The organism is Klebsiella sp. 2019SCSN059 (genome assembly GCF_021739525.1).
GTDB lineage: Bacteria > Pseudomonadota > Gammaproteobacteria > Enterobacterales > Enterobacteriaceae > Klebsiella > Klebsiella quasipneumoniae.
On record NZ_JAKKOM010000003.1, the window covers coordinates 283,419 to 340,055 of the forward strand.

General features: G+C 60.9%; 54 protein-coding genes and 1 pseudogene (2 of these 55 running past the window's edge). 30 read left to right on the plus strand and 25 right to left on the minus strand.

Annotated elements, in window-relative coordinates:
- On the minus strand, nt 1–930 hold the 5' portion of the coding sequence (locus L2I46_RS05955) for a hemin-degrading factor (protein ID WP_023290808.1). 102 nt of this gene lie to the left of the window's left edge; only the first 930 of its 1,032 coding nucleotides appear in the window; its start codon is at nt 928–930; its stop codon lies off the left edge, out of view.
- 71 nt (nt 931–1,001) lie between these two features.
- Nucleotides 1,002–3,365 carry a TonB-dependent receptor domain-containing protein gene (locus L2I46_RS05960; protein WP_117136212.1) on the minus strand — a complete coding sequence of 788 codons (2,364 nt, stop codon included), beginning with the start codon at nt 3,363–3,365 and terminating at the stop codon, nt 1,002–1,004.
- Between the two features lie 215 nt (nt 3,366–3,580).
- Here L2I46_RS05960 and L2I46_RS05965 point away from each other — a divergent pair, with 215 nt between their 5' ends.
- Complete coding sequence (locus tag L2I46_RS05965) at nt 3,581–3,874, plus strand: SelT/SelW/SelH family protein (RefSeq protein ID WP_004205627.1); 294 nt, start codon at nt 3,581–3,583, stop codon at nt 3,872–3,874.
- Between the two features lie 77 nt (nt 3,875–3,951).
- Complete coding sequence (locus L2I46_RS05970) at nt 3,952–4,293, plus strand: nitrous oxide-stimulated promoter family protein (RefSeq protein ID WP_023290806.1); 342 nt, start codon at nt 3,952–3,954, stop codon at nt 4,291–4,293.
- Between the two features lie 60 nt (nt 4,294–4,353).
- On the opposite strand, the gene L2I46_RS05975 is transcribed toward L2I46_RS05970, so the two are convergent.
- The 10 genes from L2I46_RS05975 to hypA all read right to left on the minus strand — a co-directional run bounded on the left by L2I46_RS05975 (nt 4,354) and on the right by hypA (nt 14,013).
- The gene (locus tag L2I46_RS05975) at nt 4,354–5,208 is read right to left on the minus strand and encodes a metal ABC transporter permease (RefSeq protein WP_032453886.1); all 855 of its coding nucleotides are present in this window, start codon (nt 5,206–5,208) and stop codon (nt 4,354–4,356) included.
- Entirely contained in the window at nt 5,202–6,050 is an 849-nt protein-coding gene (sitC, locus tag L2I46_RS05980; protein ID WP_023290804.1) for an iron/manganese ABC transporter permease subunit SitC, read from the minus strand. The genes L2I46_RS05975 and sitC overlap by 7 nt, the downstream gene beginning before the upstream one ends.
- Nucleotides 6,047–6,868 (minus strand): manganese/iron ABC transporter ATP-binding protein, encoded by an 822-nt coding sequence (locus L2I46_RS05985; RefSeq protein ID WP_044524512.1) that lies wholly within the window; start codon nt 6,866–6,868, stop codon nt 6,047–6,049. The genes sitC and L2I46_RS05985 overlap by 4 nt, the downstream gene beginning before the upstream one ends.
- Nucleotides 6,865–7,782: a metal ABC transporter substrate-binding protein gene (locus L2I46_RS05990; RefSeq protein ID WP_117136210.1), complete on the minus strand. Its 918-nt coding sequence runs from the start codon at nt 7,780–7,782 to the stop codon at nt 6,865–6,867. The genes L2I46_RS05985 and L2I46_RS05990 overlap by 4 nt, the downstream gene beginning before the upstream one ends.
- A gap of 311 nt (nt 7,783–8,093) precedes the next feature.
- Nucleotides 8,094–10,166, minus strand: a complete 2,073-nt coding sequence (gene flhA, locus L2I46_RS05995; protein WP_023290801.1) for a formate hydrogenlyase transcriptional activator FlhA — start codon at nt 10,164–10,166, stop codon at nt 8,094–8,096.
- A 235-nt stretch (nt 10,167–10,401) separates the two neighbouring features.
- Nucleotides 10,402–11,412 (minus strand): hydrogenase expression/formation protein HypE, encoded by a 1,011-nt coding sequence (hypE, locus tag L2I46_RS06000; RefSeq protein WP_048335100.1) that lies wholly within the window; start codon nt 11,410–11,412, stop codon nt 10,402–10,404.
- The gene (gene hypD / locus L2I46_RS06005; protein ID WP_023290799.1) at nt 11,409–12,530 is read right to left on the minus strand and encodes a hydrogenase formation protein HypD; all 1,122 of its coding nucleotides are present in this window, start codon (nt 12,528–12,530) and stop codon (nt 11,409–11,411) included. The genes hypE and hypD overlap by 4 nt, the downstream gene beginning before the upstream one ends.
- Entirely contained in the window at nt 12,530–12,802 is a 273-nt protein-coding gene (locus tag L2I46_RS06010) for a HypC/HybG/HupF family hydrogenase formation chaperone (protein ID WP_002914934.1), read from the minus strand. The genes hypD and L2I46_RS06010 overlap by 1 nt, the downstream gene beginning before the upstream one ends.
- Complete coding sequence (hypB, locus tag L2I46_RS06015) at nt 12,793–13,665, minus strand: hydrogenase nickel incorporation protein HypB (protein ID WP_023290798.1); 873 nt, start codon at nt 13,663–13,665, stop codon at nt 12,793–12,795. Before hypB ends, L2I46_RS06010 begins: the two co-directional genes overlap by 10 nt.
- 3 nt (nt 13,666–13,668) lie before the next feature.
- Nucleotides 13,669–14,013: a hydrogenase maturation nickel metallochaperone HypA gene (hypA, locus tag L2I46_RS06020; protein ID WP_004205644.1), complete on the minus strand. Its 345-nt coding sequence runs from the start codon at nt 14,011–14,013 to the stop codon at nt 13,669–13,671.
- Between the two features lie 210 nt (nt 14,014–14,223).
- Here hypA and hycA point away from each other — a divergent pair, with 210 nt between their 5' ends.
- The 9 genes from hycA (at nt 14,224) to hycI (ending at nt 22,028) form a co-directional block, all read left to right on the plus strand.
- On the plus strand, nt 14,224–14,673 hold the full coding sequence (gene hycA, locus L2I46_RS06025) for a formate hydrogenlyase regulator HycA (protein WP_004205645.1): 450 nt from the start codon (nt 14,224–14,226) through the stop codon (nt 14,671–14,673).
- A gap of 82 nt (nt 14,674–14,755) precedes the next feature.
- On the plus strand, nt 14,756–15,364 hold the full coding sequence (locus L2I46_RS06030) for a 4Fe-4S dicluster domain-containing protein (protein ID WP_023290796.1): 609 nt from the start codon (nt 14,756–14,758) through the stop codon (nt 15,362–15,364).
- Nucleotides 15,361–17,187, plus strand: coding sequence for a formate hydrogenlyase subunit 3 (gene hycC, locus L2I46_RS06035; RefSeq protein ID WP_060591932.1), 1,827 nt, complete (start codon nt 15,361–15,363; stop codon nt 17,185–17,187). Before L2I46_RS06030 ends, hycC begins: the two co-directional genes overlap by 4 nt.
- Before the next feature lie 2 nt (nt 17,188–17,189).
- Nucleotides 17,190–18,113 (plus strand): respiratory chain complex I subunit 1 family protein, encoded by a 924-nt coding sequence (locus L2I46_RS06040; protein WP_023290794.1) that lies wholly within the window; start codon nt 17,190–17,192, stop codon nt 18,111–18,113.
- A 16-nt stretch (nt 18,114–18,129) separates the two neighbouring features.
- A complete protein-coding gene (gene hycE, locus L2I46_RS06045) occupies nt 18,130–19,839 on the plus strand; it encodes a formate hydrogenlyase subunit HycE (RefSeq protein ID WP_004205649.1) in 1,710 nt (569 codons plus the stop codon).
- Nucleotides 19,840–19,848: 9 nt separating this feature from the next.
- Nucleotides 19,849–20,391: a formate hydrogenlyase complex iron-sulfur subunit gene (locus L2I46_RS06050; RefSeq protein ID WP_101881233.1), complete on the plus strand. Its 543-nt coding sequence runs from the start codon at nt 19,849–19,851 to the stop codon at nt 20,389–20,391.
- On the plus strand, nt 20,391–21,158 hold the full coding sequence (locus tag L2I46_RS06055; RefSeq protein WP_002914891.1) for an NADH-quinone oxidoreductase subunit B family protein: 768 nt from the start codon (nt 20,391–20,393) through the stop codon (nt 21,156–21,158). The genes L2I46_RS06050 and L2I46_RS06055 overlap by 1 nt, the downstream gene beginning before the upstream one ends.
- On the plus strand, nt 21,155–21,565 hold the full coding sequence (locus L2I46_RS06060; RefSeq protein WP_023290792.1) for a formate hydrogenlyase maturation HycH family protein: 411 nt from the start codon (nt 21,155–21,157) through the stop codon (nt 21,563–21,565). The genes L2I46_RS06055 and L2I46_RS06060 overlap by 4 nt, the downstream gene beginning before the upstream one ends.
- Nucleotides 21,558–22,028 (plus strand): hydrogenase maturation peptidase HycI, encoded by a 471-nt coding sequence (hycI, locus tag L2I46_RS06065; RefSeq protein ID WP_023290791.1) that lies wholly within the window; start codon nt 21,558–21,560, stop codon nt 22,026–22,028. The genes L2I46_RS06060 and hycI overlap by 8 nt, the downstream gene beginning before the upstream one ends.
- Before the next feature lie 11 nt (nt 22,029–22,039).
- Here the strand turns inward: hycI and L2I46_RS06070 are convergent, their stop codons facing one another.
- The 3 genes from L2I46_RS06070 to ascF all read right to left on the minus strand — a co-directional run bounded on the left by L2I46_RS06070 (nt 22,040) and on the right by ascF (nt 25,407).
- Nucleotides 22,040–22,333, minus strand: coding sequence for a SymE family type I addiction module toxin (locus L2I46_RS06070; protein ID WP_023290790.1), 294 nt, complete (start codon nt 22,331–22,333; stop codon nt 22,040–22,042).
- Between the two features lie 180 nt (nt 22,334–22,513).
- Complete coding sequence (locus L2I46_RS06075; protein WP_048298106.1) at nt 22,514–23,938, minus strand: 6-phospho-beta-glucosidase; 1,425 nt, start codon at nt 23,936–23,938, stop codon at nt 22,514–22,516.
- 26 nt (nt 23,939–23,964) lie between these two features.
- Nucleotides 23,965–25,407 (minus strand): PTS cellobiose/arbutin/salicin transporter subunit IIBC, encoded by a 1,443-nt coding sequence (gene ascF / locus L2I46_RS06080; RefSeq protein ID WP_236947618.1) that lies wholly within the window; start codon nt 25,405–25,407, stop codon nt 23,965–23,967.
- 65 nt (nt 25,408–25,472) lie between these two features.
- Here ascF and L2I46_RS06085 point away from each other — a divergent pair, with 65 nt between their 5' ends.
- The 8 genes and pseudogenes from L2I46_RS06085 (at nt 25,473) to L2I46_RS06125 (ending at nt 34,661) form a co-directional block, all read left to right on the plus strand.
- Nucleotides 25,473–25,619, plus strand: a complete 147-nt coding sequence (locus tag L2I46_RS06085) for a hypothetical protein (protein ID WP_158238858.1) — start codon at nt 25,473–25,475, stop codon at nt 25,617–25,619.
- A gap of 53 nt (nt 25,620–25,672) precedes the next feature.
- The gene (locus tag L2I46_RS06090; RefSeq protein ID WP_023290787.1) at nt 25,673–26,686 is read left to right on the plus strand and encodes a LacI family DNA-binding transcriptional regulator; all 1,014 of its coding nucleotides are present in this window, start codon (nt 25,673–25,675) and stop codon (nt 26,684–26,686) included.
- A 135-nt stretch (nt 26,687–26,821) separates the two neighbouring features.
- Nucleotides 26,822–27,349, plus strand: a complete 528-nt coding sequence (gene hydN, locus L2I46_RS06095; protein WP_004205658.1) for an electron transport protein HydN — start codon at nt 26,822–26,824, stop codon at nt 27,347–27,349.
- 8 nt (nt 27,350–27,357) lie between these two features.
- On the plus strand, nt 27,358–29,592 hold the full coding sequence (gene hypF / locus L2I46_RS06100; protein ID WP_117136205.1) for a carbamoyltransferase HypF: 2,235 nt from the start codon (nt 27,358–27,360) through the stop codon (nt 29,590–29,592).
- On the plus strand, nt 29,589–30,602 hold the full coding sequence (locus L2I46_RS06105; RefSeq protein WP_048298103.1) for a HoxN/HupN/NixA family nickel/cobalt transporter: 1,014 nt from the start codon (nt 29,589–29,591) through the stop codon (nt 30,600–30,602). The genes hypF and L2I46_RS06105 overlap by 4 nt, the downstream gene beginning before the upstream one ends.
- A gap of 352 nt (nt 30,603–30,954) precedes the next feature.
- Complete coding sequence (locus L2I46_RS06110; RefSeq protein WP_032453872.1) at nt 30,955–32,010, plus strand: amidohydrolase family protein; 1,056 nt, start codon at nt 30,955–30,957, stop codon at nt 32,008–32,010.
- Nucleotides 32,000–33,268 (plus strand): annotated as a pseudogene (locus L2I46_RS06120) (MFS transporter). Before L2I46_RS06110 ends, L2I46_RS06120 begins: the two are co-directional and overlap by 11 nt.
- A 58-nt stretch (nt 33,269–33,326) precedes the next feature.
- The gene (locus L2I46_RS06125; protein WP_023290782.1) at nt 33,327–34,661 is read left to right on the plus strand and encodes an MFS transporter; all 1,335 of its coding nucleotides are present in this window, start codon (nt 33,327–33,329) and stop codon (nt 34,659–34,661) included.
- A 39-nt stretch (nt 34,662–34,700) separates the two neighbouring features.
- On the opposite strand, the gene L2I46_RS06130 is transcribed toward L2I46_RS06125, so the two are convergent.
- On the minus strand, nt 34,701–35,417 hold the full coding sequence (locus L2I46_RS06130; protein WP_023290781.1) for an IclR family transcriptional regulator: 717 nt from the start codon (nt 35,415–35,417) through the stop codon (nt 34,701–34,703).
- Between the two features lie 166 nt (nt 35,418–35,583).
- On the opposite strand from L2I46_RS06130, the gene L2I46_RS06135 reads away from it, so the two are divergent.
- Complete coding sequence (locus L2I46_RS06135) at nt 35,584–36,279, plus strand: diguanylate cyclase (RefSeq protein WP_032453868.1); 696 nt, start codon at nt 35,584–35,586, stop codon at nt 36,277–36,279.
- A complete protein-coding gene (locus L2I46_RS06140; protein WP_117136203.1) occupies nt 36,276–37,223 on the plus strand; it encodes a hydroxyacid dehydrogenase in 948 nt (315 codons plus the stop codon). Before L2I46_RS06135 ends, L2I46_RS06140 begins: the two co-directional genes overlap by 4 nt.
- A 1,404-nt stretch (nt 37,224–38,627) precedes the next feature.
- On the opposite strand, the gene norW is transcribed toward L2I46_RS06140, so the two are convergent.
- Together norW and norV are read right to left on the minus strand one after the other, a co-directional pair.
- Nucleotides 38,628–39,764 (minus strand): NADH:flavorubredoxin reductase NorW, encoded by a 1,137-nt coding sequence (gene norW / locus L2I46_RS06145; protein ID WP_236947621.1) that lies wholly within the window; start codon nt 39,762–39,764, stop codon nt 38,628–38,630.
- On the minus strand, nt 39,761–41,209 hold the full coding sequence (gene norV, locus L2I46_RS06150; RefSeq protein ID WP_023290776.1) for an anaerobic nitric oxide reductase flavorubredoxin: 1,449 nt from the start codon (nt 41,207–41,209) through the stop codon (nt 39,761–39,763). Before norV ends, norW begins: the two co-directional genes overlap by 4 nt.
- A gap of 187 nt (nt 41,210–41,396) precedes the next feature.
- Here norV and norR point away from each other — a divergent pair, with 187 nt between their 5' ends.
- Entirely contained in the window at nt 41,397–42,947 is a 1,551-nt protein-coding gene (gene norR, locus L2I46_RS06155) for a nitric oxide reductase transcriptional regulator NorR (protein WP_048335079.1), read from the plus strand.
- Here norR and gutQ read toward each other — a convergent pair.
- The 7 genes from gutQ to srlA form a co-directional block, all read right to left on the minus strand.
- Nucleotides 42,910–43,875, minus strand: a complete 966-nt coding sequence (gene gutQ / locus L2I46_RS06160) for an arabinose-5-phosphate isomerase GutQ (RefSeq protein WP_032453823.1) — start codon at nt 43,873–43,875, stop codon at nt 42,910–42,912. The genes norR and gutQ overlap by 38 nt on opposite strands.
- Nucleotides 43,868–44,641 (minus strand): glucitol operon DNA-binding transcriptional repressor SrlR, encoded by a 774-nt coding sequence (gene srlR, locus L2I46_RS06165; RefSeq protein WP_004205671.1) that lies wholly within the window; start codon nt 44,639–44,641, stop codon nt 43,868–43,870. The genes gutQ and srlR overlap by 8 nt, the downstream gene beginning before the upstream one ends.
- Before the next feature lie 66 nt (nt 44,642–44,707).
- A complete protein-coding gene (gene gutM, locus L2I46_RS06170) occupies nt 44,708–45,067 on the minus strand; it encodes a transcriptional regulator GutM (protein WP_023290773.1) in 360 nt (119 codons plus the stop codon).
- Nucleotides 45,068–45,224: 157 nt separating this feature from the next.
- Nucleotides 45,225–46,004 carry a sorbitol-6-phosphate dehydrogenase gene (gene srlD / locus L2I46_RS06175; protein WP_002914815.1) on the minus strand — a complete coding sequence of 260 codons (780 nt, stop codon included), beginning with the start codon at nt 46,002–46,004 and terminating at the stop codon, nt 45,225–45,227.
- Between the two features lie 12 nt (nt 46,005–46,016).
- Nucleotides 46,017–46,379, minus strand: coding sequence for a PTS glucitol/sorbitol transporter subunit IIA (srlB, locus tag L2I46_RS06180; protein ID WP_117129169.1), 363 nt, complete (start codon nt 46,377–46,379; stop codon nt 46,017–46,019).
- Between the two features lie 13 nt (nt 46,380–46,392).
- Nucleotides 46,393–47,373 (minus strand): PTS glucitol/sorbitol transporter subunit IIB, encoded by a 981-nt coding sequence (gene srlE, locus L2I46_RS06185; RefSeq protein ID WP_032453820.1) that lies wholly within the window; start codon nt 47,371–47,373, stop codon nt 46,393–46,395.
- Entirely contained in the window at nt 47,370–47,933 is a 564-nt protein-coding gene (gene srlA / locus L2I46_RS06190; protein ID WP_004205677.1) for a PTS glucitol/sorbitol transporter subunit IIC, read from the minus strand. Before srlA ends, srlE begins: the two co-directional genes overlap by 4 nt.
- A gap of 277 nt (nt 47,934–48,210) precedes the next feature.
- Between srlA and mltB the strand changes: the two genes are divergently transcribed.
- The 8 genes from mltB to alaS form a co-directional block, all read left to right on the plus strand.
- Complete coding sequence (gene mltB / locus L2I46_RS06195) at nt 48,211–49,290, plus strand: lytic murein transglycosylase B (RefSeq protein WP_023290770.1); 1,080 nt, start codon at nt 48,211–48,213, stop codon at nt 49,288–49,290.
- A gap of 324 nt (nt 49,291–49,614) precedes the next feature.
- Entirely contained in the window at nt 49,615–50,325 is a 711-nt protein-coding gene (locus L2I46_RS06200) for a metal ABC transporter ATP-binding protein (RefSeq protein WP_072413489.1), read from the plus strand.
- The gene (locus tag L2I46_RS06205; RefSeq protein WP_023290767.1) at nt 50,322–51,185 is read left to right on the plus strand and encodes a metal ABC transporter permease; all 864 of its coding nucleotides are present in this window, start codon (nt 50,322–50,324) and stop codon (nt 51,183–51,185) included. Before L2I46_RS06200 ends, L2I46_RS06205 begins: the two co-directional genes overlap by 4 nt.
- 7 nt (nt 51,186–51,192) lie before the next feature.
- Nucleotides 51,193–52,071 carry a metal ABC transporter substrate-binding protein gene (locus tag L2I46_RS06210; RefSeq protein WP_032453816.1) on the plus strand — a complete coding sequence of 293 codons (879 nt, stop codon included), beginning with the start codon at nt 51,193–51,195 and terminating at the stop codon, nt 52,069–52,071.
- A 138-nt stretch (nt 52,072–52,209) separates the two neighbouring features.
- The gene (gene pncC / locus L2I46_RS06215; protein ID WP_032453814.1) at nt 52,210–52,707 is read left to right on the plus strand and encodes a nicotinamide-nucleotide amidase; all 498 of its coding nucleotides are present in this window, start codon (nt 52,210–52,212) and stop codon (nt 52,705–52,707) included.
- A 90-nt stretch (nt 52,708–52,797) separates the two neighbouring features.
- Nucleotides 52,798–53,856 (plus strand): recombinase RecA, encoded by a 1,059-nt coding sequence (gene recA / locus L2I46_RS06220; protein ID WP_004205686.1) that lies wholly within the window; start codon nt 52,798–52,800, stop codon nt 53,854–53,856.
- A gap of 70 nt (nt 53,857–53,926) precedes the next feature.
- On the plus strand, nt 53,927–54,427 hold the full coding sequence (recX, locus tag L2I46_RS06225) for a recombination regulator RecX (protein WP_023290764.1): 501 nt from the start codon (nt 53,927–53,929) through the stop codon (nt 54,425–54,427).
- A gap of 250 nt (nt 54,428–54,677) precedes the next feature.
- Nucleotides 54,678–56,637 carry the 5' portion of an alanine--tRNA ligase gene (gene alaS / locus L2I46_RS06230; protein WP_236947622.1) on the plus strand. 668 nt of this gene lie beyond the right edge of the window, so the window shows 1,960 of its 2,628 coding nt (coding positions 1–1,960); its start codon is at nt 54,678–54,680; its stop codon lies beyond the right edge, outside the window.

Genomic DNA, 56,637 nt, shown 5'->3' on the forward strand with positions numbered 1-56,637 from the left:
GGTGCCGTCTTTGGCGAACAGCTCGACGCTGGTGACGTGTCCGTCTGAGGTCGGCTTGCGGGTCACCCACACTTCATCGAGGCTCTCTTCACGCAGATGCAGGGTAAAGGTGGGATTGAAGATATTCAGCCAGCCGCGCATCGGCGCCAGCTTTTCCAGGGCGCCGGTGAAGATCTGCACGCAGCCGCGATTGCCGACGAAAATCATGATTTCATTGCCCTCCTGGCGCACCGTCTCCAGTAACGCTGGCAGCGCATGGCGATCAACGCGGCAGGCGAGGTCGTCGCTCACCAGGCGGAAGGCCTGCTGGCGGGAAAGCTGATATTTACGCAGCAGACCGAAGAACTGGTGTACGTCGGTCATCGCGCGCCAGTCGTTCTCCAGGGCGGCGCCGTCGGCGCTCTCGGCATATTTCACCGGCTCCAGCGGGCGCAGGGCCAGCGGCGCCGGGGCCGCCACCCGATGTTCTGCGATCAGGGTGTCCCAGGCCGCCATGTCGGTCTGCGTGGTCGCATAGACTTTCAGCAGGGCGTCGCCGTGGTGGTCGAAAAACTGAATGCTCTGGCGACCGTTATCGTTCAGATGGAAGGCGCTGGCCCACTGGCTGAGGAACAGACGCAGGTCGAGCGCGCGCGGGTTGAGCACCAGCCCGGCGTGGCCGCTGAGGTGCTGGTGCGTGAACTGGCCGACCTGCTCATGGACGGCATACTCGTTGCGACAGATGCATTTGGTTTCACCGACGCGCTCCAGGGCGGCAATCAGCGCCCGGGCGTCATCGATCAGGCGCACGGCATCGTGACCGAGGCGGGCGGCGGTCAGCTCGGCTTCGCTGATCCCCATTTCCGCAGCGATATCGCGGGCATATTTCGCGGTGCTGGACGCTTTGGTGGCCTGGTAGCGCTGCCACAGATCGGGGTGGGCATTGGGCATAATCATATCCTTCTCAATGTTCAATATCCCCGGCCGGCGGGCCGGGGGCAGGTGAGTTGTTATTCGGGCAATCAGAAGTCGACGTTGACCCCAAGCTGCCAGGTGCGGCCCGGCATGACCGCCAGCGCTTTATCATTGGCGTCCTGGCTGGTGCCGGTCTCGATATTGCGGCTGCTCAGGTAATCCCAGTATTTACGATCGGTGAGGTTGTAGACCCCGCCATTGAGGCGCACGTTTTTCGCTACCTGCCAGTACGCGGTCCAGTCCAGCATGCCGTAGCCCGGCACGCGCATATAGTCGCTGCTGGCATCGGCGATGGCGGAACCGCTGTTGCTGTAGCTTTCGCGGTTGGTGGCGGTCGCCTGTTTCCCCTTGACGAAGGTCGCCGTCAGGGCGGTGCCGTAGCGTTTCGCCGGATCGTCCCACGCCACGCCGACGATAGCTTTCATCGGCGCTACGCTGTCGAGGTCGACGTATTTATCGCCGCTGTAGCTGGATTTCGATTTCCCTTCGCTATAGCCGAGGGCGAGGGTGGCGCTCAGGCCGTCCACCTGCTCATACCAGGTGCCAAAGTTAAATTTAGTGCTGATTTCACCGCCGTAGATATAGGCTTTATCGCGGTTTTCCGCCTGATAAATGGTGTAGATATTCGACGGCACGTTAGTGAACTGGCCCGGATTATTCGCCCGGGTATAGCGGGTATAGGCGATAAAGTTCTTATAGCTGTTGTAGAACAGCGCTGTGCGCAGGGTGATGCCTTCGGTAACTTCCCCCTTCAGCCCCCACTCGAGATTATCGCTGGTTTCCGTCTTCAGATCGGTATTGCCGATCAGGGCATACTGCTGGCTGCCGGCGTAGCTGGAGCCAAGGTTCCAGGATCCATACAGCTGACTGGCGTTGGGGAACTGCGCGCCGCGCTGGTACTGCAGGTAGGTCATCAGGCGCGGGGTGAGGTCGTACTGGAAAGTCAACGACGGCAGAACCTGGGTATCGCTGTTTTTACCGTACAGATTCGCTACTGACGATTCGGTCAGCGCGCTGCTGTTGGCGGCAAGGTCGGACAGATTTTCCGGCTTCGTCGATTGATGCACCACGCGCACGCCGGGAATGATGGCGAAGTTGTGGCTATCAAGGTCGAAGTTGATCTTATCCTGGACAAAGCCGCCGAGAGTGTAGCTGCGGCTGTCTGCCTCCGGCTGCATGATCTCGCTGTAAACGCTGGGGATCGGCGACTGGCTGAACGGCCGCTGGGTTTTGCTGGTGCTGGCGTTGAAACCGGCGCTCAGATCGTGGCGGCCCAGGGTTTTCGCCAGCGCGGTCTGCAGGCCCCAGGTGTCAGTGTCGTAGTTGGAGTTCACCGTCTGCATTCTGCGGGTGACGCTGTCCGGCATATACGTCCAGTCATGGGCTTCGGTATGCTGGTAGTAGATTTTCGTGGAGACGCTGTCGAGGTAGTCATTCATCGGCGTCCAGTCATCCTTCAGGCTCAGGCCCCAGCGTCGGGTCTGGCTGGTCTGGTTGGCGGTGCCGATGGTGCTGTTGCCGCTGGAATCCCAGGTATCGTAGTGGGTGTGGTTGGTTTTGTGGTAATAGTCGAAGGTGCTGGTTAGCTTGTGCTCGTCGTTGGGCTGCCAGATCCCGGAGGCCAGAAAGGCATCGGAGTGCCAGTTCGCCGGGTAGGCGTCGACGGTGTCGCTGTTATTTTCGGTTTCCTGGCCGTCGCGGCGGCTGTAGACCAAAATGCCGCGCAGGAACTCATCGCCGCCGGCGACGGTCACCCCGTTGTGCCAGCTGCGATCCGCGGAGTCGTAGCCGCTGCGATAGCCGAAGGCGCTGGTTTTGCCCGGGCGCAGGTAATCATCCGCCGATTTCGGGCGGAAGGAGACATTCCCTCCGATGGCGCTGTTGGCCGTTTCCGTCGAGGTGGCGCCGGACTGGATATCCACGCTGCCGTACATATACGGGTCGATATAATCGCGGCCGATGCCGAAGGTATTGAGCCCCGAGCGGCCGACGTAGCCGCGGCCGGTGGCGTTGGGCTGGGCGATACCGTCCACGTCGATACCGACGCGGTTGCTCTCCATGCCGCGAATGTTGTAGCCGGTGTAGCCCCCGCGGTCGAAGCCGCTTTTGCCGTTGCCGGAGCCGCCGCTGGCCCCGGTGGCGCTGATGAGCGGTTCATAGCGCATGATCGAGCCGAAATCGTTAGCGCCTTTGTCCTCCAGCTCCCGGGCGCTGATGCTGTGCTCGTTACCGGCTTTTTGCGCCGGCGCGGGAGCGGTGACGGTCATTTGTTCCGAGGTGTCATCCACCGCCTCGCCGCCGATGGCGGAAGTGCCTGCTGCGACGGCAGAAGTTTGATAAATTGCTGCAAGCAAAGAGGTCACCAGCAGGCGTTTTTTACACCCTGCTGCTGACGGAGTCGATTTGTACATAGTCGCCACGCCTTGATCGTTATTAGTATCGGCTCACGCGTTACTTCCAGAGTTGCAGGTTGCTCCGTCTTTTCCGTTGCGGATAGGGTCTCACTCCATTTGTTGATTGCGAATGGTAATGATAGGTATTATCGTTTGCAACAAAATATTCATGTATTCCTCATTTAAACTGCACTTTGTTTACACTGTGCCCTTTCAGCCTGAGCGAGATGACGATGAATTCAAAAGCGGCTATCACCATCACCTATTGTTCCCAGTGCAACTGGATGCTGCGCGCCAGCTGGATGGCGCAGGAGCTGTTACACACCTTCAGCACCGATATCGCCTCGGTGACGCTGGTGCCGGGCACCGGCGGGATCTTCACTATCGATATCGACGGCCAGCAGATCTGGGAGCGGAAGCAGGATGGCGGCTTTCCGGATGCGGCAGAGCTGAAACGCCGGGTGCGCGATGTCTGCTTCCCGGAAAAAGCATTGGGGCATGTTGATAAACCCGCTAACCCGACCTAATCATTAGGAAAGCGGCTGCGTGGCCCGTTTAAAAGGTGTATTATTGATGCATCTTTTTGTGGGGAGGGAAGTTGACGGTGGGCAAACGCATCGAACGTGAAAAGCAGACGATCGGTCGGATGATTGGGCTTTATCAGCGCCGCTGTCCGGATGCCCGCGACGACGGCGAGCACTATCAGGCGCTGAACGCCTACGCCGACAAGCGGCTTGATAAGTGCGTGTTTGGCGACAATAAACCGGCCTGCAAGCAGTGTCCGGTACACTGCTATCAGCCGGCGAAGCGCGAAGAGATGAAGCAGATTATGCGCTGGGCCGGGCCACGAATGCTCTGGCGCCACCCGATCCTGACCCTTCGCCATCTGCTGGATGACAGGCGGCCGGTGCCGCCGCTGCCGGAAAAATATCGACCGAAAAAATAGCGGCCTTTCCCCGGCCTGGGCTGCGCGCAGCCGGGGGACAAGCGCAGCCCCGGTAAGGCGTTAGCCGCCACCGGGGATGGGTGATGAAGCCTTCTGTTTCTGACTATCCCGGATCGTGCTTGTCACAAAGGCGACCACAAACAGCGCGCTGAACAGCACCACGATAGTCGGCGCCGGCGCGCTATCGAGATAAAACGCCAGCCACACTCCTCCCGCCGAGCAGCAGACCGCTACCGCCACCGCCAGCAGCAGGGCGTGGATAAAGCGCCGTACCAGCAGGAGCGCGATCGCCCCTGGGGCAATCAGCAGCGAAATCGACAGAATAATCCCTACCGACTGCAGCGTCGCGACGATGGTCAGGGCGATCATGCACAGCATGCCGTAATGCAGCAGTCCGCCGCGCAGGCCGCTGGCTTTGGCCTGCGTCGGATCGAAGGCGTGCAGCAAAAAATCCCGCCATTTCAGCCCGATAATCAGCGCAATCATCAGCGCGATAGCCGCCGTTTGTCCAATATCGCTGAGGGAGATCCCGAGCATGTCGCCGAACAGAATATGGTCGAGATGGACGTCGGACTGGATCGCTACGTACAGCACCAGCCCGGCGCCAAACATGCCGGAGAAGACGATTCCCATGATGGTATCGCGTTTGAGGCGGCTGTTGTCGTCGAGAAAACCGGTCGTCACGGCGCAGAGCAGCCCGGCGATAAACGCGCCGATGGCGAAGGGGATGCCGATAATGTAGGCCAGCACCACGCCGGGAAAGACCGCGTGGCTCATGGCGTCGCCCATCAGCGCCCAGCCTTTGAGCACCAGAAAGACCGACAGCAGCGCGCAGGGCACGGCAACGACCATCGATACTGTTATCGCGTTGACCATAAAAGGAAACTGGAACGGGGCCAGGATCAGATTCAGCATGCTGCCTCCCCGGCGCGGCGGCGGTTGGCCAGCAGGCCATGCTTCGGCGCGAAGATAAAGGTGATGAGGAACAGCAGCGTTTGCGCCACCACGATAATGCCGCCGGTGGCGCCGTCGAGGTAGTAACTGAGCCAGGCGCCGAAGAAGCTGGTCAGGCTGCCGATGGCGACGGCGATGGCCAGCAGGCGCGGGAAGCGGTCGGTTAACAGCCAGGCGGTGGCGCCGGGGGTGACCACCAGGCAGATAACCAGAAAGGCGCCGACGGTCTGCAGCGCCGCTACGGTGCAGGCCGCCAGCAGGGTAAAGAACAGCAGCTTCAGGCCGCGGGTGTTCAGACCAATCGAGCGGGCGTGGTGCTCATCGAAGAAGGTCACCATCAGATCTTTCCACTTCAACAGCAGGATCGCCATCGAGATAAAGCCGATCGCCGCCAGCTGGATAATATCCTCCGGGGCGATAGCCAGAATATTGCCGAGGATAATGGTCTGGATATTCACCGACGTCGGGTTCAGCGACACCATAAACAGCCCGATCCCGAAGAAGGAGGAGAAGATCAGGCCGATAATTGCATCCTCTTTCAGCCGCGACCGCTGCTGCAAAAACAGCATACTGCCCGCCGCCAGGCCGCCGGAGAGAAACGCGCCGAGGGCAAACGGCAGGCCGAGCATATAGGCCCCGGCGACGCCGGGCACAATCGAGTGGGAAAGGGCGTCGCCAATCAGCGACCAGCCCTTCAGCATCAGGTAGCAGGAGAGAAAGGCGCAGACGCCGCCCACCAGCGCCGCCACCCACATCGCATTGAGCATATAGTGATAGCCAAACGGCTCCAGCAGCCAGCTCATCGTGGGCCTCCCGCCGCGCGCCGGCTGATAAACGGCCGCTCGTCATCGGTGATAATCTGCGCTTCCGCACCGGTGAGCGCGACGTGGCGCAGTACGCCGCTGAAAGCCCGCTCCAGATTCTCGGCGGTGAAGGTGGTTTCTGTCGGGCCGCTGGCCAGCACGGTGCCTTTTACCATCACCGTGTAATCGCAAAATTCACTTACGGACCCGAGATTATGGGTGGAGACCAGCATGGTACAGCCCTCATCGCGGAGCTCGCGCAGCAGGCTGATGATCCGCGCTTCGGTCTGCACATCGACGCCGGTAAAAGGCTCATCCAGCAGGATCACCTGGCCCTGCTGAGCGATGGCGCGGGCAAGGAAGACGCGCTTTTTCTGCCCGCCGGAGAGCTCGCCAATTTGCCGATGGCGGTACTCGCTCATGCCCACGCGGGCCAGCGCGGCATCGACAATCTCGCGATCGCGCGGCTTTGCCCGCCGCAGCCAGCCCATATGGCCGTAGCGGCCCATCATCACCACATCCTCCACCAGCACCGGGAAGGACCAGTCCACCTCTTCCGACTGCGGGACATAGGCGACCAGGTTCTGGCGCAGCGCGCGGTTGACCGGCTGACCGAGGATGGCGATCTCGCCGTGACCGACGCGCACAAAGCCCATCAGCGCTTTAAACAGTGTGGATTTACCCGAGCCGTTAACCCCCACCAGCGCGGCAATAGAGCCGCGCGGTACGCTGAACGAGGCGTCGCGCAGGGCGGTGTGGCCGTTGCGCCAGGTGACGGTGAGCTGGTCGACATACAGACCCGCTTGCGCAGTATTCATGGCTGTTTCCTCATCCCGTCCTGGATACCGTTGACGATGGTTTCGGTGGTGACGCGCAGCAGGTCGAGCCAGGTCGGCACCGGGCCGTCGGCGGCGCTCAGCGAATCGACATACAGCACGCCGCCGTAGTGGGCGCCGGCTTCGCGCGCCACCTGACGCGCCGGTTTATCGGAGATGGTGCTTTCGCTGAAGATGGTCGGGATCTGTTCTTTCTTCATGGTGTCGATAACCTTGCGCACCTGTTGCGGAGTGCCCTGCTGGTCGGCGTTAATCGGCCACAGATACAGTTCGCGCAGGCCATAGTCGCGGGCCAGATAGGAGAAGGCTCCCTCGCTGGTGACCAGCCAGCGCTTATCCGTCGGCAGCTGCGCCAGTCTGGCCTGCAGCGGCGCCATCGTCTGGCGGATCTTCTCTTTATAGGCCTCGGCGTTGCGGCGATAGGTGTCGGCGTGAGGCGGATCGTATTTCACCAGCGCATCGCGAATATTATCGACATAGATCAGGGCGTTATCTGCCGACATCCAGGCATGGGGATTGGGCTTCCCGCTATAGGGGCCTGCGCTGATGCCCATCGGCTGGATCCCCTCGCTGACCACCACCTCCGGGACGCCCTGCAGGTGCTGATAAAAGCGGGCAAACCACCGTTCGAGATTGAGACCGTTGCTGAGGATCAGCTGCGCCCCCTGCGCGCGTTTGATATCGCCGGGGGTAGGCTGGTAGTCGTGGATCTCCGCGCCCGGTTTGGTGATGGAGCTGACGACGGCGGCATCGCCGGCCACGTTCTGCGCCATATCGGCGATAACCGTGAAGGTGGTGATAACCCTGAATTTCTCCTGCGCCGAGGCCGGCGCCGCGGCCAGCAGGGCCAGCGCGCTGGCCAGCAGCAATGATTTCAGCGGTGTCAGGTGCAGCATAGGATCCCTCGCAATGATGTGGTTAATTTCCCAGCGTTTATAGCCATTGCTATGTTATATAGCACAAGCTATTTACAAATGAAAATAATTCTTATTTGCATGCGTGGGAAATGATTAGAGCGAGAACGATTTTGTCACGGGGATTTAAATTAACCCGGGCTGCATTGTGCTGACCCGGGTGACATGCGGTATTCGGTTTACCGGCTCGCAAGCCGGGCGTCTTCGGGGGGAAGTGCTGCGTGTGTGCTGGGTGGCGGCGACGCCTTGCCCGGCCAGCAACACCTGCGATGATAAATAAATAGCAGGCGAGGCTACACCAGCTCGTCTTTATTAATGCCCAGCCGCTTCATGCGCGACAGGAGCGTGGTGCGCTTCAGCCCCAGCCGCTGGGCGGCGCCCTTCGGCCCGGCCACCACGCCGTTGCTCTCCTTTAGCACCCGGACGATCAGCTGATATTCATCTTCGCCTTCCTCAGGCAGGACCTCTGGCGACCGCGGAGGCTCGACGATATCCCGCTCCGGCAGGGAGAGCTGCAGCACGTTGCCGCGGGTCAGCAGCACCGCCCGTTCGATGACGTTTTCCAGCTCGCGCACGTTGCCCGGCCACTCCATGCGCGTCAGGGTACGCAGGGTCTCCGCCGGAATGCTGTCGATATTGCGTCCCATGCGGCGGGCGATTTTGAAGGTAAAGGCCTTCACCAGCAGCGGGATATCGTCGGGACGCTCGCGCAGCGGCGGCAGGTGGATCGGGAACACGTTGAGCCGGTAGTAGAGGTCGCTGCGAAATTCCCTGTCGATAACCATCTGCTTGAGATCGCGGTTGGTGGCGGCGATCAGTCGGACGTCGGTCTGGATCAGCTTGTTGCTCCCCAGGCGCTCGAACTCCTGCTCCTGGAGAACGCGCAGCAGCTTGGGCTGCAGCTCCAGCGGCATATCGCCCACTTCATCAAGGAACAGGGAGCTTTTGTCCGCCAGTTCGAAGCGGCCGATACGCTGGGCGCTGGCCCCGGTGAACGCTCCGCGTTCGTGGCCGAACAGATCGCTCTCCAGCAGACCGGCGGGCATCGCGGCGCAGTTCATCTTCACCATCCGCCGACTGTTTCGTCCGCTGAGGTTATGAATGGCGCGGGCGATAAGCTCTTTGCCGGTGCCGGTTTCGCCGAGGATCAGCACGGTGCTGTCGCTGTGGGCCACCATCTCGACCTGCTTGAGCACATTGTTCATCGCCTCGCTACGGCCGATGATCTCCCCGAATTCGCTCTCGACATTGTTGAGCTGCTCGGTGAGGGCGAGGTTCTCATCCACCAGTCGCTCTTTCAGGCGCTGAATTTCACGGTAGGCGAGGGCGTTATCGATAGCGATCGACACCCGCTCGGCGATCTGCCGCAGCAGCTTGAGATTGGTGGTGGTAAACACCTGTTCGTCGCATTGCGCCAGCTTCAGCACCCCGAGGAGGGTGTTGCCGGACATCAGCGGCAGCAGGCACAGGGTCTGGATCTTGTTGCCCCACATTTCGAAGAGCATTTTCTCGTACGGCGCGAGGGTGTCATGCTCGTGCAGATTAAGCAGCAGCATCTCTTTGCTTTTGAACACGCGCTCGGTGAGGGTGCCCGCTTCATCTACCTCGCTCTGGTCGTGAACCGGATGGCTGGCATCGAGATAGTGTGTGGAATAGATGTTGAGCTTCCCTTTGCGGTTGCTGCGCAGCACCACGCTGATGGCGTCGATCCGGAAGTAGCGATGGATCTCTTTCGCCACCTCGCTGACCAGCTCGTCGATATCCAGACGTGAGAGGACCGCGTTGGTGATCGCCACCAGGATGCGGAAGTTGTCGCGCTCGTGGCACAGCAGATCGTAATCGACGTTATTGCTGACCCGGTTCTGAATCTGCTCGCTGACGACGGCGACGATCTGCGCGAAGGTATGCAGCCGCTGGAACTCTTTCTCGCTCCATGGCCGGTTGTCACGGCGCAGAAATTCGCAACCGCCGAAGATCCGCCCGTCGGCCGCCAGCGGCAGCAGCGAGTAGTACCCGAACGGGCGATAGATCCCGCTGCGGATAAGCTGCGGCCAGGTGTCGGCAAAGGTCTCATGATCGCAATGCAGAGCATCCGGCCGGGAGAGTAAGCGGCGCACCGGTCCGTGGGCGAGCACGGTTTCATCTTCGTAGCTCACCGGTTGGCCTGCCTCATCGCAGGCGTATCTGGCCGCGCGGTGGTTGCCTGCGTTCCACAGGATAATGGCCGCTTCGTCGGCCAGTGCGGACTGTTGCACCAGGCGGGTCAGGGTTTCGCTCAGCGCAGCCAGATCGGGCTGCTGTAATAAAAGCCGGGTGATATCAAACAGACCCTGCTGGCCGAGATCGCTCATCGGTGTATACGACATGGCTTACATCCAAAACGCGCCGGCAACGCGGCGCATAAGAAAATGAAGGTACAAATAATAGTATGTTAATAAAGCGGTTATTGCCGCTTTAACCCATCCGTGGGCGCCCGCTGGTTTGGGCGGGACAATCATGCTGGCTTTTCCCGGCTCGCGCTGCGCTTAGCCGGGCTACATGTGCGCGCCGTGTTGTAGCCTGGATAAGGCGCCAGCCGCTATCCGGGACCCGACGCCGTGGTTAACAAATTCTCGGCAGCGGCTCGGCGTGGGGAAGATCGAGCGTCCGCTTCACGCCGTACAGCCCGACGGAACGCACGCCCGGGCGGGCGACCACCTCGCCGATTATCGCCGCCTCGCGTCCCAGGGCGTGAGACCGTATATGCGCCAGCACGTTTTCCGCTTCTTCGCGGGCGACGGCGATCACCAGCTTGCCTTCATTGGCGAAGTTCAGGGCGTCCAGCCCGAGCAGCTCGCAGACTCCGCGCACGGTGTCGTTGACCGGCAGCTTCGCCTCGTGCAGTTCAATGCCGCAGCCGCTGGCGGCGGCGAACTCATGGGCGACGGCGTTGACGCCGCCGCGGGTGGCGTCGCGCAGGGCTTTGACGCCGCGCAGCGGCCGCAGGGTTTGGATCAGCGGCGTCAGCACCGCGCAGTCGCTGGACAGCGCGCCGTCGAGCCCCATCTGCTCGCGCAGATTAAGGATGGTGGCGCCATGATCCCCCAGCGTGCCGCTGACCAGCAGCACATCGCCGGCGCTGATCTGCTGCGTCCCCCAGCGAACGTCTGCCGGGATGGCGCCGATGCCGGCGGTGTTAATAAACAGCTTATCCGCCGCGCCGCGCGGCACCACTTTGGTGTCGCCGGTAACGATGGCGATCCCTGCCGCCCGGGCGGTATCGGCCATGCTGGCGACCACCGCTTCCAGGGTAGCCATCTCCAGCCCCTCTTCGAGAATAAACCCGCAGGAAAGATAGCGGGGGATGGCGCCGCTGACCGCCACATCGTTGGCGGTACCGCAGACGGCCAGCTTGCCGATATTGCCGCCGGGAAAGAACAGCGGGTCAATCACATAGCTGTCGGTGGAGAAGGCGAGACGATCCCCCTGGGCGGCAAGCGCCGCCAGATCGAGACGCGCCTGATCTTCCTGCTCCGCCAGCCAGGGGTTGGCGAAAGCCTGCATAAACAGGTCGCCGATCAGCTGCTGCATTGCCTGACCGCCGCTACCGTGGGCTAACTGGACGCTTTTCATGCTTCATATTCCTGACTGCGATATTGATACCAGGCGGCGCAGGCCCCTTCCGAGGAGACCATCAGCGCGCCAAAGGCGCTTTGCGGATTGCAGGTGCTGGCGAAGAGCGGGCACTGGTGCGGTTTACAGCGGCCGGTCAACACCTCGCCGCAGCGGGCGCGCGGGTCGTCGCACACGCGCTGCGGCGCCGGGCGGAAATGGGCCTCGGCATCGAAGCGCTGATAGGCCGGCGTGAGGTGCACGCCGGAGTCGCTGATGACCCCCAGACCGCGCCATTCGCTGTCGCCATCAAGGCGAAACACGTCGGCCATCGCCGCCTGCGCCAGCGGGTTGCCGGCATCCGGCACTACGCGGCGGTACTGATTTTCCACCTCGCTACGCTGCGCTATTGTCTGCTCAACCAGCATCACCGCGCCTTGCAGTAGATCAAGAGGTTCGAAACCGGCGACCACTAACGGGCGATGATAGTCGCTGGCGATAAAGCCGTAGGCTTCGGTGCCGATCACCATACTGACGTGGCCGGGGGCGAGAAAGGCGTCGATACCGTTGTCCGGCTGATCCAGCAGACTGCGCAGGGTCGGCAGCAGGGTGATGTGCTGGCAGAAAAAGAAAAAGTTATCGACGTTGCGCTCCCGCGCCTGACGCAGGGTGAGGGCGGTGGCGGGCATGGTGGTTTCGAAACCGAGACCGAAAAAGACCACCTCACGCTGCGGGTTTTGCTGCGCCAGCCGCAGGGCGTCCATCGGCGAATAAACGATGCGGACATCGGCGCCGCGGGCTTTCGCCTGCAGCAGTGAGCCGTTTTTGCCCGGAACGCGCATGGCGTCGCCGAAGGTACAGAAGATAACCCCCGGACGACTGGCAATCTCAATGCAGGCGTCGATGCGCCCCATCGGCAGGACGCACACCGGGCAGCCGGGTCCATGAATAAATTCGATATTCTCCGGCAACAGCTGGTCGAGACCGAACTTAAAAATGGCATGGGTATGACCGCCGCAGACCTCCATGATGCGCAGCGGTCGCGCGGCGGTGTGCGGCAGCAGATGGGCACGCTGCTGAAGATGGGCCACCAACTGCATGACCTGCTCAGGGGCGCGGTATTCGTCAACGTAACGCATTATCGCTCCTCGCCGTACAGCAGGGCGCCGACGTCCGGCTCTACGTCAAACATATTTTGCAGCGCTTCGAGAGTGTCGCGGGCTTCGGCTTCATTAATCACGCTCATGGCGAAGCCGACGTGCACCAGCACCCACTGGCCGAGACGCGGCTGGCCCTGCTCGTCAACGGCGCCCACCAGCGTCAGGTCGACGTCGCGCTGAATGCCGCAGACTTCCACCTTCGCCAGCACGCCGTCGATGGCGCAAATTTGTCCCGGAATGCCTATGCACATCGCTGCGTCTCCAGCCAGGTGAGCCACTGATCCATGCCTTCGCCGCTGGTGGCGGAGAGGAGGATAATGTCAATATGCGGATTGACCTCGCGGGCGCAGGCCAGGCACTTCTCGACGTCGAAATTGAGATACGGCAGCAGGTCGACCTTGTTGAGCAGCATCAGGCTGGCGGCGGCGAACATATGCGGATACTTCAGCGGCTTGTCTTCGCCTTCCGTGACCGACAGCACCGCCACCTTATGGCGTTCGCCGAGATCAAAGCTCGCCGGGCAGACCAGGTTGCCGACGTTTTCAATAAACAGAATGCCGTGGTCAGCCAGCGGCAGGCGCGGGGCGGCGTCGGCGATCATCTGGGCGTCGAGATGGCAGCCTTTCCCGGTGTTGACCTGAATCGCCGGGGTGCCGGTGGCGCGAATGCGGGCGGCGTCATTGACCGTTTGCTGGTCGCCTTCAATCACCGCGCAGTCGGCACGCCCTTTCAGCCGGGTGAGGGTTTCGGTGAGCAGGGTGGTTTTGCCGGAGCCGGGGCTGGAAACCAGATTCAGCACCAGCTGCTGCTTCGCCGCAAAGCGCGCGCGGTTGCGCGCCGCCAGACGGTTGTTTTTATCCAGCACGTCGATTTCCACTTCCAGCATGCGCCGCTGGCTCTGGCCCGGGGCGTGAGTCCCCGCTTCGCCATGGCCGTAATGCAGATCGCCCTCTGTCGTGCGGGTGGGGGCGAAGTGGTCGGTTTTTACGCCGGTGATGGTCATCGTCTGGCGTGGGGCGGGCGCGAAGGGGGCGCTGCGGAACGCGGAATGCGGGTTTCGTTCGTCTCCTTCAATATAGAGGTTGCCTTCTCCACAGCCGCATGTTGTACACATAATTTACTCCAATTCTAAACGCTGAATCTGTAAGCCGTCATCCGCCACGATCTGTAGCTGGTCGTTATTGCAGTGCGGGCAGCGGCGGACGTGCTGCGAGACAAGATGGACGTACTGCTGACAGCGTTCGCACCAGCATTCAGCCTGTTGTTCGGCGATATGCAGTTCGCACCCCTCCGCCAGCGTGCCGCGGCAGACCAGCTCAAAGCAGAAGGTCAGGGCGCTGGCTTCCACGCAGGAAAATGCTCCCACCTTAAGCCACACGCCGGTCACCCGCCGCGCGCCGGCCTGCTGCGCCTGTTGTTCAATAATTTCCAGCGCCCGCTGGCTGAGGGTGATTTCGTGCATAGTCGCCTCCGTATCGCGATGCGCCTTTTATGCAATAACGGTGCCAGAAAGGACTCGTGGCGGCAGGAAATGTCGATGACGACGCGCCGGGGCTGTCATCGACATGTCGTGTCGGCAGGGAATAAATATAAAAACATAATTAAATCAAATAAATAAAATGTGGCACGGAAAATGCTTAGACGGTGCATCTCATGCTACGGAGAAACCGATATGACTATTTGGGAAATAAGTGAAAAGGCGGATTACATCGCCGACCGTCACCGGCAGCAGCAGGAGCAGTGGCATATCTACTGTAACTCGCTGGTTCAGGGGATCACCCTGTCGAAAGCCCGCCTGCATCACGCGATGAGCTGCGCGCCGGACAAAGAGCTGTGCTTCGTGCTGTTCGGCCATTTTCAGGTGTTCGTCGCCCTGGCGGAAGGCTTCAACAGCCACACCATCGAATACTACGTCGAAAACAAAGGCGGCGGTGATAAGTATCTGATTGCTCAGGCCACGCTCGCCGCGGATGGCACGGTGGACGGGCGGATCAGCAACCGCTCCCGCGACCAGGTGCTGGAGCATTATCTGGCGATTATCGCCACCGTCTATGACCGTCTGTACGACGCCATGGAGCAAGACCAACCGGTGGACTTAAGCCATCTGGCCCTGACCCACTGATCGCAAGGTGTCGACACGTGTCGAAAATGACACCTGCGCAACCTGATTTCGTCAAAAGTGACTTTCACCCGAGGATGACCCGGTGAACCGTTTTGTAATTGCTGACTCCACTGTCTGTATCGGCTGCCGCACCTGCGAAGCCGCCTGCTCTGAGACGCATCGCCAGCACGGCCTGCAGGCTATGCCGCGGCTGCAGGTGATGCGTAATGAAAAAGAATCGGCACCGCAGATGTGCCACCACTGCGAAGACGCCCCCTGCGCCGCTGTCTGCCCGGTAAACGCCATCCAGCGCGTCGATGGCGCCGTCCAGCTCAACGAGAGCCTGTGCGTAAGCTGCAAACTGTGCGGCATCGCCTGCCCGTTTGGCGCGATCGAATTTTCCGGCAGCCGTCCGCTGGATATTCCGGCCAATGCCAATACCCGGCTGGCGCCCCCCGCGCCGCCGGCGCCGGCCCGCGTCAGCTCGCTGCTCGACTGGGTGCCGGGCGTGCGCGCCATTGCCGTGAAATGCGACCTCTGCCATTTCGATGACCAGGGCCCGGCCTGCGTGCGGACCTGTCCGACCAAAGCGCTGATGCTGGTGGATAGCCGTGATATCGCCCAGGCCAGCAAGCGTAAACGCCAGCTGACCTTTAATACCGACCTTGGCGACTTGTCGTTGTTCCAGGCGCAACAGGGGGAGAGGGAATGAGTGTAATTGGATTAGTCAATCAGGCGGTGACGTGGTACGCCGCCAGCGCCGTGCTGGCCTTTGTGTTTGCCATGCGTAAACCGCTCAGCGGCGCCATTGCCGGGATCGGCGGCGCGGTGGCCAGCGCCATGCTGGTGGTTGCCGGCGGCGCCGCGCTGCTGATGCCGGATCGGATCCACGGCGGCATGCTGCAGTTTCTCCATCTGACAATGCGGGTGGGCGGCGTCAATGCCCTGTGGCTGCTGGCCATCGGCCTGTCGGCGCTGCCGGTGTCGCTGTTTAACATTAGCTGGCATCGCCACCCGCAGGTGAAGGCCAACGGCCTGCTGGTCAACCTGCTGCTGGCCGCCGCCACCTGCGCGGTGGTGGTGACCAACATCGGTTCGCTGGTGGTGATGGCGGAGATCATGGCGCTCTGCGCGGCGTTTCTCACCGGCTGCGCCGCCTCCGGTAAGCTGTGGTTTGCGCTGGGTCGTCTCGGCACGCTGTTGATGGCATGGACCTGCTGGCTGGTGTGGTCGACCTACGGCACCCTCGAGCTGGCGCAGATCAATCTCCAGGCGGTGGATATGATGCAGAACCCGCTGCTGTGGCTGCCGGGGCTGGCGGGATTCGCCCTGCTGGCGGGGGCGATCCCGCTGCACGGCTGGGCGCCGCAGGCTCACGCCGGGGCCAGTGCGCCGGCCGCCGCGCTGTTTTCCTCTGTGGTCATGAAGGTCGGTCTGTACGGCATGTTAACCGTTTCGCTGGCCGGCGGCGTGCCGCCGCTGTGGTGGGGCGTGATGCTGCTGGTGCTGGGGATGATCACCGCCTTCATCGGCGGGCTGTATGCGTTGATGGAGCATAACATTCAGCGCCTGCTGGCCTATCACACCCTGGAGAATATCGGCATCATCCTGCTGGGGCTGGGCGCCTTCGTCACCGGCGTAGCCACCCGCAACAGCACGCTGATGGTGCTGGGCTTCATCGGCGGCATGTATCACCTGATTAACCACAGCCTGTTCAAAACTACGCTGTTCCTCGGCGCCGGGGCGGTGTGGTTCCGCACCGGCCATCGCGATATCGAGAAGCTGGGCGGCATCGGTAAAAAAATGCCGCTGATCTCCCTCGCCATGCTGGTGGGGCTGATGGCGATGGCGGCCTTGCCGCCGCTGAACGGCTTCGCCGGCGAGTGGGTCATCTACCAGTCCTTCTTCAAAATGAGCACCAGCGACCTGTTTATTGGCCGTCTGCTGGGGCCGCTGCTGGCGGTGGGCCTGGCGATCACCGGCGCGCTGGCGGTGATGTGTATGGCCAAAGTCTATGGTGTCACCTTCCTCGGCGCGCCGCGGAGCAAAGAGGCGGAAAACGCCACCTGCGCCCCCTGGCTGATGACCCTGAGCGTGGTCATGGCGGCGGTCTTCTGCCTCGTTGGCGGCATTGCCGCGCCGTGGCTGCTGCCGCTGGTGAGCGGCGCCTTCCCGCTGCAGGCCCAGGTGTCGAGCGTGGTGTCGCAGCCGATGATCGCGCTGCTGCTTATCGCCTGCCCGCTGCTGCCGTTCCTGCTGATGATCTTCTTTAAAGGCGATCGCCTGGCGGCGCGCTCGCGCGGCGCGGCCTGGGTCTGCGGCTACGATCACGAACAGTCGATGGTGGTCACCGCCCACGGTTTCGCCATGCCGGTGAAAGAGGCCTTTGCGCCGCTGCTGAAGCTGCGTCACTGGCTGAACCCGGTGCGTCTGGTGCCGGGCTGGCAATCGGCCTCGGCGCCGGCGCTGCTGCGCGGAATGGCGCTGGTTGAGCTGGCGGTGCTGGTGGTGATTGTCATTTCCCGAGGAGCCTGAGAATGAGTCTGTTAATTGCATTGCTACAGGCGCTGGCGCTGTTTGCCGTCGCGCCGCTGTTATCCGGGATCGTCCGCGTCGCCCGCGCGCGGCTGCATAACCGCCGCGGACCGGGCGTGCTGCAGGAGTATCGGGATATCCTGAAATTGCTGGGCCGCCAGAGCGTCGGTCCCGACGCCTCGGGCTGGGTGTTCCGCCTGACGCCGTACGTCATGGTGGGCGTGATGCTGACCATCGCCACCGCCTTGCCGGTGGTGACGGTGGACTCTCCGCTGCCGGTGCTTGGGGATCTCATCACCCTGATCTACCTGTTCGCCATCGCCCGTTTCTTCTTCGCGATTTCCGGTCTGGACACCGGCAGCCCGTTTACCGCGCTGGGCAGCAGCCGCGAAGCGATGCTCGGCGTGCTGGTGGAGCCGATCCTGCTGCTGGGCCTGTGGGTCGCCGCGCAGGTGGCGGGCTCCACCCATATCAGCAGTATCACCGACACCCTTTATCACTGGCCGGCAGCGCGCAGCATTCCACTGATTCTGGCGCTGTGCGCCTGCGCCTTCGCCACCTTTATCGAGATGGGCAAATTGCCGTTCGATCTGGCGGAAGCGGAGCAGGAGCTGCAGGAGGGGCCGCTTTCCGAGTACAGCGGCAGCGGCTTTGGCATTCTGAAGTGGGGCATCAGCCTCAAACAGCTGGTGGTGCTGCAGATGTTTGTCGGGGTCTTTTTCCCGTGGGGCCAGATGACCAGCTTCAGCGTCGGCGGCCTGCTGCTGGCGCTGGTGGTGGCCGTCGTCAAGCTGGTGGTTGGGGTGTTGATCATCGCGCTGTTTGAAAACAGCATGGCGCGTCTGCGCTTCTGTGCCACCTCCCGCGTCACCTGGGCCGGGTTTGGTTTCGCCTTTTTAGCTTTCGTCTCCTTGCTGGTGGCGTGATTAAGAGAGTTTGAGCATGTCTGAAGAAAAAATCGGTCAACACTATCTTGCGGCGCTGCACCAGGCCTTTCCGGGCGTGGTGCTGGACGAAGCCTGGCAGACCAAAGATCAGTTAACCATCACCGTGAAGGTCAATTACCTGCCGGAAGTCGTGGAGTTTCTCTACTACCAGCAGGGCGGCTGGCTGTCGGTGCTGTTCGGTAACGATGAACGTAAGCTGAACGGCCACTACGCGGTCTATTACGTGCTGTCGATGGAGCAGGGCACCAAATGCTGGATCACCGTGCGTGTGGAAGTGGATGCCAACAAACCGGAATACCCATCGGTGACGCCGCGCGTGCCGGCGGCGGTGTGGGGGGAGCGCGAAGTGCGCGATATGTACGGCCTCGTGCCGGTTGGCCTGCCGGACGAACGCCGTCTGGTGCTGCCGGACGACTGGCCGGACGAACTCTATCCGCTGCGTAAAGACAGCATGGACTATCGCCAGCGTCCGGCGCCGACCACCGACGCCGAAACCTACGAGTTCATCAACGAGCTGGGCAGCAAGAAAAACAACGTGGTGCCGATCGGCCCGCTGCACGTCACTTCCGATGAGCCCGGCCACTTCCGCCTGTTCGTTGACGGCGAGAACATTATCGATGCCGATTACCGTCTGTTCTATGTCCATCGCGGGATGGAGAAGCTGGCGGAAACCCGCATGGGTTATAACGAAGTCACCTTCCTGTCGGACCGGGTGTGCGGCATCTGCGGCTTCGCCCACAGCACCGCTTATACCACCTCGGTGGAGAATGCGATGGGCATCGTGGTGCCGGAGCGGGCGCAGATGATCCGCGCCATTCTGCTGGAGGTGGAGCGCCTGCACTCGCACCTCCTGAACCTCGGTCTGGCCTGCCACTTCACCGGCTTCGACTCCGGCTTTATGCAGTTCTTCCGCGTGCGCGAAACCTCGATGAAGATGGCCGAGATCCTCACCGGCGCGCGGAAAACCTACGGTCTGAACCTGATCGGCGGGATCCGCCGCGACCTGCTGAAAGAGGACATGATCCAGACCCGCCAGCTGGCGCAGCAGATGCGTCGTGACGTGCAGGAGCTGGTAGATATGCTGCTCAGCACCCCGAACATGGAGCAGCGTACTGTCGGCATTGGCCGTCTGGACCCGGAAATCGCCCGCGACTTCAGCAACGTTGGCCCGATGGTGCGCGCCAGCGGCCACGCCCGCGACACCCGCGCCGACCATCCGTTCGTCGGCTACGGCCTGCTGCCGATGGAAGTCCACAGCGAGCAGGGCTGCGACGTGATCTCTCGCCTCAAGGTGCGGATCAACGAGGTTTATACCGCGCTGAACATGATTGATTACGGTCTCGATAACCTGCCGGGCGGTCCGCTGATGGTGGAGGGCTTCACCTATATTCCGCACCGCTTCGCGCTGGGCTTCTCAGAAGCGCCGCGCGGGGATGATATCCACTGGAGCATGACCGGCGACAACCAGAAGCTGTACCGCTGGCGCTGCCGGGCGGCGACCTACGCCAACTGGCCGACTCTGCGCTATATGCTGCGCGGCAATACCGTTTCCGATGCGCCGCTGATCATCGGCAGCCTTGACCCGTGCTACTCCTGTACCGACCGCATGACCGTGGTCGATGTCCGCAAGAAGAAGAGCAAAGTGGTGCCGTACAAAGAGCTGGAGCGCTATAGCATCGAGCGTAAAAACTCGCCGCTGAAATAAGGAATCGCCATGTTTACCTTTATCAAAAAAGTCATCAAGACCGGCACCGCGACGCACGCCTATCCGCTGGAGCCGATGCCGGTAGATAAAAACTTCCGCGGCAAGCCGGAGCATAACCCGCAGCAGTGTATCGGCTGCGCGGCCTGCGTGAACGCCTGCCCGTCGAACGCCCTGACGGTAGAGACCGATCTGACCACAAACCAGCTGGCGTGGCAGTTCAACCTCGGGCGCTGCATCTTCTGCGGCCGCTGTGAAGAGGTCTGCCCGACGGCGGCGATTAAGCTGTCGCCGGAGTATGAGCTGGCGGTGTGGAAGAAAGAGGATTTCCTCCAGCAGTCGCGCTTCGCTATCTGCCACTGCCGGGAGTGCCAGCGGCCGTTCGCGGTGCAGAAGGAGATCGACTACGCCATCGCGCTGCTCAAGCATAACGGCGACACCCGCGCCGAGCTGCACCGCGAAAGCTTCGAAACCTGCCCGGAATGCAAGCGCCAGAAATGCCTGGTGCCGTCCGATCGTATTGAACTGACCCGCCACATGAGGGAGGCCAGCTGATGAGCACTTTACTTGGCCCACGCGATGAAAACGGCATTCCGGTGCCGATGACGGTGGATGAATCCATCGCCAGCATGAAGGCCTCGCTGCTGAAGAAAATCAAACGTTCCGCCTACGTTTATCGCGTCGACTGCGGCGGCTGTAACGGCTGTGAAATCGAAATTTTCGCTACCCTTTCACCGCTGTTCGACGCGGAACGCTTCGGGATTAAGGTGGTGCCTTCGCCGCGCCATGCCGATATCCTGCTGTTTACCGGGGCGGTGACCCGCGCCATGCGCTCCCCGGCGCTGCGCGCCTGGCAGTCGGCGCCGGATCCAAAGATTTGCATCTCCTACGGCGCCTGCGGCAACAGCGGCGGCATCTTCCACGACCTGTACTGCGTCTGGGGCGGTACCGATAAAATCGTACCGGTCGATGTCTATATCCCGGGCTGCCCGCCGACGCCCGCCGCCACCCTGTACGGCTTCGCCATGGCCCTCGGCCTGCTGGAGCAGAAAATTCACGCCCGCCTGCCGGGCGAGCTTGACGAACAGCCGACCGAGCTGCTGCACGCCGATATGGTGCAGCCCCTGCGGGTGCGCATCGATCGCGAAGCGCGCCGTCTGGCGGGCTATCGCTATGGTCGGCAGATTGCCGACGACTATATGCGTCTGCTCGGCCAGGGCGACAGCCAGGTGCTGCGCTGGCTGGAGGCGGAGAAAGATCCGCGTCTGACCGAGATCGTCACCCATCTCAACCAGGTGGTCGAGGGGGCGCGTATCCGATGAGCGAGACGGTGGTGTTCAGTCAGCTGAGCCGTAAATTTATTGATGAGAACGACGCCACGCCGGATCAGGCGCAGCAGGTGGTCTATTACAGCCTGGCGATTGGCCACCACCTCGGCGTTATCGACTGTCTTGAGGCGGCGCTGAGCTGCCCGTGGGACGCGTATCTGGCATGGATCGCCACCCTCGAGGCCGGCAGCGTCGCGCGGCGCAAAATGGAGGGGGTGCCGAAGTATGGCGAAATCGTCATCGACAGCAGCCATGTGGCAATGCTGGCCAACGCCTTTGATAAAGCGCAGTCCGCGCAGACCCCGCAGCAGCAGGCGTGGAGCAAAACAATGCTCAGCATGCTGCATGATATTCACCAGGAAAGCGCCATCTACCTGATGGTGAGGAGATTACGTGACTGACGTTTTACTCTGTGTCGGCAACAGTATGATGGGCGACGACGGCGCCGGCCCGCTGCTGGCGGAGATGTGCGCGGCGAACCCGGCCGGCCAGTGGGTGGTCATCGACGGCGGCAGCGCGCCGGAAAACGACATCGTGGCGATCCGCGAATTACGCCCCGAACGCCTGCTGATCGTCGATGCCACCGATATGGGCCTAAACCCCGGCGACATTCGCGTCATCGACCCCGACGACATCGCCGAGATGTTTATGATGACCACCCATAACATGCCGCTCAACTATCTGGTCGATCAGCTGAAAGAGGACGTCGGCGAAGTGATCTTCCTCGGCATTCAGCCGGATATTGTCGGTTTTTATTATCCGATGACCCAGCCGGTGAAAGCCGCCGTTGCCCGGGTGTACCAGCAGCTGGCAGGCTGGCAGGGCCACGGCGGCTTTGCCCGGCTGGAAGCCGCAGACGATTAACCCAGCGGTGCTCAGGGCTCCCCGACGGCGCGCGACTGACCGGCCGGGAGCCCCGTTACCGGCGGCGCCAGCTCAAGATTCTCTATTACTAATTTACCGGGCGACACCGAGACTCTGACCTGCGTGCCGACCGGGAATCCCGCCTGCTCCAGCCAGTCGCCGTTCAGGCTCAGCGCCGCATGGCGGGTGTAGCGCCGCGTCTCCCGCGTTTTGCGGTTCTCATGGCGTTTTCTGACATATCCCACGGTTAACTGGCGAATGGCCCTGGCGATCCCTCCGGCTGCGGTGGTGTGCTGTGCGTTCATGATGTGCTCCTTGCTGAAGATACCCCTGAAAATATACTGGATAAAATACCAGTTGTTGTGAACGGGAGGCAAACCAGAAACTGGAATCAGGCTCGAGAAAAAAACATGTAATAGATGCAACAGAAAGCAGCGCCCGTCCCCCGGTTAGCGCGGAGAGACGGGCGAGCGCGGGAGACGCGCTTAGTCGAGGTCGGCGCCGTTGCTGGCTATCACCTTCTGGTACCAGAAGAACGACTTTTTACGCTTGCGCGCCAGCGTGCCGTTGCCGGCGTCGTCGCGATCGACATAGACAAAGCCGTAGCGCTTGCTCATCTCGCCGGTTGACGCCGAAACCAGATCGATGCAGCCCCAGCTGGTGTAGCCCAGCACCGGAATACCGTCGCCGATGGCATCGCGCATCGCCTTGATGTGCTCGCGCAGGTAGCTGATGCGATAGTCGTCATTGATCTCCCCCCTGGCGTCAATCTCGTCCCGGGCGCCGAGCCCGTTTTCCACCAGGAACAGCGGTTTCTGATAGCGGTCGTACATCATGTTCATGGTGATGCGCAGGCCCAGCGGGTCGATGCCCCAGCCCCATTCGCTGGCCGGAATGTGCGGGTTCTTCAGCGACTTGACGATGTTGGCGGCATTGGTGTTGCTGGCGTTCATCTCCGCCGAGGCGCAGCGCGAGGCGTAGTAGCTAAAGGAGACGAAATCGACGGTGTTTTTGAGGATCTCATCATCGCCCGGCAGCTTCGCAATGGTGACCCCCTTTTCCCGGAATACCCGCGCGGCCCATACCGGGTAAGCGCCGCGCGCCTGGACGTCAATAAAGAACAGGTTTTCGCGGTCCTTCTCCAGCGCCATCCATACATCTTCCGGCTTGCAGGAGTAAGGGTAGAAATTACCGCCCGCCAGCATGCAGCCGACCTGATTCTGCGGGTTTATCTCGTGGGCGATTTTTGTCGCCAGCGCGCTGGCCACCAGCTCGTGATGCGCCGCCTGGTACTTCACCTGCTCCTGATTTTCTCCCTCTTCAAACACCAGCCCGGCGCCGGAGTAGGGGCTGTGCAGCATAATGTTGATTTCATTGAAGGTGAGCCAGTATTTCACCAGACCGTCAAAAGCTTCAAAGCAGGTGCGGGCGTAGTGGCTGAAGAAATCGACCATTTTGCGGTTGCGCCAGGAGCCGTACTCCATCACCAGATGCATCGGCACGTCAAAATGGCACAACGTCACCAGCGGCTCGATACCGTGCTTTTTGCACTCCTCGAACAGCGAACGATAGAAGGCTATGCCCTGCGGATTCGGCTGCTGCTCGTCGCCGCGCGGGAACAGGCGGCTCCAGGCGATGGAGGTGCGAAAGACGCTGAACCCCATCTCCGCCATCAGGGCGATATCTTCCTTGTAGCGGTGGTAGAAATCGATCGCCTCGTGGCTGGGGTAGAATTCGTCTTCGCGAAGCGTGAAGCGCTTCTCCAGGCCTAATTTTACCGGCAGACGGTGGGCGCCGTGGGGGAGGGTATCCACGGTGGCCATCCCTTTCCCCCCTTCGCGCCATGCGCCTTCTGACTGGTTGGCGGCCAGTGCGCCGCCCCATAAAAATCCCTGTGGGAAACTCGCCATGCGTTACCTCGTTATTAATGGTGTGTTCAGGCGTGGGTTGCCTGGGCCTGGGCCTGGCGCGCTCGGGCGTCGGCGGCGGCCTGTTCAACGGGAATATCTTCAAAGCCGAGGATCAGCGTCAGGGCAAACGACAGCACTACCGACAGCGCCATCACGCCAAACACCCAGACGATGGTCATTGGATTGGCTGGATCGAAAAACTGCACGCTGGTGAACAGCCCCGGCGCCGCCATCGAGTGGCTGGCCAGTCCGGCGATGCCCGCCACCGCGCCGCAGATAAAGCCGCTGATTAAGCTGGCGATCAGCGGGCGTTTCAGGCGCACCGCCACGCCGTACAGCGCCGGTTCGGAAATACCGGCCAGAATCGCCGATGCCGCGGCGGCCAGCGCCGTCTGGCGCAATTCCGGGTTTTTCGTTTTCCACGCCACCGCCAGCGACGAGCCGCCGAGCGACAGGTTGGCGCCGATCTCCGACGGCATTACCATGCCCTCTTTGCCGGTTTCGGCGATGGTCTGAATGATGGTCGGCGTAAAGACCCGGTGCATGCCGGTCATCACCAGCAGCGGCCACAGCCCGCCCATGATCGCCACCGACAGCCAGCCGAGATAGCTGTGGATCGTATAGACCAGCGCGGAAATGGCGCTGCCGATCCAGATGCCGAGCGGGCCAATCAGCAGGATCGCCAGCGGGGCGGCGATCAGCACGATCAGCATCGGCTTAAGGAAGTTTTTCGTCACCGCCGGGGTAATGCGATCCACCCAGCGTTCGATATACGACAGGCACCAGGTCATCACCAGCGCCGGGATCACCGTGTAGGTGTATTTCACCGCGGTCACCGGAATAAGGGCAAATTCGACGTGTTCGCCCTGGGCGGCTTTGGCCATTAATTCGATAAACCCGGGATGTACCAGCACCCCGGCGATAGCGATGGCCAGCGACATATTGGTTTTGAATTTCACCGCCGCGGAGGCGGCCACCATCAGCGGCAGGAAGAAAAACGCGCCGTCGCCGATAAGCGTCAGGAGGGTCAGCGTCGGCGAGCCTTTCGGCAACACGCCGCTCATCTCAAGGATCATCGCCAGCAGCTTGACCATCGATCCGCCGATAATCGCCGGGATCAGTGGCGACATGGTGCCGATCAGCGCGTCGAGGATCCCGGCGCCGATGCGTTTCAGGGTGATCGGCGCTTTGCCCTGCGGCTCGACCGGGCGCAGGTCGCCAGGCAGCAGATTCACCACCTCGCGATAGGCCTGAGAGACCGTGTTGCCGATGATCACCTGGCACTGGTTATCGCTGCGCACGACGCCGAGCACCCCGGTCAGGCCTTTCAGGGTAGGGCTATCGACCTGTTCGTTGTCTTTGACCACGAAGCGCAGACGCGTCATGCAGTGGGTCACGGCGACGACGTTATCGACTCCGCCTAATGCCGCGACTATCTGTTGCGCCAGGGCTGCATAATTTTTCGACATCGGATTTTATCCTGTTTATCAATAGGGTACTGATCTGTTACCGCGCCGCATCGTCGGGCGATACCATGCTTTATAGGAAACCGGTTCCACAAAATCATGGTGAGTTTCATTTGATTGCACAAGAAATAAAAAAAGATGATCTCATTTTTGTGATTTTGATCGCGAAGCGTCGCGGCGAGCAGGATCGCGGTGGAGAGCGGGGGATGCTGTAAAAGCCAGAAACGTGCAGTACACTGCCTGCAACTTTTGCAACAGGAAGAATTACATGGCAACGATGCTGGAGGTCGCAAAGCGCGCGGGGGTATCGAAGGCGACCGTGTCGCGGGTGCTGTCGGGCAACGGCTATGTCAGCCAGGAGACCAAAGACCGGGTATTTAAGGCGGTGGCGGAGAGCGGCTACCGACCGAATCTGCTGGCGCGCAACCTGGCGACCAAAACCACGCAAACCCTTGGCCTGGTGGTGACCAACACCCTCTACCACGGCGTCTATTTCAGCGAGCTGTTGTACCACGTGGCGCGGATGACGGAGGATAAAGGGCGGCAGCTGATCCTCGCCGACGGCAAGCACAGCGCGCAAGAGGAGCGGGAAGCGATCCAGTATCTGCTGGATCTGCGCTGCGATGCGATCATCATCTACCCGCGCTTTCTCACCGTCGACGAGATGGACGAGATCGTTGAGAACCACTCGCAGCCGATCATGGTGCTGAACCGCCGGCTGCGCCGCCACGCCAGCCATTGCGTCTGGTCCGATCAAAAAGCGTCGGCGATGCGGGTGGTGGAGCGGCTGATTGCCCTGGGTCACCGCGATATCGCCTTTATTACCGGCTCCCTTGACTCGCCCACCGGCGTCGAGCGCCTTGCCGGCTATAAAGACGCGCTGGCTGGCCACGGCATTACCCTCAACGAGGCGCTCATCGCCGAAGGGCGCTGGACGCCGGAAACCGGCGCGGCGGCGGTGGAGAGCCTGCGTCAGCGCGGGGTGACCTACAGCGCGCTGGTGGCGAGCAATGACGATATGGCCATCGGGGCGATGAAGCAGCTTCACCAGCTGGGCGTTAAGGTGCCGGAGCAGGTCTCGGTGGTGGGGTTTGACGATATTGTGCTGGCGCCGTACATGGTGCCGTCGCTCGCCAGCGTCCGGGTGCCGGTGACGGAGATGATTAAAGAGAGCATTAATCGCCTGATATTTATGCTCGATGGCGGGGAATTCAATGTTCAGCAGAGTTTCCCCGGGGCGCTGATCGAGCGTGAGTCGCTGGTGTCAGGTCCCTGCGCCTGACGTCGTCAGCTGTCATCGTCACTACTGACGATGACAGCGCGCTAACCATTAAATTTTACTTATTATCAATAAGATAAAAACTGGAACGTATTATGCATACTCCGGCGCCTAACCCTCTTACTGCTGGAGAAATGGATGAACCGTTTCATTATTGCCGATGCGAGCAAATGCATCGGCTGTCGCACTTGCGAAGTAGCCTGCGTGGTCTCCCATCAGGAACATCAGGACTGCGCCTCCCTGACGCCGCACACCTTTCAGCCGCGTATTCACGTCATCAAAGGGGTCAATGTCTCCACGGCCACCGCCTGCCGTCAGTGTGAGGACGCCCCGTGCGCCAACGTCTGCCCGAACGGCGCCATCAGCCGCGATAAAGGCTTTGTTCATGTGATGCAGGAGCGCTGCATCGGCTGCAAAACCTGCGTCGTCGCCTGCCCGTACGGGGCGATGGAGGTAGTGGTGCGGCCGGTGATCCGCCATAGCGGCGCCGGACTGAACGTCGTGGCGGAAAAAGCCGAAGCCAACAAGTGCGATCTCTGCTTCCACCGCGACAGCGGCCCGGCCTGCATGGAGGTCTGCCCGACGCACGCCCTGGTCTGCGTAGACCGCAACAAGCTGGAGCAGATGAACCAGGAGAAACGTCGCCGCACGGCGCTGGCCTGGTAAGCTCAGGCATGAACGGGGTGCAAATCCGCATTCGCGGTAAAGTGCAGGGGGTGGGGTTCCGCCCCTTTGTCTGGCAGCTGGCTCAGGGGCAGGCGCGCTGCGGCGATGTCTGTAACGACGGCGACGGCGTGCTGGTGCGGCTGGCCGGGGGCGATGATGGTTTTACTGCCGCCCTCGCTGCCCACTGCCCGCCGCTGGCGCGGATCGACAGCGCCGACTGCGCCCCTTATCGCTGGGCGGCTCCGCCGCAGGATTTCACCATCCGCGAGAGCGGGGCGGGACGGATGCGCACCCAGATCGTGCCTGATGCCGCGACCTGCCCGGCGTGCCTCGCGGAGATGAATGATCCCCGGGCGCGCCGCTACCGCTACCCCTTTATCAACTGCACCCACTGCGGGCCGCGGTTAACCATTATTCGCGCGATGCCTTACGACCGGCCATTTACCGCGATGGCGCCGTTTCCGCTCTGCCCGCCCTGCGAGGCGGAATACCGCGATCCTGCCGATCGCCGGTTTCACGCCCAGCCGGTGGCCTGCCCCGACTGCGGGCCGCGACTGGAATGGCGGGCGCAAGGGGAAACGCTGGACGGCGAGGCGGCGCTGCAGTCGGCTATCGCCCGGCTGGCGGCGGGCGACATCGTGGCGATAAAAGGCGTCGGCGGCTTTCATCTGGCTTGCGACGCCGGCAACCCTGCTGCCGTTGCCACGCTGCGGGCGAGGAAACACCGTCCGGCGAAACCGCTGGCGGTGATGCTGCCCTCTGCGGCGGGGTTACCTGCCGACGCCGCGGCGCTGATGGGCTCCCCGGCGGCGCCCATCGTACTGATTAGCAAAGCGCAGGTCTCCGGCCTGTGCGACGAGATTGCGCCAGGGCTTGCGGAAGTTGGGGTGATGCTGCCGTCTAATCCGCTGCAGCATTTGCTTCTGCAGGCGCTGGCGCGCCCTATCGTGATGACCTCCGGCAACCTTAGCGGCCGCCCGCCGGCGTTAAGTAATACTCAGGCGCTCAACGACTTAGCCGACATCGCCGACGGCTTTTTGCTCCATAACCGCGACATCGTGCAGCGGATGGATGATTCGCTGGTGCGCTCAAGCGGAGAAATGCTGCGCCGCGCCCGGGGCTATGTCCCGGATGCGCTGCCGCTGCCGCCGGGACTGGAGAAGGTTCCGCCGCTGCTGGCGCTGGGCGCGGACATGAAAAACACCTTCTGCCTGGCGCGCGGGGGCGAAGCGGTTCTCAGCCAGCACTTTGGCGATCTTGGCGAGGAGGGCGTCGAGCAGCAGTGGCGCAGCGCGCTACAGCTGATGCAGAACATCTACGCCTTTATGCCGCAGCGGGTGGTGGTTGACGCCCATCCCGGCTATCGCTCGACGCAGTGGGCGGCGACTCAGCCGCTGCCGGTAGAGACAGTGCTACATCACCATGCTCACGCCGCGGCGTGCCTGGCGGAGCACCGCTGGCCGCTCGACGGCGGAGACGTCATCGCCCTGATCCTCGACGGAATCGGCATGGGGGAGAACGGCGCGCTATGGGGCGGGGAGTGCCTGCGGGTTAACTATCGCCAGTGCGAACATCTCGGCGGGCTGCCGGCCGTCGCGCTGCCGGGCGGCGACCTGGCGGCGCGTCAGCCGTGGCGTAATCTGCTGGCTCAGTGCCTGGCCTTTATCCCTGACTGGCAGGATTACCCGCAGACCGGTACGCTGCGCCAGCGCAACTGGCCGCTGCTGGCGCAGGCCATCGATCGCGGCATTAACGCGCCACGCGCCTCGTCCTGCGGACGGCTGTTTGATGCCGTCGCCTGCGCGCTGGACTGCGCCCCGGAGAGCCTGAGCTATGAGGGCGAGGCGGCCTGTCGGCTGGAGGCGCTGGCCGCCAGCTGCTCCGGCGTCTGCCATCCGGTCACGCTGCCGTGGCGCGGCAATGCGCTGGACTTAGCCACCTTCTGGCGACAGTGGCTGCGCTGGCAGGCGACCCCGGCGCAAAAAGCCTGGGCATTCCATGATGCCCTGGCCAGCGGACTGGCGGCGATGGCCCGCGACTGCGCCATCGCCCGCGGCATCGACACGATGGTCTGCAGCGGCGGAGTGCTGCATAACCGCCTGCTGGCGGCGCGATTGACCTTTTATCTGGCGGATTTTACTCTGCTGTTTGCGCAGCAGTTGCCGGCCGGCGACGGCGCAATCGCCTATGGTCAGGCAGTGATCGCCGCCGCCCGCGGACAGGCTCAAGGAACACAACAATGATAATGACAGTTTTACGCCAGCAGCCGCGCGCTGCGGGACTGGTGCTGGGGTTGATCGCGGCGAACTTACTGGCCTGGTGCTGGGCACTGCAGGCTTTTGGCGACAGCGGCGCGCTGATGGCCGCCAGCCTGCTGGCCTGGGGCTACGGCCTGCGCCACGCGGTGGATGCCGACCATATCGCGGCGATTGATAACGTCACCCGCAAGATGATGCAGCAGGGGCGGCGGCCTTTCGCCGTCGGGGCCTGGTTCTCGCTGGGCCACTCGTCGATTGTGGTGCTGGCCTCGGCGGCGATTGCCGCGACCGCCACGGCCTTCAGCGCGCAGATGAGCTGGCTGCACGACACCGGCAGCGTCATCGGCACCGCGGTGTCGGCGCTGTTTCTGCTGGCGATGGCCTTTATCAACCTGGTGATATTGCGCAGCGTCTGGCGCAGCTTTCGGGCGTGGAAGCGCGGTGAGCCGGTGAGCGACGAGATCGTCAGCGGCGGCGGGGTGATGAGCTGGCTGTTTGGCAAAACCTTTCGTCTGGTCAGCCGCAGCTGGCAGATGTACCTGGTCGGTTTCCTGTTCGGCCTCGGGTTTGATACCGCCACCGAAATCGGCGTGCTGGGCATCTCCGCCGCCGGCGCGTCGAGCGGGATTTCCGTCTGGTCGATTATGGTCTTCCCGGCGCTGTTCGCCAGCGGCATGGCGCTGGTGGACACCCTCGATAACGTGCTGATGGTCGGCGCCTACGGCTGGGCGTTCAGCAAGCCGCAGCGCAAGCTTTACTACAACATGACCATCACCGGCACTTCGGTGGTGGTGGCGCTGTTTATCGGCGGCCTGGAAGCGCTGGGTCTGCTGATGGATAAGTTTGCGCTCAGCGGCGGAATATGGCGCTGGGTCGGGGTGTTAAACGACAACCTCGGCGACGCCGGGTTTGTGGTGGTCGGGCTGTTTGTCGCCTGTTGGGCGCTGTCGGTGCTCAACTATCGCTGGCGCGGCTACGATAATCTGGCGCGTTAGGTTCAGCATTTTCCCGGCTTGCGCTGCGCTAAGCCGGGCGACAACAACTGTCCGGCGGCGCTACGTGGGCCTGCGTGGCGTATGCTGCCCGCACTGTTTTACGCAGGAGCCTGCTGCTCGTGGTGAGGCATTGTATCGGTGTCGCTCAGGCTGATTTTTAACTTCTTGAAAACATATTAATTTCTGTTAGCCCCTCCCTTCCCCCGCTTTTAACGACCTTATACATCTGTGATTCACCTCTTATTTACATCATTTAAACCAATCGTTAACTGGATAAAAACACGGCGGCCTCGTTATAGTAGTTTTGTAAAATAAAACACTGTTGTACAGGGTAAAACAAAACGAGGTGTTCATGGAGATCGTTACCGCGCCGCACCTTGCGGTCAGAAACGAGTGGCTTGCGTTACATCGTGAAGCGCCATTACAACCCGAGCTGCCCATCATTGATGCGCATCATCATCTTTGGGATCGGCAAACCGGCCGCTATCTCACCCATGAGTTCAGCGACGATATCCAGACCTCAGGGCATCGCGTTGTCTCATCGGTCTATGTGCAATGCCGCTCTATGTTGCGTCGCGACGGGCCGGAGACGCTTAAACCGCTTGGTGAAATCGAGTTTGCCAGCGGTATCGCCGCGATGTTCGCCAGCGGACATTATGCAAACGCGCTCGGATGCGAAGCCATCATCGGCGGGCTCAGTTTACTGGCGGGGGACGCGATGCAGCCTGCCATTGAGCGCGCGATAGCGTTATCCGGCGGGCGGCTGCGTGGGATGCGCAATCCGTTGGCCTGGCATCCCGATCCGCGGGTTACCTCCAGCCCGGTTACGCCACCGGCAGGCCTGGCGCAGAGCGCTCCGTTCCGCCGGGGCGCTGCCTGTCTCGCGAGGCATGCATTGTCGCTCGATGTATGGGTTTACCACACGCAGCTGGAGGAGATTGCCGATCTGGCGCGGGAAATACCAACGTTACAGATTGTGATCGATCACTGCGGCGGGCCGGTCGGCGTTGGACCCTGTTCAGAACGGGATCCGGACATGTTTCAGCAGTGGCGAAACGGTATGCGACGTCTGGCGGAACTGCCGAACGTATGCGTAAAAATTAGCGGCTTTGGGATGACGGTCAGGGGATTTCACTTCGCAGCGGCAGAGACGCCGCCGGATTCGCAAATGCTGGCACAGGCATGGATGCCGTGGTTTGAGACCATCGTTTCTCTTTTCGGTGCCGAACGCTGCATGTTCGCCAGCAACTTTCCCGTCGATAAAGGCATGTTCAGCTACGGCGTTTTCTGGAACGCCTGCAAACGCCTGGCGCAACAGGCGTCCCCTGACGAACAGGCGCAGTTGTTCTGGCGTACCGCCGCAACCTGTTATCGGTTAACCTCTGTGGAGAATATCAATGACCAGTAAAAGCGAGCTAAATCAATTTACTGCGACTAAAGCGACGCCTGACGCATTGCCACAACGCGTCGCTGAGAGGCGGACGCTGGCGCTGGGCGGCCTTGGCTGGACATTTGAAAGCTACGACTCCTTTCTGCTTTAATTGCTGTTGCCAGTGCTGGGCGTGGTGTTCGGTATTAATAAAACCGAGCTTGGGCTGTTTATCAGCGTCACGGCCGGGGGGCAGATTATTGGCGGGATCCTGTTTGGTTTTATCGCCGATAAAATTGGGCGTGTGAAAACGGCGCTGATCTGTATCGCCATCTATTCACTCTTTTCCGGCCTGTTAGCCTTTACGCACGATCAACAACATTTCGCGCTTTTACGTTTTTGCGGCGCGCTGGGTATGGGCGGAATGTGGACCTCGGGCGCGGCGCTGATTGCTGAAACCTGGCGACCTGAACGGCGCGCGCGCGGCGGCGCGTTGATGCAAATGGGCTTACCTGTTGGCGCGATTCTGGCTATCAGCCTGACGGCAATCGTCAGCTCGGTCAACGGCGGCCTGGAGCAGGGTGCATGGCGCTATCTGTTTATGATCGGCGCGCTGCCGGTATTCATTATGAGTGTGGTCGCCTGGTTCACACCGGAATCGCAGGTTTGGCTTGCTCGTCAACAGGCGAAGGCGACGAGTCGTCAACCTGCCGTCAAGCTGGGTAAACAGAATCTGCGAGGTCTGCTGTTGGCCTTTGTCTTTATCTTTTTTATTCAGTATCTGTTCTGGGGGGTATTTACCTGGACACCCACCTATCTGCGGGAAGTCAAACATCTGGATTTTTTGCACAGCCTGAAGTTTGTACTTGCGCTGCAGGCTGGGGCCATCGCGGGTTTTCTGGTGTTTTCGGTGCTGGCGGATAAGTGGGGACGCCGTCCGATGTTCCTGATTTATCTGTTAACCGGCGCCATTGCCGTCGCGCTGTACCTTGTGACCACGCAACCCTTCATTCTGATGGTGGCGATTTTCATGGCCGGTTTCGGGGTTAACGGTATTTTTGCGGGCTCGGGACCCTTCCTGGCGGAAATCATCGGGGACACCTCATCCCGGGGCTTCCTGATGGGGCTCGCCTATAACGGAGGCCGTCTGGGCGGATTTATTGCGCCGCTACTGATTGGCGCTGTCGCCAACGCTGGCGGTTTCACCGCGGGACTGGCGACGACCGTGGTTGCTTTCCTTGCGGCGATGCTGGTGGTGTGGCGAGCGCCGGAAACCAGAGGCATCAAGCTGAAGTAACTTATTTCATCTCTACATCGTTTTCCTGATAAACATAATGAAACCCTGCGAGGAAACCATGACCGATCAATTACCGCACCGCGCGAGCGATAACGACGCGCTGGAAAAAGAAACCATGCGACGGGTTATCTGGCGCATCCTGCCTTTCCTGGTGGTGAGCTACCTGGTATCGATTATTGACCGCGGCAACATAGGCATGGCGGCGCTGCAGATGAATCAGGATCTGGGCCTGAGTAAGGCGGCTTTCGGCTTCGCCAGCAGCTTGTATTTTGTGGCCTACTTTATCTTTGAAGTACCCAGCAACCTGGCGATGCAGAAGGTGGGGGCACGATTGTGGATCCCGCGCATTATGATCAGCTGGGGAGTGGTATCGATGTGTATGGCGCTGGTGCAAAATACCACCTCCCTTTACATCGTACGCTTTTTGCTGGGGGCTGCCGAAGCGGGCTTTTTCCCGGGCGTGGTGCTCTATCTTACCTGGTGGATCCCGTCGCGCTACCGGGCGCGGATCATCGCCTCGTTTATGGTGGCCATTCCGCTGGCTAACTTTATCGGCTCCCCGCTTTCCGGGTTGATACTGATGATGGATGGGTGGTTAGGCCTGCGCGGCTGGCATCTGTTATTCATTATTGAAGGGCTGCCGGCGGTCCTGCTGGGGATAGCCGCGTTTTTCATCTTGCGGGACCGTCCACACCAGGCTGGCTGGTTAAACGATCGTCAGAAAGCATGGCTGGAAAACACGCTTCAGGCGGAGCGCCAACAGCAGAAACAGATCGGCCACACCTCCACCTGGCAACTGTTGAAGCATCGTCAAATCTGGCTCATGGCGCTGATTTACGCCGGCGCCTCCTCCGCCGGCACGACCCTTAGCGTCTGGTCTCCCCAGCTGCTGAAGTCGTTCCATCTGGATAACCTGACCACCGGGCTGCTTAATGCCATCCCCTATGGTCTGGCCTCGGTGCTGATGATTGTCTGGGGGCGCAGTTCGGATCGAAGTAATGAACGCCGCTGGCACACGGCGCTCACCCTCTTTATGATCGCGGGCGGCGTGTTTGCGGCGTTTATCAATCTGTCGCTGCCGGCCACCATTGCGATCCTCAGCACCATTCTGATTGGCGCTTATGCGATGAAGGGGCCCTTCTGGGCGCTGGCGTCGGGCTGGATGAGCAGCACCTCAGCCGCCGCAGGGCTGGCGGCCATCGGGGCGATCGCCAACCTGATTGGCGGCGCGGTGATGGTGAATGCCTACGGCATGATTAGCGAACGGACAGGAAGCCATACGCTGGCGATGCTCCCGCTGGCAGGCTTGTGTCTGGCAGGCGGCATTGCGGTGCTGGCCATGGGGCGCCGTTACTCGCAGACGGCCAGGCAGGAAAAACAGATGACCCATTAATAAGCAAAGGCGGGATTTTTCCCGCCTTCTCAGCAAAGCTTACTCTTTCACACCGTAAAACGTTTCGCAGAATGTCTTGCTGGCGCCTAGCTTGAGCGACAGGCGGTTGGCCGTCTCCTGCATGAGCTGGCTGATGCCGCTCGCTTTACGATCTTCCGTCAGACGCGATGCCGGCCCGGTCAGGGCCAGCGCCGCGATCAGTTTATCGTGAACGCCAAACACTGGCATGGCGAAGGCCGCGGTGTGCGGGTCGCGCGCGCCGGAGGTATAGAACGGCAGCGTCGGTTCGTCTTCCGGCAACGATTCACCCAATCCCCAGCGGCGTAAAACCTTACTGATAGCGGAACCATCCAGCGGGAACTGGCTGCCAGGCAGGTTGCTGTGGCGCAATCCCTGGGAGGCTTCGGCGCGGAACAGACACAGGCGTTGTCCGCCCTCAATCACATACCAGCTTGCGCTTTCGCTGGAGGCCTGTGACAGCGCCTGCAATTCCGGCTGTACCACTCTGGCAAGTTCAAATGATTGCTCATAGAGCTTGCCAAGATAGAGCAGACGGTGGCCGAGCGTATAGGTGCCATCGTCGTGCCGGATGATGTAGTTCATTCGCTCAAGCGAATTCATCAGGCGATAAACGGTTGTTTTGTGATATCCCGAAAGCTGGGCCAGCTCCGTTAACGTCAGACTGTCATTACCGGGACGGAAGCAATCAAGCAAAGCCAGCGCCTTTTCAACGGCAATTACGCCTTCATTCCCCATCATGTTCTCCTTTTTGCCGAACAAAATTGTACCTGAATTTTGTGAGTAACTTCGTGTTTACATCACAAACAACTTCGCAACACTGGCGAAAAGCGAAGCAATGCACGTATGGTTGTTTTATATAGTACACATGAGTTGTATCTAGTAAAACAAATGGAGAGTCACCATGCCTGCTTCGCAACAGAAACTCATCAATTTTGCTATTGCGCGTGTTACCGCGGAAGAAGTCCGTCAGGCCGCCGAATTTCAGGCCGCCATTCTGGCTGACGTGGCCGGACGCCGTGGCACATTACATGGCCGCATCAAGCCGCTGGCGCCGCATATGGCGGTCGCCGGGCCGGCGATTACCGTCGAGGTCCGCCCGGGGGATAACCTGGCTATTCACGCCGCAATGGCCGTCGCTAAACCTGGCGATGTATTAGTGATCGACGGGAAAGGCGATCTCTCCTGCGCGCTGCTGGGGGAGATCATGGCCACGCAGGCGCAGGCCAGCGGTATCGCCGGGATCGTTATCGATGGCGCCGTTCGCGATGCGGAGACCTTAAGCAAACAACGCTTCCCGGTGTTCGCTGCCGGCCTGAACCCGTGCGGCCCGACCAAGTTCATTCCTGGCCGGGTCAATCATGCCATTTCGGTCGGCGGCGCCGCGGTGCAGGCGGGGGACTTAGTGGTCGGGGATATTGACGGCGTGGTCGTTATCCCACGCGAGGAAGTCCGCACCATCATCGAACTGGCGAAAGGCAAACTGGAGATGGAAGCAAAACGTCTGGTTGCTATCCGCGATGGCGATCTACGTCCGCACTGGCTGGAGGGCGCCCTGCGTCAGGCGGGGATGCTGAGCGAAGGGGAGACGCTGCCATGAGTGCTAAAAACGTGGTACTGATTACCGGCAGCGATTTGGCTGACGCGGCGCTGGGGATGCTGGAAGATTACGAACTTGTCTTTGCCGGCCGCCAGCCTACAGAGGCCCAGCTGATCGCTTTGTGCCAGCAGCACAATCCCGTCGCGATCCTGGTGCGCTATGGCCACATTACTGCCGCCGTTATGGATGCGGCCCCGGCATTGAAGGTGATTGCCAAACATGGCAGCGGCATTGATGTTATTGACGTCGAGGCGGCTGCCGCGCGCGGCATTCTGGTTCGCGCAGCGATCGGGGCGAATGCCGCCGCGGTGTCCGAACATACCTGGGCATTAATTTTGGCCTGTGCTAAGTCGGTCATTCCGCTCGACCGCCGCCTGCGTGAAGGGCACTGGGATAAATCCACGCATAAATCGCTTGAGCTTGAGGGCAGAACGCTGGGACTCATCGGCCTGGGCGCCATTGGCAGCCGGGTGGCGAAGATTGCCTGTGCCTTTGGTATGAAGGTTCTGGCTTACGATCCCTATGCGAAAGCGGTCCCGCCGGGATGTGAACGTGTTGCTGAACTTAACGATCTGCTCATGCAGGCCGATGTGCTGTCCCTTCATTGCCCCTTGACGCAACAAAACAGGGGAATGATCAATGCCGCCACGCTGGCGCAGTGTAAGCCGGGCGCCATCCTGGTCAATACCGCGCGCGGCGGGTTGATTGACGATGCGGCGCTGGCCGCGGCATTAAAAGCGGGGACCTTGCGCTGGGCGGCGCTCGACAGCTTTAACAGTGAACCATTAACCACGCCCCACATCTGGCAGGCGATCGATAATGTGATTCTGTCTCCGCATGTGGGCGGCGTAAGCGATGCCTCTTACGTGAAAATGGGGATCGCTGCCGCGGCCAATATTCTGCAGGCGCTGCAGGAGTCGGCTCAGACAGAAACAACGTATTAAGTGTTAATCGAACCTGCGCTTCCGGTTAATTATTTTGCCCTGATGAGCTTACGGGCGGCATCCGCAGGTCGGGTAAGCGTAGCGCCACCCGGCAAACTAACCGTGCAACAGGGCTGCCTTGGAGGTGAGCTATGCTCGCCCGGCGGCGCTGCGCTTGCGCGGGCCTACCGTATCTGGGCTTACGGGCTACATCCGTAGGCCGGGTAAGCGTAGCGCCAGCCGGCAAAATGGCGGCGTAACAGGGATGCGTGTGTTGCAGATACGGTTATTGGATTGCCATTTTCTCACTCCGGCAAAAAGCGTCTGTCGCGTGTGATTTCAGCGTACATTGCGCTCCCGGTTAATCTTCTGCGTTATGCCTGGCATGGCGCAGGGAGCGCACAGGGGGCGGCCAGTCGCCGCCGCCCCCTGTACCCCCGGGCTCCGGCCAGCAAAATCGCCGCTACGCGGTACCTTCGACTTATCCCTGCAGGCTTCGGGTCGGGCCGAGGCAGCGTCCGTGCAAAACACGGCCCTCAGCCCGCATCCATGCGGGCTGCCCCGGCCTTCCGGGAACGTCTCAGCGATTTTGAGGCCGCCAGCACAGGCAGTTTCAGTCGCGCAAGTGGGTAAATCAACGACAGGTCGCACGAACCCTCCAGGCCGGGTAAGGCGCAGCCGCCACCCGGCAAACTAACCGTGCAACAGGGTTACCAGGGAGGTAATGAACGCTTGCCCGACGGCGCTGCGCTTGCGCGGGCCTACCGTATCTGGGCTTACGGGCTACATCCGTAGGCCGGGTAAGCGTAGCGCCACCCGGCAAACTAACCGTGCAACAGGGTTACCTGGGAGGTAATGAACGCTTGCCCGGCGGCGCTGCGCTTGCGCGGGCCTACCGTATCTGAGCTTACGGGCTACATCCGTAGGCCGGGTAAGCGTAGCGCCACCCGGCAAACTGGCGGCGCAACAGGGATGCGTGTATTGCAGATACGGTTATTGGATTGCCATTTTCTCACTCCGGCAAAAAGCGTCTGTCGCGTGTGATTTCAGCGTACATTGCGCTCCCGGTTAATCTTCTGCGTTATGCCTGGCATGGCGCAGGGAGCGCACAGGGGGCGGCCAGTCGCCGCCGCCCCCTGTACCCCCGGGCTCCGGCCAGCAAAATCGCCGCTACGCGGTCCCTTCGACTTATCCCTGCAGGCTTCGGGTCGGGCCGAGGCAGCGTCCGTGCAAAACACGGCCCTCAGCCCGCATCCATGCGGGCTGCCCCGGCCTTCCGGGAACGTCTCAGCGATTTTGAGGCCGTCAGCACCGGCAGTTTCAGCAACCATGGTGAATATATTAACGACAGGTCGCACGATCCGTAGGCCGGGTAAGCGTAGCGCCACCCGGCAAACTAACGGCAAAACAGGGCTGCCTGGAAGGTCATTCACTCACCAGTTGTTTGAGCAGCGCGAAGGCGTCTTTCATCTTGTCTTCGCTGACCACAAAGGCGCGCAGTTGATTCGCCGCATCCAGCCCTTTCGCCACCAGCCCCTCTTTGGCGGCCACGATGTTCCACGTCAGATCCTCGCGGCGGGTGTCGCCGGCCAGATGCAGCGGCAGATCCGGGGTCTTCACCTTCACCAGCATTGGCGGCAGCTTGAGTTCGCCCGCCTGCGCCAGCAGGTTTTTACTCAGGCACATGGCGCTGAGCAAAATCGGCTGCAGGAACGGCAGTACCGTACCGTTGATTTCCGCACAGTCGCCGAGGGCGTAAATCGCCGGGTCGCTGGTTTGCAGCTGGCTATTGACCACCACGCCGCGGTTAATCTGCAGTCCGGTGTGGCGCGCCAGCGAGGTTTCCGGGAGCAGGCCGGCGGCGGCCACCACCGCATCGACGGTTATCGCGCGCTGGCGGTCGAGACTGACGCGGATGCCGTCGGCGGTGTGTTCAAGCCTTTCCAGCTGCGTTTTTAACATCAGATGGACGCCCATCCCGGTGAGGCGATGCTGCAGACGGCTGCTGACCTCCGGCGGCATCAGCGCCGCCAGCACGCTGGCGGCATTATCGACCACCGTTACCGCTTTACCGGCGCGACAGAAATCCATCGCCAGCTCGCAGCCAATCAGGCCGCCGCCGACGATCAGCACCCGCCTGGCGTCGCGGAGCTGGCTCTGCGCCGCGCCATATTCGCGCTGGCTGTTCAGCGTTAGCATCAGCTCGCGGCCCGGCACCGGGGGGATAAACGGCGTGGCGCCGGTGGCCAGCACCAGTTTGTCGTAGCGCCACTGCTTATCCAGGCTTTTCACCCGATGGTTTTCAGCGTCGATATCGCTCACCCAGGTATGGGGAAACAAGCGCAGGTGGTACTGTTCGGCGAACTCGCCGGCGCTTTGCAGAGTCAGATCGTCGGCGTGCTGTCCGCGGCTGATGACGTGGCTGAGATCGGGCTTGTTATACTCATCCATGCTGTCGGCGGCGATGAGGGTCAGCGGGATCTCGGCATCCTGCTTACGAATATTTTTCACCAGCTGGCGGGCCGCGAAGCCCGAGCCGATGATGACGATGCCATCACTCATTTTGCCTCCGTCGCCAGAACATCAAACACATCTTTACCCAGCGAACATTCAGGGCAGAGGAAGTTATCCGGCACGTCGCTCCACGGCGTACCCGGCTGCACATCCTGGTTAGGTTCGCCTTTCGCCGGGTCATACACCCACTGGCAGACGCTGCACTGCATCATGGGACCGAGATCGGCGGCCGCGGCGGCGGCACAGGCGCACTCCTGTTGTTCCGGCGTGACTGTCGCTTCAGCAACCGGCAGTGGAGCGAGCGCCCACTGGCGGGCGATGTCGCGCCCGTGTTGGCGGCACAGTTCGAGCGCGTCGATATCCGGGCGCCATTTGGCCTTCAGACTCAGGGACATTTCAAACCCGGCATCCTGCAGGCGAGTGGACAGGCGGTCTACCGCGCCGCCGCTCCAGCCGTGGGAGCCAAAGGCGCTGGCGCGTTTGTTGCGAAAACGCAGCCCGGTCATCTCTTCCACCAGCCCGGCAATTTTCGGCATCATGACGTTGTTCATGGTGGAGGTGCCCACCAGCACGCCTTTTGAGCGGAAAACGTTGGTCAGAATGTCGTTTTTGTCGCTGCGGGCGACGTTAAAGATTTTCACCGCCACCCGTGGGTCGACCTCGGTGATCCCCTGGGCAATGGCGTCCGCCATCATGCGGGTGTTGTTGGACATGGTGTCGTAGAAAATCGTGATGCGATCTTCCTGATAATCCGCCGCCCATTCGAGGTATTTCTCGACGATTTGCGTCGGGTTATCGCGCCAGACCACGCCGTGGGAGGTGGCAATCATCGCTACCGGCAGGTTGAAGCCGAGAATTTCGTTAATTTTCGGCGTCACCAGGCGGCTGAAGGGCGTCAGGATGTTGGCGTAGTAGCGCTGGCACTGTTCGTACAGTTCAGTCTGGTCCACTTCATCGTTGAACAGATGTTCGTCGCAGTAGTGCTGGCCGAAGGCGTCATTGCTGAACAGCACCGCGTCGCCGGTCAGGTAAGTCATCATGCTGTCCGGCCAGTGCAGCATTGGCGTTTCCACGAAGATCAGCTGCTTACCGTTGCCGATATCGAGGGTATCGCCCGTTTTCACCACGTGGAAGTTCCACTCCGGATGGTGGTGGTGGCCGTTGATGGAGTCGATGGCGTTGGCGGTGCAGTAGATCGGCGTATCCGGGATCTGCATCATCAGCTCAGTCAACGCGCCGGCGTGGTCCTCTTCGGCGTGGTTAATAACGATGTAGTCGAGGTCGGCGAGGTCGATTTCGCGGCGCAGATTCTGCACGAACTCGCGGCTGAATTTATGATCGACGGTATCGATCAGCACGTTTTTCTCTTCGCGGATGAGATAGCTGTTATAGCTGCTGCCGCGCAGCGTTTTATATTCGGTGCCGTGGAAATCACGCACTTCCCAGTCACGTTGGCCAACCCAAAGAATGTTATTTTTCACCACAATAGACATAGCAACCTCAATTAATACAGTGTGTTCAAAGTCAGTTGATTGATGTATTACAAGTTGCGTGCCAGTTTTTTAACTTATTGAATAAAAGCATTTTTTAAATTTTCATGATTTTAGTTGCTGTCAAAATGACAATGATTAAAATAGTCGCTATGACTATTTTGGCTGTCAAAATGACAATGGAGCGATGATGAGTTTTTCCGTCGAGGCGCTGGCGAGAATCGCCATTGATTTACAAAGCGATATCGGCCACGTCGACCGCTTTTCGCGCCTGATCGCCACCCTGCGGCAGATCCTTGGCTGCGACGCCTCGGCGCTGCTGCGCTATGAGGCCCATCAGTTTGTGCCGCTGGCGATCGATGGTCTGGCGCAGGATGTGCTTGGCCGGCGCTTTGCACTGGATGGGCATCCGCGGCTGGAGGCTATCGCCCGCGCCGGCGATGTGGTGCGCTTCCCGGCGGACAGCGACCTGCCGGACCCCTATGACGGCCTGATCCCCGGCCAGGAGAGCCTCAAGGTTCACGCCTGCGTGGGGTTGCCGCTGTTTGCCGGGCAAACGCTGATCGGCGCGCTAACTCTTGACGGCATGGATGCCGACCGCTTCGACAGCTTCAGCGATGAAGAGCTGCGACTGATTGCCGCGCTGGTGGCCGGGGCGCTGAATAACGCGCTGCTTATCGCCCGCCTTGAAGCGCAAAACGTCCTGCCCGCGCAGGTGGTGAATTACCCGCAGCCGGAGCGTCAGGAGATCATCGGCCTGTCGGCGCCGATGCTGCAGCTGAAAAAAGAGATCGAGATTGTCGCCGCCTCGGATTTGAACGTGCTGATCAGCGGCGAAACGGGGACCGGTAAGGAGCTGGTGGCGAAGGCGGTGCATCAGGGATCGCCGCGAGCGGCTAACCCGCTGGTGTACCTCAACTGCGCGGCGCTGCCGGAGAGCGTGGCGGAGAGCGAGCTGTTCGGTCACGTGAAAGGGGCGTTTACCGGGGCTATCAGCAACCGTAGCGGCAAATTTGAGATGGCCGATAACGGCACGCTGTTCCTCGACGAAATCGGCGAGCTGTCGCTGGCGCTGCAGGCGAAGCTGCTGCGCGTCCTGCAGTATGGCGATATTCAGCGTGTCGGCGATGACCGCAGCCTGCGGGTCGATGTGCGGGTGCTGGCGGCCACCAACCGCGATCTGCGCCAGGAGGTGGTGGAAGGGCGCTTTCGCGCCGACCTCTATCACCGGCTGAGCGTCTTCCCGCTGTCGGTTCCGGCGCTGCGCGAGCGGGAAAATGACGTGGTGCTGCTGGCTGGCTATTTTTGCGAGCAGTGCCGCCTGCGGATGGGGCTGGCGCGGGTAATTTTAAGTGAGGCAACGCGAAACAGGCTGCAGCAGTGGTCGTGGCCGGGCAACGTGCGCGAACTGGAGCATGCCATTCACCGCGCGGTGGTGCTGGCGCGGGCTACTCAGGCTGGCGATGACATAGTACTGGAGCCGCAGCATTTCGAGTTTACGGCGACTGCGCCGACGTTGCCGACCGAGGCGGCGGCAGCGGCGCCGGCAATGGGCAACGTGAATCTGCGCGAAGCCACGGATAATTTCCAGCGCGAGGCGATTGCCCGCGCGCTGGCGGCACATCAGGGCAACTGGGCGGCGACCGCCCGCGCGCTGGAACTCGACGTCGCCAACCTGCACCGGCTGGCGAAACGTCTGGGGCTTAAAGGATCCCGGCCTGGTAAAAGTTCTGCAGGTTGATGGCGCCGACCAGTTGGCCGTTTTCATCGACTACCGGCGCGGCGCTGATTTTGTGCTTCATCAGCCGCTCTTTGGCTTCCACCGCGCGGCTCTCCGCCTGTAGCGTCACGCCGTTGCGGGTCATCGCCTGCGCGACGCCGTCGTTTAAGGTGCCGCCGCCCACCAGCCAGCGGCGCAGGTCGCCGTCGGTGAAGACCCCCTGCACGCGGTTGGCCTCATCGCAGACCGCCACCAGGCCGAGCCCTGTGCGGCTTAGCTCGAGCATTGCGTTCATGACGTTGGCGTCCGTGCCGACGCGCGGCACTTCGTCGTCGCGGCGCATCAGGTGATGCACTTTGTTCAGCAGACGCGCGCCGAGCGCCCCTGCCGGGTGGGAGCGGGCAAAATCCTCTTCATTGAAGCCGCGGGCCTGCATGACCGCCATCGCCAGCGCATCGCCAAGCATCAGGGTGTTGACGGTGCTGGAGGTCGGCGCCAGGTGCATCGGACAGGCCTCTCGCTCGACGGCGATATCCAGCACCGCTTTCGCCGCCAGCGCCAGCGGCGAGGTGGATTTGCCGGTCATCGCCAGCAGCGGGATACCTTTTTCCTCCAGCCGCGGCACGATCAGATCCAGCTCTTTCGCGCTGCCGGAGTAGGAGATAAACAGCATCACGTCGCGGCCGTCGAGCATGCCAAGATCGCCGTGCAGCGCTTCCGCCGGATGGACAAAAAAGGCCGGGGTGCCGGTGCTGGCGAAAGTCGCCGCCAGCTTTTTGCCGATATGACCGGATTTACCGATACCGGAGACAATCAGTTTGCCCTCGCAGTGGATGATGGTTTCCGCCGCGCGGATGAAGTCGTCGCCCAGGCGTTCCGGCAGGCGGCTCGCCTCCTGTAGCTCCAGCATCAGGGTCTGGCGTCCGGCCTCTAACAAAAAGTTACTCATGATGTTCTCCAGTAATGATGACTTCTATGCCTTTGGCTTCCAGCGCCCGCTGGAATGCGGGGTCAATATCGGCATCGGTAATCAATTTATCCACGCGCTCCAGGCCGCAGACGATATTGGGGCTTTTACGGCCAAACTTTGACGAGTCGGCCATCAGGATCACTTCGCGGGCGGCGTTGCACATCGCCTTGCTGACGGTATACACCTCATTGAAGGTGGTGACGCCGGCGTTCAGATCGATGCCGTCGGTGCCCATAAACAGCTTGTCGAAACTGAACTGTTCGAAGGCGTTTTCCGCCAGCTGGCCGTGAAAGGAGGCCGATTTTTTGCGGAAGGTGCCGCCGGGCATCAGGATAGTCTGTTCATTATCCAGTTCGGCAAGGGCGTTGACGATATGCAGGCTGTTGGTCATCACCGTGATGTTATTGAAGCGGCTGAGCAGTGGGACCATCTGCAGCACCGTGCTGCCGGCATCAAGGATGAGGGAGTCGCCATCATGAATAAAGCGCACCGCCGCTTCGGCGATGCGCGCTTTCTTATGGGTGTTGATCAGCGTTTTATGATCGATCGGCGGATCGGCTTCATCTTTGTTGAGTACCACGCCACCGTAGGTGCGAATGACGGTGCCGGCGTTTTCCAGCGTGACCAGATCCTTGCGGATGGTGGTGCCGGTAGTATCGAAGTGTTGCGCCAGCTCTTCGACCGAGCATTTTCCCTGCGACTGCAGGAACTCGAGAATGGCTGCCTGGCGCTGACGTGGTTTCATAGGCGTCTATCCTGCGTTTAAGTTTCGAAGTGATAATTTCGCAAGATATTTACTTTTACAACGAAATTATCCATGTTTCGGATTAAGCGCTAATGATAGTGCATTCTGACAGCGCGGATCATGGGGAAAGATCACATCAGGCTGCAATTCCCCGATATGTTTGCCGTCCAGCGCGGGGATTTTTTGCGGTCGGGCGAAAATGGTGAAGCCTTTCATCAGCAGCGTGTCGCAAATGCGGTTGTCATCATCAACGGCGATAGCGACGATGGCGCGCGGTTGAAAGCGCCCGGCGGAGCGGCCGACCCCCACCCGACCCTGCTGGCACAGGCTGTCGAAGGCGCGATTGAAGCGGCGGATCTGCCAGCCGCCGAAGGCCAGTTGGGTAAGCCAGGCGATGGCGGCGACGGTGATGAGTGCGGTAACCATAGGTGTCTCCTTAAGGGGGCCGGGAACAACCCGGGTCGCGGCGCGAGCGCCTAACCCGAGCGACCCGCGGTGCCGTATTTTTGTCGGGTGGCGGCTAACGCCTTACCCGACCTACCGTTTTGTAGCCCGGATAAGCGCGGCGCCATCCGGGAGCCCTTTAAAACATCACCTGGCCGCCGGTAACGTTGATCGACTGACCGGTGCAGTACGACGCCTGCGGGCTGGCGTAAAACATCAGGACGTTCAGCACATCCTGATATTCGCAACCGCGCTTCAGGGGCACCTTGTCGATGTAGTACTGCTCGACCTCGCTCTCATCGATACCGAGCTTGGTGGCGTACTGCGGCAGCAGCGACTGGAACATCGGCGACTTCAGCAGATTGCCGAGCATCAGTGAGTGTACGGTAATGCCGTACTCCGCCAGATCCAGCGCCAGCGACTGGGTCAGGCCGACGCCGCCGAACTTCGCCGCGCTGTAGCCGGAGTTGTGCTTGCTGCCCACTTTGCCGGATTTCGAGTTGATCTGAATGATGCGTCCCTTAATGCCGTCGCGGATCATCAGCCGGGAAAACTCGCGGGCGCAGAGGAAGTAGCCCACCAGATTGACCTGCAGCGAGCGGTCGAAATCCCCCAGCGCAAAGTCGCTAATAAACGCCGCTTTAGCGATGCCGGCGCTGTACACCAGCAGGTCGACACGCGAGAAAATCTCATCCACTCCGTGGGCCAGCGCGGTGACGCTGGCCTCGCTGGTGGCGTCGGCGCCGAAGCCATACGCCATGCCTTCGCCATATTCAGCGTTAATCTCCTGGGCGACGCGGCTGGCTTTTTCGCTCTGAATATCGACCACCGCCACGCGGTAGCCCTCGGCGGCCAGCCCGCGGCACAGAAACTCTCCTAAGGTTTGTCCACCGCCAATGACAACAGCAACCTGATTCATCTTTCTCTCCTGTTAAGCAACAAATTTCAGTACGCAGCCGGTGGCGATGCCTTCCGGCACCGGGCCCGCGACGTGCACGGTTCCGGGGAATTCCGCTTCGCGGTGACCATCAAAGCGCAGCGTGATATGGCCCAGCTCGCGCAGGTTTTGTTCGGCGACCTCGCCGACGGCGGTCACCGGGTAGCGCAGCTCGCCAAGCAGCAGCTCTGCGCCCGGCTGCAGCGCGCCGGCAAGCTCGCCGTGGTTGTGAATAAAGCAGTACTCTTCGATATCGGCAGGGGCGCCTTCGCGGAAGGTGATCAGCATCTGCTCCTCCAGCGCCATCGTCGCGCTGGCGCCGATATGGGTAATGGTGGTCTGGTAAATCACGGTCATCTTCAGGCACCTCTTATTGATAAATAAATCCGGAAACGAACCACGCGATCAGCACCGTTGGCGCGCCGGTCAGGAAGCGGCTGACCAGCACCGACGGCACGCCGACGCGCACGGTATCCTGGCGGGCTTCAGCCAGCGACAGGCCTACCGGGATAAAATCGCAGGCGGCCTGGGCGTTAATGGCGAACAGCGCCGGCAGGGCGAGGTGCGGGGGAATATTGCCGAGGCCGATCTGAACGCCGATCAGTACGCCAATCACCTGGGCGATAACCGCGCCGGGGCCGAGAAACGGCGACAGCAGCGGGAAGGAGCAGATCAGCGCCAGGGTCACCAGACCCAGCGGATGGCTGGCCAGCGGCGCCAGGCCATGAGCGATCCAGTCGCCGATGCCGGAGGCCATGATGATGCCGATCAGCGCCGAGACGAAGGCCATAAACGGCAGAATGGTCTTCAGCACCGTATCGATGGTGTCGCGCCCGGCCTGGAACAGCACCGCCACCACCGAGCCCATCCCCATCCCGACCTTCGCCAGCAGGCCATCGCTCTGTTCAGTGATCTTTTTGCTGGCGTCGTAATCGCGACCCGCGCGGTTGTTCTCCGCCGGCGGCTCGGGAGCTACCGCGCTGTCGGTCGCGATGCGCTGAATGTTCTCCTCTTTGACGCCGGAGACGTAGATATCTTCTGTGATGTACTGGGCCAGCGGCCCCGATTTGCCGGTGGCATGGATATTCACCGTCGGGATGCGACGCTTGGGGTAGAGCCCGCAGCGCAGGGTGCCTCCGCAGTCGATAATCGCCACGCCGATGTCGCTTTCCGCCGGTTCGCCCTCTTTAAAACCGTCCACCGCCTGCCAGCCGGTCAGGCTGGCGATGCGGTCAACGATCGCCGGGCGGGTGCCGGCGGTGATATAGACGATCTTTTTGCCCTCGACGACGTCGAGCTCAAGGGGGCCGCCCCAGCCGCCGGTACCTTTCTCAATACGAATCCGGGTCATGATGTCGCTCCTGACAGATGCACTTTCTGAGCCAGCTGAATCGCCATTTTTCGTTCGAAAATCGAGGTGGTCAGGTCGGTGACCCAGCCGCGGAAGAAGTTGGTCACCAGCCCGACCAGCAGATAGCTCACCGCCAGCGGCCCAAGCGGCAGGCCGAGGGTGGTGAGGCCGTTGGCGATGCCGAGATAGACGAACAGCTCGCCGGGGTTGATATGCGGAAACAGGCCGTTCATCGAGTGGCAGCTGTAGGACGCCGCCGCGTAATAGCTGGGCTTGTACTTCTCTGGCATAAAGCGGCCCAGGCTCAGGGTCATCGGGTTACAAAACACAAAGGTGCCGATGCAGGGCAACAGCAGGTAGCGGGAGATCGGGTTCCCGGCGCAGCGCTGCGCCAGTTTTTCGATCCGCTGCTGGCCGATAAAGTTGATCAGCGCGTTCATGATCACCAGCAGACTGATCAGCAAGGGGAGGATCCCGGTCACCATTCCGGTAAATACCTCGCCGCCTTTCTGAAACAGGCCGATAAACCACTCTGCGCCGTGGGTCACGACGTCAATCATTGTTCTCTCCTTCAGCATGTTATTTTTCTTGCTAACTGCAGGCTGATTTTAATCACTTTGAAAGGTTTTAAAGTGTTAAATAGATCGCAAAATGAAAGATAAATATTTTATTTCGAAAGATTGGCGCTGAGAGGATGAAATCACGAGGCGCATGACAGCATCCAGGAAGGGGGGCGGTGAAGGACTATTTTGTCTACAAACAGATTGTCGCTTTCTTGTTGGTCGTCGCATGCTTTACCATAATTATCCCTTGCTGAATTTGTTAAACGGAATTCCCATGTTGAAGCGTCGCTCTCTGGCTGTACTTCCCCTTTGTGTGCTCCTCGCTGCCTGCAGCAGCAAACCCAAGACTCCCGCGGAAACGGAGATGGCGAGTGGAACCGGCGGCTTTTTGCTGGAACCGCAGCATAACGTGATGCAGATGGGCGGCGACTTCGCCAACAACCCGGCAGCGGCGCAGTTCATCGATAAGATGGTGGCGAAGCACGGCTTCGACAGGCAGCAGCTGCAGGAGATCCTGTCGCAGGCGAAGCGTCTGGACTACGTTCTGCGGCTGATGGATCGTCAGGCGCCGACCGGCCTGCCGCCGACCGGGCCGACCGGCGCCTGGCTGCGCTACAAGAAACAGTTTATTACCCCGGATAACGTGCAGAACGGCGTGGTGTTCTGGAATCAGTATCAGGACGCGCTCAACCGCGCTTATCAGGTCTACGGCGTACCGCCGGAAATCATTGTCGGCATTATCGGCGTGGAGACCCGTTGGGGCCGGGTGATGGGCAAAACCCGCATCCTCGACGCGCTGGCGACCCTGTCGTTTAACTATCCGCGCCGTGCAGAATACTTCTCCTCCGAGCTGGAAACCTTCCTGCTGATGGCGCGCAGCGAAAGCGACGACCCGCTGGATCTGAAAGGCTCTTTCGCCGGGGCGATGGGTTACGGCCAGTTTATGCCGTCCTCCTATAAGCAATACGCGGTGGACTTTAACGGCGACGGCCATATCAACCTGTGGGACCCGGTGGATGCGATCGGCAGCGTGGCCAACTACTTCAAACAGCACGGCTGGGTGAGCGGCGATCTGGTGGCGGTGCAGGCGCTGGGCCAGGCGCCGGGGCTGGAGAATGGTTTCAAAACCAAATACAGCGTTTCGCAGCTGTCGGCGGCGGGATTAACCCCGACCCAGCCGCTGGGCAACCATCAGCAGGCCAGCCTGCTGCGCCTGGACGTCGGCACCGGCTATGAGTACTGGTACGGGTTGCCGAACTTCTACACCATCACCCGCTACAACCACAGCACCCACTACGCCATGGCCGTCTGGCAGCTTGGCCTGGCGGTTTCTCAGGCCCGCGGCGGTTATTAATACTGTCATCCGGCTGACCGCTCCCGAGCCTCCCCGGATAGCGGCGCGTAACGCCTTATCCGGGCTACGGTCTGTTATCCGGTTGGCAGCCCCGGTAAGCGCAGCGCGACCGGGGACTTCTCGTTTATCCTCCTGCTTTTTCCCGTTTGCCTGCCGCTTGTCGACCTTTGTTACATTTCCGCTCACCGACGCTGATTTACAATCTTATTTCGCCTCTGTATTGTTATGTTATAACATTTAATAGAGGTGGGATATGTTCACATCGGTTTTTATGGCATCCGGCGCGGCGCGCCTGGCCATCGCGGGAACGCTGCTGGCGGCGCTATGGCTGGCGACCTGGTGGGCGGTGACGCTGCCATGATTGAACTGGAACAACTGGTAACCGGCTATGGCGGGGTGGCGATCACCCCGCCGCTGAGCGGGATGATATGCCCCGGCAGCCTGACGGCAATCGTTGGCCTCAATGGCTGCGGAAAATCGACCCTGCTGAAAACCCTCGCCGGGTTTCTTCCGCCGGTCAGTGGCTGTCTGCGCTGGCAGGGAAAGCGGCCGGTGATTGGCTGGCTGGCGCAGCGCCATGCCCTCGAGTCGCAGTTTCCTCTCAACGTGCAGGATGTGGTGAGCCAGGGCGCATGGCCCGGCGTGTCGCTGCTGCGCGGTCTGGGCGGCGATACCCGGCGACGCATCGGCGCGGCGCTGGAGCGGGTCGGGCTGGCGAGCCTGGCGAAAACCCCGATCGAAGCGCTCTCCGGCGGTCAGTTTCAGCGCATGCTGTTTGCCCGGGTGCTGGTGCAGCAGGCGCCGCTGGTGATGCTCGACGAGCCCTTCACCGGCATTGATGAAGCGACCAGTCGCGAACTGATGGATTTGATCCTCGACATGCACCGGCAGGGGCAGACCATCCTGGCGGTGCTGCATGATAACCAGCGGGTAGCCGACTTTTTCCCGGAGACGCTGCTGCTGACCCCCCGGCGCGCCTGCTGGGGCGCCACCCGGGCGGTTCTCCCGGCCTTCAGCCAGGCGAGGTCGGCATGATCTGGCACACCTTCTTTCAGCCTTTTATTGAATTCGGCTTTATGCGCCGGGCGCTGGTGGTCTGTCTGGCGCTGTCGCTAAGCACCACCATGCTGGGCGTCTTCCTGCTGCTGCGGCGCATGAGCCTGATGGGCGACGCGCTGTCGCACGCCATTCTCCCCGGCGTGGCGGTGGGCTATCTGCTGAGCGGCATGTCGCTGCTGGCCATGACCCTGGGCGGCTTTGTCGCCGGCATCGCGGTCGCGCTGGTGGCGGGATGGGTGAGCCGGCGGACGCCGTTAAAAGAGGACGCCAGCTTTGCCGGATTTTATCTGGGATCGCTGGCGCTGGGCGTCACCCTGGTGTCGCTGCGCGGCTCCAGCGTCGACCTGCTGCATCTGCTGTTTGGCTCCATTCTGGCGGTGGACCGTGACGCGGCGCTGTTTGTCAGCGGCGTCGCCAGCCTGACGCTGCTGTGCATCGCGCTGTGCTACCGCGGTCTGGTCAGCGAGGCGTTCGACAGCGCCTGGCTGCAGGTGAATCACCGCCGGCTGCCCGCGCTGCTGCATGGGCTTTTTCTGGCGCTGCTGGTGCTTAACCTGGTGGCGGGGTTTCAGGTCCTCGGCACGCTGATGGCGGTAGGGGTGATGATGCTGCCGGCGGTCGCCGCGCGCTGCTGGGCGCGAACGCTGCCGGGCATCCTGCTGCTGGCGGCGCTCTCCGGCGCGCTCTGCGCCTGGCTGGGTTTGAGTCTCTCCTGGGCGGCCAGTCTTCCCGCCGGGCCCGCCATCGTGCTGACCGCCAGCGCGCTGTTTTTTATTTCGCTGTTTTTTGGCACGCGCAGCCGACTGCTGGTCGGCTGGCGCAAATTGATGGGGTAAGGAAATGATGAAACGTAGTGCAATAGTGGTCGCGCTGGCCTTCGGCCTGATGGCGCAGGGGGCGATGGCGAAAACGCTGAATGTGGTAAGCAGTTTTTCGGTGCTGGGTGATATGGTGCAGCAGGTCGGCGGGGAGCATGTTCATGTGGACACCCTGGTCGGCCCGGATGGCGATCCGCACACCTTCGAGCCGTCGCCGAAGGACAGCGCGCTGCTCAGCAAGGCCGACGTGGTGGTGGTTAACGGTCTGGGACTGGAAGGGTGGCTGGATCGCCTGATTAAGGCCTCTGGTTTTAAGGGCGAGCTGGTGGTGGCGTCGAAGGGCGTCAAGACCCATACCCTCGATGAAGATGGCAAAACGGTGACCGATCCCCACGCCTGGAACAGCGCGGCGAACGGCGCGTTGTATGCGCAGAATATCCTCGATGGACTGGTGAAAGCCGACCCGGAAGATCAAGCGGCGCTGACGAACAGCGGCAAGCGTTATATCGAGCAACTGACGGCCCTCGACGGCTGGGCGAAAGGGCAGTTCAGCGCAATTCCGCAGGCAAAGCGCAAAGTTCTCACCAGCCATGACGCCTTCGGCTATTTTGGCCGCGCTTATCACGTGACCTTCCTCGCGCCGCAGGGGCTCTCTTCAGAGAGCGAGGCCAGCGCGGCGCAGGTGGCGGCGCTGATTAAGCAAATCAACGCGGACGGCGTCCATACCTGGTTTATGGAGAACCAGCTTGACCCGCGACTGGTGAAGCAGATCGCCAGCGCCACCGGCGCGCAGCCCGGCGGAGAACTCTATCCTGAGGCGCTCTCCGCCCCGGGGGGCGTCGCGGATAGCTATGTCAAAATGATGCGTCATAACGTGGCGCTGATCGCCGCCAGCATGAAGTAATCGTGCAATTTCTCATCCCGGCGCCGCCGGGATGATTCATTTTGGATGTCCCCTCGTAAATTCCACACCTCGTCCCCATATCTCTGTGGAAAGTGCTATCTTTGATGGCCTCTTTATCCGGAGCAAAGCGGGGCGATAATGACCGATTCAGAATTAATGCAGCTAAGCGAGAAGGTCGGCCGGGCGCTGAAGGCACAGGGCGCGACGGTGACCACGGCGGAATCCTGCACCGGCGGCTGGATAGCGAAAGCCATCACCGATATTGCCGGCAGCTCAGCGTGGTTTGAACGCGGTTTTGTGACCTACAGCAATGAGGCCAAATCGCAAATGATCGGCGTCAGCGAAGCGACGCTGCGGGACAACGGCGCGGTGAGCGAACCGGTGGTGGTGGAGATGGCGATCGGCGCGTTGCGCGCCGCGCGCGCGGACTATGCCATCTCGGTAAGCGGCGTCGCCGGGCCGGATGGCGGCAGCGACGAAAAGCCGGTCGGGACGGTGTGGTTTGGCGTCGCCAGCGTCAGCGGGCAAGGGGTGACGCGGCGGGAATGCTTTGCCGGAGACCGCGAAGCGGTGCGTCGTCAGGCGACGGCCTACGCGCTCAATCTGCTCTGGCAACAATTTCTACAAAAGACTTGATACTGTATGACTATACAGTATAATTGCCTCAACTGAACAAATATTAACGGCGAAGCGAACAGGCTTCACCCTGCATGATTAGGAGTAACAATGGCGATCGACGAAAACAAACAGAAAGCGTTGGCGGCTGCACTGGGCCAGATCGAAAAGCAATTCGGTAAAGGCTCCATCATGCGCCTGGGTGAAGACCGTTCTATGGACGTAGAAACCATCTCCACCGGCTCGCTTTCTCTGGATATCGCGCTGGGCGCCGGCGGTCTGCCAATGGGCCGTATCGTCGAGATCTACGGGCCGGAATCCTCCGGTAAAACCACCCTGACGCTGCAGGTTATCGCCGCAGCGCAGCGCGAAGGTAAAACCTGTGCGTTCATCGATGCGGAACACGCGCTGGATCCGGTCTATGCGCGCAAACTGGGCGTGGATATCGACAACCTGCTGTGTTCTCAGCCGGATACCGGCGAGCAGGCGCTGGAAATCTGTGACGCGCTGGCGCGCTCTGGCGCGGTTGACGTTATCGTCGTCGACTCCGTCGCGGCGCTGACGCCGAAAGCGGAAATCGAAGGCGAAATTGGCGACTCTCACATGGGCCTCGCGGCGCGTATGATGAGCCAGGCGATGCGTAAACTGGCGGGTAACCTGAAGCAGTCCAACACGCTGCTGATCTTTATCAACCAGATCCGTATGAAAATCGGCGTGATGTTCGGTAACCCGGAAACCACCACCGGCGGTAACGCGCTGAAGTTCTACGCCTCCGTGCGTCTGGATATCCGTCGTATCGGCGCGGTGAAAGAGGGCGATAACGTCGTCGGCAGCGAAACCCGCGTCAAAGTGGTGAAGAACAAGATTGCGGCGCCGTTCAAACAGGCTGAATTCCAGATCCTCTACGGCGAAGGCATCAACTTCTTCGGCGAGCTGGTTGACCTCGGCGTGAAAGAGAAGCTGATTGAGAAAGCGGGCGCCTGGTACAGCTACAACGGCGACAAAATTGGTCAGGGTAAAGCGAACGCTATCACCTGGCTGAAAGAGAACCCGGCGGCGGCGAAAGAGATTGAGAAGAAAGTGCGCGAACTGCTGCTCAACAACCAGGACTCTACGCCGGACTTCGCCGTTGACGGCAACGACGCAGAAGAAACGGAACAAGATTTCTGATATCGTCTAACAGAGTGATAAAGGGCTGCTTATGCGGCCCTTTTGCTTTTCTTAGATTATTGAGGTGCCTGTGACTGAACCTTCATCACGCCGATCCGGCTATGCTCGTCTGCTGGACCGCGCTATCCGTATCCTGGCGATGCGCGACCACAGCGAACAGGAGCTGCGGCGCAAACTGGCCGCTCCGGTGATGAGCAAAAACGGCCCCGAGGCGCTGGACGTCACCCCTGAAGAGCTGGAGCAGGTGGTGGCCTGGTGTATCGAAAACCGCTATCTCGACGATAATCGTTTTGTCGGCCAGTTCATCGCCAGCCGGAGCCGCAAAGGCTATGGCCCCGCGCGCATTCGTCAGGAGCTCAGCCAGAAAGGCATTGCGCGCCAGGCCGTTGAACAGGCGATGCGCGAATGCGATATCGACTGGGTGAGCCTTGCCAGGGCGCAGGCGCAGCGTAAATACGGTGAACCGTTACCATCCGCCTTTACTGAAAAAGTGAAAATCCAGCGATTCCTGCTGTACCGTGGCTACCTGATGGAAGATATCCAGGAAATCTGGCGAAATTTTGCAGATTGACCCATCCGGGATTTTACTTCGCCGTAAAGAAAACTTATCTTATTCCCACTTTATTCCGTCGGGCCGCTGGTTGTGACAGTGCAGGCAGCGTCCTGGGCGATTATTCCTTTACACAAAATCATTCAAGCTGCATCAGGGCGGCAAGAGAGACTATCTTCCGCAGCGCACGTCAGTTCGGTGCCGGAAGAGCAAGCGCAGCCAGGACAGAGGCGACTTGAAGGATGACGTGTAGCTTGATTTCAGGATAATTATGAGCAAGAGCACCGCTGAGATCCGTCAGGCGTTTCTCGACTTTTTCCATAGCAAGGGACATCAGGTAGTTGCCAGCAGCTCCCTGGTGCCGCACAACGATCCGACCCTGCTGTTTACCAACGCAGGGATGAACCAGTTCAAGGATGTCTTCCTTGGTCTCGACAAACGTAATTATTCGCGTGCGACCACCGCGCAGCGTTGCGTGCGTGCGGGTGGTAAACACAACGATCTGGAAAACGTCGGTTACACCGCGCGTCACCACACCTTCTTTGAAATGCTGGGCAACTTTAGCTTCGGCGACTACTTCAAGCAGGATGCCATCAAATACGCGTGGGAACTGCTGACCGGTGAGAACTGGTTCGCGCTGCCGAAAGAGAAGCTGTGGGTCACCGTTTACGAGACCGATGACGAAGCATTCGACATCTGGGCCAATGAAGTAGGCGTCCCGCGCGAGCGAATCATCCGCATCGGCGACAACAAAGGCGAGCCGTTTGCTTCAGACAACTTCTGGCAGATGGGCGACACCGGTCCGTGCGGCCCGTGCACCGAAATCTTCTTTGACCACGGCGATCACATCTGGGGCGGCCCTCCGGGAAGCCCGGAAGAAGACGGCGACCGCTACATTGAGATCTGGAACATCGTCTTCATGCAGTTCAACCGTCAGGCTGACGGCACCATGGAGCCGCTGCCGAAGCCGTCCGTCGACACCGGTATGGGCCTGGAGCGTATTGCCGCGGTGCTGCAGCACGTTAACTCCAACTATGACATCGACCTGTTCCGCGATCTGATCGCCAGCGTGGCGAAAGTCACCGGCGCCACCGATCTGACGAACAAGTCGCTGCGCGTAATCGCCGACCACATTCGCTCCTGCGCCTTCCTGATCGCTGATGGCGTTATCCCGTCGAATGAAAACCGCGGCTACGTGCTGCGTCGCATCATTCGCCGCGCGATCCGTCACGGCAACATGCTGGGCGCGAAGGACACTTTCTTCTGGAAACTGGTTGCCCCGCTGATTGCCGTGATGGGCTCCGCCGGCGAAGAGCTGAAGCAGCAGCAGGCTCAGGTTGAGCAGGTGCTGAAAACCGAAGAAGAGCAGTTCGCCCGCACTCTGGAGCGCGGACTGTCGCTGCTGGATGAAGAGCTGTCGAAGCTGAAAGGCGACACCCTGGATGGCGAAACCGCCTTCCGTCTGTACGACACCTACGGCTTCCCGGTCGACCTGACCGCGGACGTCTGCCGCGAGCGCAACATCAAGGTTGACGAAGCCGGCTTTGAGGCCGCCATGGAAGAGCAGCGCCGCCGCGCGCGCGAGTCCAGCGGTTTCGGCGCGGACTACAACGCGATGATCCGCGTTGACGGCGCCTCTGAATTTAAAGGTTACGATCGTCTGGAGCTGAACGGCAAAGTGACGGCGCTGTTTATCGACGGCAAAGCGGTGGATAGCGTCAGCGCGGGTCAGGAAGCCGTGGTGATCCTCGACCAGACCCCGTTCTATGCGGAGTCCGGCGGCCAGGTGGGCGATAAAGGCGAACTGAAAGGCGCGGGCTTCTCCTTCGCGGTCAGCGACACGCAGAAGTACGGCCAGGCCATTGGTCATATCGGTAAAGTCGCCAGCGGCTCCCTGAAAGTGGGCGACGCGGTGCAGGCCGATGTGGACGAGGCTCGCCGTCAGCGTATCCGTCTGAACCACTCCGCGACGCACCTGATGCACGCGGCGCTGCGCCAGGTGCTCGGCACCCATGTGGCGCAGAAAGGCTCGCTGGTCAACGATAAAGCGCTGCGCTTTGACTTCTCGCATTTCGAAGCGATGAAGCCGGAAGAGATTCGTGCAGTGGAAGATCTGGTCAACGCGCAGATCCGTCGTAACCTGGCTATCGAAACCAACATTATGGATATCGATGCCGCGCGCGCATCCGGCGCCATGGCGCTGTTCGGCGAGAAATACGATGACCGCGTCC

Bases quoted from the DNA above. Each gene is read 5' to 3' on its own strand.
- L2I46_RS06010 (WP_002914934.1), bottom strand. From the start codon at position 12,802: ATGTGCATAGGCATTCCGGGACAAATTTGCGCCATCGACGGCGTGCTG.
- L2I46_RS06070 (WP_023290790.1), bottom strand. From the start codon at position 22,333: ATGAACGCACAGCACACCACCGCAGCCGGAGGGATCGCCAGGGCCATT.
- hypD (WP_023290799.1), bottom strand. From the start codon at position 12,530: ATGCGTTACGTTGACGAATACCGCGCCCCTGAGCAGGTCATGCAGTTG.
- gutM (WP_023290773.1), bottom strand. From the start codon at position 45,067: ATGGTTACCGCACTCATCACCGTCGCCGCCATCGCCTGGCTTACCCAA.
- hycE (WP_004205649.1), top strand. From the start codon at position 18,130: ATGTCTGAAGAAAAAATCGGTCAACACTATCTTGCGGCGCTGCACCAG.
- norV (WP_023290776.1), bottom strand. From the start codon at position 41,209: ATGTCTATTGTGGTGAAAAATAACATTCTTTGGGTTGGCCAACGTGAC.
- hycA (WP_004205645.1), top strand. From the start codon at position 14,224: ATGACTATTTGGGAAATAAGTGAAAAGGCGGATTACATCGCCGACCGT.
- L2I46_RS06210 (WP_032453816.1), top strand. From the start codon at position 51,193: ATGAAACGTAGTGCAATAGTGGTCGCGCTGGCCTTCGGCCTGATGGCG.
- L2I46_RS06200 (WP_072413489.1), top strand. From the start codon at position 49,615: ATGGCTGGCGACCTGGTGGGCGGTGACGCTGCCATGATTGAACTGGAA.
- L2I46_RS05990 (WP_117136210.1), bottom strand. From the start codon at position 7,782: ATGCTGCACCTGACACCGCTGAAATCATTGCTGCTGGCCAGCGCGCTG.
- srlA (WP_004205677.1), bottom strand. From the start codon at position 47,933: ATGATTGACGTCGTGACCCACGGCGCAGAGTGGTTTATCGGCCTGTTT.
- hypE (WP_048335100.1), bottom strand. From the start codon at position 11,412: ATGAAAAGCGTCCAGTTAGCCCACGGTAGCGGCGGTCAGGCAATGCAG.
- L2I46_RS06130 (WP_023290781.1), bottom strand. From the start codon at position 35,417: ATGGGGAATGAAGGCGTAATTGCCGTTGAAAAGGCGCTGGCTTTGCTT.
- recA (WP_004205686.1), top strand. From the start codon at position 52,798: ATGGCGATCGACGAAAACAAACAGAAAGCGTTGGCGGCTGCACTGGGC.
- sitC (WP_023290804.1), bottom strand. From the start codon at position 6,050: ATGAGCTGGCTGCTGGAGCCGTTTGGCTATCACTATATGCTCAATGCG.
- hypA (WP_004205644.1), bottom strand. From the start codon at position 14,013: ATGCACGAAATCACCCTCAGCCAGCGGGCGCTGGAAATTATTGAACAA.
- hypB (WP_023290798.1), bottom strand. From the start codon at position 13,665: ATGTGTACAACATGCGGCTGTGGAGAAGGCAACCTCTATATTGAAGGA.
- gutQ (WP_032453823.1), bottom strand. From the start codon at position 43,875: ATGAGTAACTTTTTGTTAGAGGCCGGACGCCAGACCCTGATGCTGGAG.
- srlE (WP_032453820.1), bottom strand. From the start codon at position 47,373: ATGACCCGGATTCGTATTGAGAAAGGTACCGGCGGCTGGGGCGGCCCC.
- L2I46_RS06105 (WP_048298103.1), top strand. From the start codon at position 29,589: ATGATAATGACAGTTTTACGCCAGCAGCCGCGCGCTGCGGGACTGGTG.
- L2I46_RS06205 (WP_023290767.1), top strand. From the start codon at position 50,322: ATGATCTGGCACACCTTCTTTCAGCCTTTTATTGAATTCGGCTTTATG.
- L2I46_RS06060 (WP_023290792.1), top strand. From the start codon at position 21,155: ATGAGCGAGACGGTGGTGTTCAGTCAGCTGAGCCGTAAATTTATTGAT.
- L2I46_RS06140 (WP_117136203.1), top strand. From the start codon at position 36,276: ATGAGTGCTAAAAACGTGGTACTGATTACCGGCAGCGATTTGGCTGAC.
- L2I46_RS06125 (WP_023290782.1), top strand. From the start codon at position 33,327: ATGACCGATCAATTACCGCACCGCGCGAGCGATAACGACGCGCTGGAA.
- srlB (WP_117129169.1), bottom strand. From the start codon at position 46,379: ATGACCGTGATTTACCAGACCACCATTACCCATATCGGCGCCAGCGCG.
- L2I46_RS05960 (WP_117136212.1), bottom strand. From the start codon at position 3,365: ATGTACAAATCGACTCCGTCAGCAGCAGGGTGTAAAAAACGCCTGCTG.
- hydN (WP_004205658.1), top strand. From the start codon at position 26,822: ATGAACCGTTTCATTATTGCCGATGCGAGCAAATGCATCGGCTGTCGC.
- norR (WP_048335079.1), top strand. From the start codon at position 41,397: ATGAGTTTTTCCGTCGAGGCGCTGGCGAGAATCGCCATTGATTTACAA.
- srlR (WP_004205671.1), bottom strand. From the start codon at position 44,641: ATGAAACCACGTCAGCGCCAGGCAGCCATTCTCGAGTTCCTGCAGTCG.
- L2I46_RS05975 (WP_032453886.1), bottom strand. From the start codon at position 5,208: ATGCTGAATCTGATCCTGGCCCCGTTCCAGTTTCCTTTTATGGTCAAC.
- srlD (WP_002914815.1), bottom strand. From the start codon at position 46,004: ATGAATCAGGTTGCTGTTGTCATTGGCGGTGGACAAACCTTAGGAGAG.
- norW (WP_236947621.1), bottom strand. From the start codon at position 39,764: ATGAGTGATGGCATCGTCATCATCGGCTCGGGCTTCGCGGCCCGCCAG.
- L2I46_RS06085 (WP_158238858.1), top strand. From the start codon at position 25,473: ATGCTTTATAGGAAACCGGTTCCACAAAATCATGGTGAGTTTCATTTG.
- pncC (WP_032453814.1), top strand. From the start codon at position 52,210: ATGACCGATTCAGAATTAATGCAGCTAAGCGAGAAGGTCGGCCGGGCG.
- ascF (WP_236947618.1), bottom strand. From the start codon at position 25,407: ATGTCGAAAAATTATGCAGCCCTGGCGCAACAGATAGTCGCGGCATTA.
- L2I46_RS06050 (WP_101881233.1), top strand. From the start codon at position 19,849: ATGTTTACCTTTATCAAAAAAGTCATCAAGACCGGCACCGCGACGCAC.
- L2I46_RS06040 (WP_023290794.1), top strand. From the start codon at position 17,190: ATGAGTCTGTTAATTGCATTGCTACAGGCGCTGGCGCTGTTTGCCGTC.
- hycC (WP_060591932.1), top strand. From the start codon at position 15,361: ATGAGTGTAATTGGATTAGTCAATCAGGCGGTGACGTGGTACGCCGCC.
- L2I46_RS05965 (WP_004205627.1), top strand. From the start codon at position 3,581: ATGAATTCAAAAGCGGCTATCACCATCACCTATTGTTCCCAGTGCAAC.
- L2I46_RS06090 (WP_023290787.1), top strand. From the start codon at position 25,673: ATGGCAACGATGCTGGAGGTCGCAAAGCGCGCGGGGGTATCGAAGGCG.
- mltB (WP_023290770.1), top strand. From the start codon at position 48,211: ATGTTGAAGCGTCGCTCTCTGGCTGTACTTCCCCTTTGTGTGCTCCTC.
- L2I46_RS05985 (WP_044524512.1), bottom strand. From the start codon at position 6,868: ATGAATACTGCGCAAGCGGGTCTGTATGTCGACCAGCTCACCGTCACC.
- L2I46_RS06075 (WP_048298106.1), bottom strand. From the start codon at position 23,938: ATGGCGAGTTTCCCACAGGGATTTTTATGGGGCGGCGCACTGGCCGCC.
- L2I46_RS06055 (WP_002914891.1), top strand. From the start codon at position 20,391: ATGAGCACTTTACTTGGCCCACGCGATGAAAACGGCATTCCGGTGCCG.
- flhA (WP_023290801.1), bottom strand. From the start codon at position 10,166: ATGTCGTATACACCGATGAGCGATCTCGGCCAGCAGGGTCTGTTTGAT.
- L2I46_RS06110 (WP_032453872.1), top strand. From the start codon at position 30,955: ATGGAGATCGTTACCGCGCCGCACCTTGCGGTCAGAAACGAGTGGCTT.
- hypF (WP_117136205.1), top strand. From the start codon at position 27,358: ATGAACGGGGTGCAAATCCGCATTCGCGGTAAAGTGCAGGGGGTGGGG.
- L2I46_RS06135 (WP_032453868.1), top strand. From the start codon at position 35,584: ATGCCTGCTTCGCAACAGAAACTCATCAATTTTGCTATTGCGCGTGTT.